34 protein-coding genes are annotated in these 43,374 nt (G+C 34.2%); 29 read left to right on the forward strand and 5 right to left on the reverse strand.

The features are described 5' to 3' along the window. Positions 1 to 268: 268 nt before the first annotated feature. From AC1VAQ_RS14660 to AC1VAQ_RS14670, 3 genes are all read left to right on the forward strand, one after another. On the forward strand, positions 269 to 1,483 hold the full coding sequence (locus tag AC1VAQ_RS14660) for a hypothetical protein (protein WP_479904079.1): 1,215 nt from the start codon (positions 269 to 271) through the stop codon (positions 1,481 to 1,483). Next, complete coding sequence (locus AC1VAQ_RS14665; protein WP_479904080.1) at positions 1,455 to 2,483, forward strand: hypothetical protein; 1,029 nt, start codon at positions 1,455 to 1,457, stop codon at positions 2,481 to 2,483. The genes AC1VAQ_RS14660 and AC1VAQ_RS14665 overlap by 29 nt, the downstream gene beginning before the upstream one ends. Before the next feature lie 263 nt (positions 2,484 to 2,746). After that, on the forward strand, positions 2,747 to 3,388 hold the full coding sequence (locus AC1VAQ_RS14670) for a hypothetical protein (RefSeq protein ID WP_479904081.1): 642 nt from the start codon (positions 2,747 to 2,749) through the stop codon (positions 3,386 to 3,388). A gap of 31 nt (positions 3,389 to 3,419) precedes the next feature. Here AC1VAQ_RS14670 and AC1VAQ_RS14675 read toward each other — a convergent pair whose 3' ends face one another. Beyond that, positions 3,420 to 3,623 (reverse strand): helix-turn-helix domain-containing protein, encoded by a 204-nt coding sequence (locus tag AC1VAQ_RS14675; RefSeq protein WP_479904082.1) that lies wholly within the window; start codon positions 3,621 to 3,623, stop codon positions 3,420 to 3,422. A gap of 129 nt (positions 3,624 to 3,752) precedes the next feature. On the opposite strand from AC1VAQ_RS14675, the gene AC1VAQ_RS14680 reads away from it, so the two are divergent. The 6 genes from AC1VAQ_RS14680 (at position 3,753) to AC1VAQ_RS14705 (ending at position 8,227) form a co-directional block, all read left to right on the forward strand. Next, positions 3,753 to 4,571, forward strand: a complete 819-nt coding sequence (locus AC1VAQ_RS14680) for a hypothetical protein (protein ID WP_479904083.1) — start codon at positions 3,753 to 3,755, stop codon at positions 4,569 to 4,571. Then, positions 4,568 to 4,810 (forward strand): hypothetical protein, encoded by a 243-nt coding sequence (locus AC1VAQ_RS14685; RefSeq protein WP_479904084.1) that lies wholly within the window; start codon positions 4,568 to 4,570, stop codon positions 4,808 to 4,810. Before AC1VAQ_RS14680 ends, AC1VAQ_RS14685 begins: the two co-directional genes overlap by 4 nt. A gap of 235 nt (positions 4,811 to 5,045) precedes the next feature. Then, complete coding sequence (locus AC1VAQ_RS14690; RefSeq protein WP_479904085.1) at positions 5,046 to 5,279, forward strand: hypothetical protein; 234 nt, start codon at positions 5,046 to 5,048, stop codon at positions 5,277 to 5,279. 11 nt (positions 5,280 to 5,290) lie between these two features. Next, positions 5,291 to 5,470 (forward strand): hypothetical protein, encoded by a 180-nt coding sequence (locus AC1VAQ_RS14695; RefSeq protein ID WP_479904086.1) that lies wholly within the window; start codon positions 5,291 to 5,293, stop codon positions 5,468 to 5,470. Next, positions 5,467 to 7,707 carry a type IV secretory system conjugative DNA transfer family protein gene (locus tag AC1VAQ_RS14700; protein ID WP_479904087.1) on the forward strand — a complete coding sequence of 747 codons (2,241 nt, stop codon included), beginning with the start codon at positions 5,467 to 5,469 and terminating at the stop codon, positions 7,705 to 7,707. Before AC1VAQ_RS14695 ends, AC1VAQ_RS14700 begins: the two co-directional genes overlap by 4 nt. Before the next feature lie 373 nt (positions 7,708 to 8,080). Next, a complete protein-coding gene (locus AC1VAQ_RS14705) occupies positions 8,081 to 8,227 on the forward strand; it encodes a hypothetical protein (protein ID WP_479904088.1) in 147 nt (48 codons plus the stop codon). Between the two features lie 209 nt (positions 8,228 to 8,436). Here AC1VAQ_RS14705 and lysA read toward each other — a convergent pair whose 3' ends face one another. Then, positions 8,437 to 9,687 carry a diaminopimelate decarboxylase gene (gene lysA, locus AC1VAQ_RS14710; protein ID WP_302597414.1) on the reverse strand — a complete coding sequence of 417 codons (1,251 nt, stop codon included), beginning with the start codon at positions 9,685 to 9,687 and terminating at the stop codon, positions 8,437 to 8,439. A gap of 22 nt (positions 9,688 to 9,709) precedes the next feature. After that, positions 9,710 to 10,396 carry a TrmB family transcriptional regulator gene (locus AC1VAQ_RS14715; protein WP_302597415.1) on the reverse strand — a complete coding sequence of 229 codons (687 nt, stop codon included), beginning with the start codon at positions 10,394 to 10,396 and terminating at the stop codon, positions 9,710 to 9,712. A 316-nt stretch (positions 10,397 to 10,712) separates the two neighbouring features. Here AC1VAQ_RS14715 and AC1VAQ_RS14720 point away from each other — a divergent pair, with 316 nt between their 5' ends. After that, on the forward strand, positions 10,713 to 12,032 hold the full coding sequence (locus AC1VAQ_RS14720) for a replication-associated recombination protein A (protein ID WP_303243874.1): 1,320 nt from the start codon (positions 10,713 to 10,715) through the stop codon (positions 12,030 to 12,032). 20 nt (positions 12,033 to 12,052) lie between these two features. Here AC1VAQ_RS14720 and AC1VAQ_RS14725 read toward each other — a convergent pair whose 3' ends face one another. Further along, positions 12,053 to 13,585 (reverse strand): putative polysaccharide biosynthesis protein, encoded by a 1,533-nt coding sequence (locus AC1VAQ_RS14725; RefSeq protein WP_479904089.1) that lies wholly within the window; start codon positions 13,583 to 13,585, stop codon positions 12,053 to 12,055. Positions 13,586 to 13,769: 184 nt separating this feature from the next. On the opposite strand from AC1VAQ_RS14725, the gene yjbM reads away from it, so the two are divergent. The 16 genes from yjbM to AC1VAQ_RS14805 all read left to right on the forward strand — a co-directional run bounded on the left by yjbM (position 13,770) and on the right by AC1VAQ_RS14805 (position 36,405). Further along, positions 13,770 to 14,543 carry a GTP diphosphokinase gene (gene yjbM / locus AC1VAQ_RS14730; protein WP_330697544.1) on the forward strand — a complete coding sequence of 258 codons (774 nt, stop codon included), beginning with the start codon at positions 13,770 to 13,772 and terminating at the stop codon, positions 14,541 to 14,543. A 72-nt stretch (positions 14,544 to 14,615) separates the two neighbouring features. After that, positions 14,616 to 15,530 (forward strand): homoserine O-acetyltransferase MetA, encoded by a 915-nt coding sequence (gene metA, locus AC1VAQ_RS14735; protein WP_302597442.1) that lies wholly within the window; start codon positions 14,616 to 14,618, stop codon positions 15,528 to 15,530. Between the two features lie 148 nt (positions 15,531 to 15,678). Beyond that, positions 15,679 to 16,026 carry a hypothetical protein gene (locus AC1VAQ_RS14740; RefSeq protein WP_479904090.1) on the forward strand — a complete coding sequence of 116 codons (348 nt, stop codon included), beginning with the start codon at positions 15,679 to 15,681 and terminating at the stop codon, positions 16,024 to 16,026. A gap of 473 nt (positions 16,027 to 16,499) precedes the next feature. Beyond that, on the forward strand, positions 16,500 to 19,394 hold the full coding sequence (locus AC1VAQ_RS14745) for an extracellular solute-binding protein (protein ID WP_302597422.1): 2,895 nt from the start codon (positions 16,500 to 16,502) through the stop codon (positions 19,392 to 19,394). A 15-nt stretch (positions 19,395 to 19,409) separates the two neighbouring features. Further along, positions 19,410 to 20,369, forward strand: a complete 960-nt coding sequence (locus AC1VAQ_RS14750; protein ID WP_330697543.1) for a carbohydrate ABC transporter permease — start codon at positions 19,410 to 19,412, stop codon at positions 20,367 to 20,369. 1 nt (position 20,370) lies between these two features. Beyond that, positions 20,371 to 21,243, forward strand: coding sequence for a carbohydrate ABC transporter permease (locus tag AC1VAQ_RS14755; protein ID WP_302597423.1), 873 nt, complete (start codon positions 20,371 to 20,373; stop codon positions 21,241 to 21,243). Between the two features lie 12 nt (positions 21,244 to 21,255). Further along, positions 21,256 to 22,722, forward strand: coding sequence for an NHL repeat-containing protein (locus tag AC1VAQ_RS14760; RefSeq protein WP_302597426.1), 1,467 nt, complete (start codon positions 21,256 to 21,258; stop codon positions 22,720 to 22,722). Further along, entirely contained in the window at positions 22,715 to 23,332 is a 618-nt protein-coding gene (locus AC1VAQ_RS14765) for a Yip1 family protein (protein ID WP_302597427.1), read from the forward strand. The genes AC1VAQ_RS14760 and AC1VAQ_RS14765 overlap by 8 nt, the downstream gene beginning before the upstream one ends. A 12-nt stretch (positions 23,333 to 23,344) precedes the next feature. Further along, on the forward strand, positions 23,345 to 25,915 hold the full coding sequence (locus tag AC1VAQ_RS14770; RefSeq protein ID WP_479904091.1) for a DUF5696 domain-containing protein: 2,571 nt from the start codon (positions 23,345 to 23,347) through the stop codon (positions 25,913 to 25,915). Continuing rightward, entirely contained in the window at positions 25,915 to 26,829 is a 915-nt protein-coding gene (locus AC1VAQ_RS14775) for a carbohydrate ABC transporter permease (protein WP_302597430.1), read from the forward strand. Before AC1VAQ_RS14770 ends, AC1VAQ_RS14775 begins: the two co-directional genes overlap by 1 nt. Positions 26,830 to 26,844: 15 nt before the next feature. After that, positions 26,845 to 27,843, forward strand: coding sequence for a carbohydrate ABC transporter permease (locus AC1VAQ_RS14780; protein WP_302597432.1), 999 nt, complete (start codon positions 26,845 to 26,847; stop codon positions 27,841 to 27,843). Between the two features lie 39 nt (positions 27,844 to 27,882). Beyond that, complete coding sequence (locus AC1VAQ_RS14785; protein ID WP_303243877.1) at positions 27,883 to 29,328, forward strand: extracellular solute-binding protein; 1,446 nt, start codon at positions 27,883 to 27,885, stop codon at positions 29,326 to 29,328. Between the two features lie 120 nt (positions 29,329 to 29,448). After that, positions 29,449 to 30,453 carry a glycosyl hydrolase gene (locus tag AC1VAQ_RS14790; protein ID WP_302597434.1) on the forward strand — a complete coding sequence of 335 codons (1,005 nt, stop codon included), beginning with the start codon at positions 29,449 to 29,451 and terminating at the stop codon, positions 30,451 to 30,453. 271 nt (positions 30,454 to 30,724) lie between these two features. Continuing rightward, entirely contained in the window at positions 30,725 to 32,962 is a 2,238-nt protein-coding gene (locus AC1VAQ_RS14795; protein WP_302597435.1) for a type IA DNA topoisomerase, read from the forward strand. A gap of 200 nt (positions 32,963 to 33,162) precedes the next feature. Next, the gene (locus tag AC1VAQ_RS14800) at positions 33,163 to 33,336 is read left to right on the forward strand and encodes a DUF362 domain-containing protein (protein WP_302597436.1); all 174 of its coding nucleotides are present in this window, start codon (positions 33,163 to 33,165) and stop codon (positions 33,334 to 33,336) included. 363 nt (positions 33,337 to 33,699) lie between these two features. Further along, positions 33,700 to 36,405, forward strand: a complete 2,706-nt coding sequence (locus AC1VAQ_RS14805) for a rhamnogalacturonan lyase family protein (protein WP_302597437.1) — start codon at positions 33,700 to 33,702, stop codon at positions 36,403 to 36,405. Positions 36,406 to 36,444: 39 nt separating this feature from the next. Here AC1VAQ_RS14805 and AC1VAQ_RS14810 read toward each other — a convergent pair whose 3' ends face one another. Beyond that, a complete protein-coding gene (locus AC1VAQ_RS14810; protein WP_302597438.1) occupies positions 36,445 to 37,299 on the reverse strand; it encodes a helix-turn-helix transcriptional regulator in 855 nt (284 codons plus the stop codon). A gap of 161 nt (positions 37,300 to 37,460) precedes the next feature. Here AC1VAQ_RS14810 and AC1VAQ_RS14815 point away from each other — a divergent pair, with 161 nt between their 5' ends. From AC1VAQ_RS14815 to typA, 3 genes are all read left to right on the forward strand, one after another. After that, the gene (locus AC1VAQ_RS14815) at positions 37,461 to 39,194 is read left to right on the forward strand and encodes an ABC transporter ATP-binding protein (protein WP_479904092.1); all 1,734 of its coding nucleotides are present in this window, start codon (positions 37,461 to 37,463) and stop codon (positions 39,192 to 39,194) included. Beyond that, the gene (locus AC1VAQ_RS14820) at positions 39,194 to 40,975 is read left to right on the forward strand and encodes an ABC transporter ATP-binding protein (protein ID WP_302597440.1); all 1,782 of its coding nucleotides are present in this window, start codon (positions 39,194 to 39,196) and stop codon (positions 40,973 to 40,975) included. The genes AC1VAQ_RS14815 and AC1VAQ_RS14820 overlap by 1 nt, the downstream gene beginning before the upstream one ends. Positions 40,976 to 41,266: 291 nt before the next feature. Continuing rightward, on the forward strand, positions 41,267 to 43,081 hold the full coding sequence (gene typA, locus AC1VAQ_RS14825) for a translational GTPase TypA (RefSeq protein ID WP_302597441.1): 1,815 nt from the start codon (positions 41,267 to 41,269) through the stop codon (positions 43,079 to 43,081). The last annotated feature ends 293 nt before the right edge of the window (positions 43,082 to 43,374 follow it).

Below are 43,374 nucleotides of genomic sequence, written 5' to 3' on the forward strand. Positions count from 1 at the left end.
GTACGGTGGTGTGAGAGGTCGGATAATCAATTAATGGTTATCCTCCTACTCGATTCAAAAAGAAAAGGCGGATTTTATTAGGGCAAATAAAATGCAGTTTTGTATAATGAGGAATAAAAATCATAAAAATGGTAGAAAAATTAAGTATAAAATAGTAAAATAAAAAGAACCTGTAAGATTTGCCGTCTACAAAACAGGTTCTTTGCTATAGTATGTTTTCATGCCTCTATTATAGCATAAAATATAAAAAAGTATAGTGGAGGATAAAATGAAGATTAATATTCCAGATTGTTTTATAAATGACTCGGAAGAGTATATTACTATACCTGCAATGAGACGTTTTTGTGATCAGCAGCAAATAAAGGCTGGATACCTTAGAGATGAAATAATAAATAGTATTATTACTTTTGCAGAAGAAAGTGAAGAAAATTTAGTTAAATTTTCGAGTTGGATTAATAAGGTTTTAAAAGAAGGAATAAAACATATATATTTAAAAGAATATGTTATTAAAAATCAAGTTCTACTAGAAGGTTTAAAAAATCCTAATATGGTAGATAATATACTTAAACAGAAATTTCCTAATTGTCCTCAAGTAGATATTTATATGAGTAATGCAACTAAAGAATTATTGCTTCAAAAATATACATATAAATTAGAAGATGATGAGGTCAAAGTGATTTACTTTGAATTTGTGATTAAATTGATACAAGTTAATAACAAATTTATTAAGCAGACAATTTCGTATCCTATTTATGTTGATATGGATTTAGAGAATGGAGTTATGCAAATTAGAGCAAAGTCCAAAAAGGGATTATTTTTATATACACCAGATTTATCTACTGAAGATAATTTAAAACAAAATGTAGATGTTTTATGCACAAAAGTAAGTAGAATTATTAGCCAATCATTTGAAATAGAATATTTGAATAGAAATGACAGTACAAATAGATTCAAAAATTATATATATAATCTTTTTAATGACTCTACTTTTACACCTCAGTTTATAGCAGACTTAGTAAGCGGATATTCAGCTAACATAGATACATTTATTAGTCATATACAAAATGAATTCAAAATAGACGATACTTATTATACTCATATGAAAGAAGATCTGAATATTTTTATTGAAAAATACTTATCTGTAACCAGATTAAAAAAAGAAGATTTGCAAAAAGATAGAGTATTTTATCCGATAAAAACTTCATCTACAGATATTGAACAGACCAAACATTCTACTACAAGTTCTAATCATGAGCCGTTGCAATGTAAAGAAAAGTTTTTTGATACCAAGAAGTCAATTCAATCGTCAAAGAGTTGTGATTCAGTATCTTTTTGTCACGCTAGACAACAAAATAAATATTTTGGAAGTGAACCATTCATTATTTCATTTGAAGTAAGTAAAGGTTGGTGTATAATAAAATTACCAAGATATGTAGAAGAGGAGGATATTCAGTATGTACTATCCAGATTTATTAACACTTAGTTGTTATAATGTTATGAAACCATTTATTGAGCAACTGGATGTATGGCTTGCATCTTTACCATCTTCTATTGCAGACCGAATTACCGTTGAAAATATATCTAATACTTTCGGAGTTCAATATGAATTAGTAAAGAGTATGCTAGATGAATTATGTAAAATAGGAGTGTTAGAACACAGTTATGCAATAACATGTCCAGAATGTGAATTTACATTAAAAATTACGGATAAAAAAAATTTAGTAGAGGATTTATCAAAAATCATATATTGTTATGAATGTGAACAAGACATTGAGCCAACAAGTGATGATATATTTATCATGTATAAACGTATCAAACAGCCTGATAGAGCGTATAGTATTTTAAAAAGTAATACTGTTGCTAAAATAGATTTAGATATAAAAAATTCTTTAACGAAAGGATTAAATGAAGATATAAAGGTAATAGATTCTTTTTACTTCGCCCCTGATGTAAATGAGTATAAAAAGTTAGAGCATTTATTTACAGCTCTTGATGCTGATTACGGAGCCAATACAACTGCAAAAGGGGCTGCTTTAGATAAATTTATTTCATATTTATTTGAAATAGTACCAGGTTTTGATACTTCAACTGAACTTAGGAAAAAGAAGAATGTGAATCAAATTGACTGCTGTATAAAGAATAAATGTATAATAAAACATAGTATGTTTGAAGTAATGGGACCAGTTTTTATTATGGAATGTAAAAATGAAAAAAGTGTGCCAGGAAATACTTATTTTAATAAATTGGTATCAATTATGGATACAATGGGAATTAAATTTGGAATGATAATTTCTAGGATTAAATGGGCGGCTACTTGTGATGATTTGGCATGGGAGAAGTATTTAAAACATGGTATAGTAGTAGTTAACCTATATGATGATGATTATAAAAGTATAATATATGATAAAAAGAATCTGTTAGATATCATACATAATAAGTATATAGATTTAGTTACTCATTCTAGTAAGCAGTTGTTTAAATAAAATAATAGTTTGAATAGGAATAAAGGTTTATGGCCATGCTCTAATGAAAGGGTGTGGTCTTTTTATGTTTAATAAGTTCATTGGAGAGCTTAAAGAAGTTAATTGGTGGTCAGTACTTCCAATAGGCACTGAATTTGAAGTTATTATAATTGCATCTTATATTATTCTTATATTATAATTCACACTATCTACAATTTTTGACAAAATTTTTATATTACTATATGTTATTATTTATTATACTTTTTAACATGGAGGGATTTCGAATGAAAAGAAACTTATTTACTATGCTTGTATTAGCACTTGCAGTATTATGCACAGGGTGTGGAAATGAGTCGGCACTGCAAGAACAAATACAAAATCTACAATCTGAAAACGAGAGTTTAAAGAATGAATTGCAAACTTATAAAAACAATGAAGAAGCTGAAAAAGAAAAGCAGATTAAGATTGAAGAAGAAAAAAGTAAGTATAAACAAATAAAATTAAATGAGGTGTGTACAGTAGATGGATATGGTGAATTTGCTATTTCATCATACGCATTAGCACAAAAGATTGAGCCCCCTAATCCAACATCATTCTATACATACTATGAGGTTAAAGACCCAGCTGAAACATATCTTGACATAGTACTTAACTTCAAGAATACTTCAACTATAGGTATTAATGCTGATGAAATAACAAATATGAAGGTAATATATGGTGATGGATATGAATATAGTACATTTTCTACAATAGAAGAATCAGGTGGAACAAACTTTACGTATTCAAATATAACTAAAGTAGAACCACTTAAATCAGCTAATCTACATTATATAGCGACACTTCCAGTTGAAGCTAAGAGTAGCAGTGAGTCAATAAAAGTTCAATTCAGTATATATGGATATAACTATGAAATATCATTAAGATAATTAAAAAGACCAGTAGCATTTCAATAAAACGCTACTGGTCTTTTTTTATTGTGCAAATATCTCCTATGTCACAATCTAGGTCTAAGCAGATACGCTCTAGTACAGATACGCTTACACTTTCTCCTTTTTTGAACTTTGCTATAGTGGTCCAACTAATACCAAGTTTTTCATTTAGGTACTTTCTATCCTTATTTCTTTTACGCAACATTATATCTAATCCAATATAATCAATCACTGAATCACCCTCTTAAAATAAAGCTACCATAATTAGTAAAAAAATTCTATAAATCTAGTAATAAATAAAGATAACTCCACATATATGTAGATTGTAGGTATAAATGATGGATAGAGAAAGGATGATTATATGGAGAATATCTGTATAAATAATGGATACTTTGCAACTAAAGTTAAAACAGCAAACAAAGAATTTATATTTGAAAGTAAAGTTACAAAAGCACTAGATAAGTATGAAGCTAATTTGATACTAGATGGATATAAGTATAAAGTAGGTGTAGGAAGTAATGACTTAGAACTGGATAAGACCGTAAGCTTTACGCAAAAGGCTTGTATAAGTTATGCGATTAATAAAGCTACACGAGATAATGAAGTAAGAGTAATGAGTGCATTACCTATTAATTCATACAGTAATGTAACAGCTAGGGAGCAATACAAAGAATGGATATTAAGTTTGAACCATGTAAAAGAATGCGAAGTATATCCAGAAGGTGCTGCGGCTACACTCTGTGATTTATCTTGGTATAAAAATAAATTAGTATGTCTTATGGATGTTGGCGGACTAACTATAAATTGCATGATTTTTGATAATGGGAACCTAGTACCTGGTACAGCTTTTAGTTGTCAATTAGGGGCAATAATGCTAGAGAATAGATTTAGAATGGCATTACAACAAAGTGAGTTAGTAAATGTACCAGATTATCAACTTAAGTATTTAATAGATAATCCACAGTGTCAGAATGTTATAGATGAATATGTAACAAAAATAAAACATGAGCTTAAGAAGATGAATTACCCAACAAATATCCAATACCGCTTTACAGGCGGTGGCTCTATAAAGTACGCAAATGTATTTAGAGAGAGTTTTGACAATGCCTACTTAATACAGGATGCAATCTGGGAGAATGTTAGAGGTCTTTACTTGTTAAGTGAGGTGATTTGGAAATGAAAATAGAAGTTTATATTCCAGATCATGAAGTAGAGCTTATAGGTAAGGTACTTGAATTAAAACATAAAAGAAAATTAAGTAGTTATGTTGTAGAACTACTCAAGAAAGAAGAAGAAGGAATTACAGAAGATAAAGTGATAGAACTTATAAAAAAATATGCAGAAACAAAAAATACCTCCACAATGGGAGGTTTGGAGAGTAGTATTCAATCAGTTTTAGGTGGTTTTAAAGGGTTATAATACCCACTCTGCTTTAAGCGTGCTACTTCTCGGCTACGCCTTCGCATTCGCTACACTTCAAGCGTATGCTAATAAATTTTAAAATATGCATGTTTTAACCAGTTTTATAAAAATAATTGTGCTGCACAAGCAACGGTATAGCAAGCAACATAACCACAGAAAAAGTAAAACATATTATCACTTCCTACTAAAGATTTTTAATAAGTATTAACACTTTCAAGGAGGTATATACATTATGTTTGATAACTTTTTAAATGCAATAAATACACAAGGGAATAACGTACTAGGGGTTATTCGTTTAGGCGGTTATTTTATAGCAGCAATTGGCACCACTTTAGATATTACCAAGAATATGAGGAAGCAGGATATAGCAGGTATGGTTTCCACACTCATTAAATACGGTTGTGGAGTTGGAGTGCTTTATGGTGTTACAAAATTTTTTGATTGGATAATAGTTTGCGTAAGCTAGGAGGTAATATTATGTTTAAAGCGATTAGCATAGGATTAGCAGTTACTATTTTATCTAATAAGACGATTTGCGAAATAGTTGTAAGCACTGGTATAGTATTAAGATTATTAAAAGTTAAGGCAGGTACGCAAATAGCAGTATCAGCTACAGTTGTATTTATACTTGTTACAATGATTAAGGCGATAATATGAAAAGCATGAAAATAACTAAGTACTTTGAGATAGTTAATCCAACTTATGCTATTTTGCAAGTGATACCACATTCTAGTTGTAGGAATTATAATACAAGTTCTATTGCTAAGGTAATATCTAGCATGAAAAGGTACATAGGAAGAAAAGAAAAAAAGTATGTAATTGAAAGCCAGCTCAAATGTACGTATATGATTGATATTTATAAAGATGATGTAAGATTTTACTTTGTAGTACCAGTGCAATACAAGTTGATGTTAAAAGAGAAAATACAAGATACTTGGAATAAGGCAACAGTTAAAGAAGTGGATCAAGTAGAATCTTTTAGTGTTAATAGTGTTTTTTATCAGTTAGAGTATAAGCTTAATAATGCTATGTCATTAAGTGTAGATAAAAAAAGCAATGCATTGCTTAATAGTTTATTAAATGTAGTTGATATAATGGAGTTTGGTGATAGAGTAACAGTAATGTATAATTTTACTCCATGTAGTCAATATGGATGGAATAGCTCGGCAAGAAGGATACATGAAGAGTATAAGAATAATATCCCTATTCCACACACAAGTAATGCAAAAAGGTTTATTTTTAATAGCATTATTAGTGCTCTGGAGTTTATAGGAAATGTTGTAGATGGACTTTTTGGTAATAAGATAGATAATCCTTTTAAAGAATTAAGCGAAATCTTTAAAGAAAATGTGAAAAAACTCTCAGCAGAGACATTAAGAAAAGCTAGTGATATAGTGATAAATAGTCAAATAGCTATTATATCTAGTAGTGATGATAGCACTAGGGCAAATAATAATGCCCTAGTATCTTGCAATAGTTTTTATAGTGTTAATGGTGATAACGAACTTGAATACAGCAAGGTCAGAACGTTAGAACATATAGCTATTAATAAGATAGGTGTAGATGAAAGTAGTAGCTTAATACAGTTACCTGGTCGTGATTTACTTGAACGACATAAAATAAAGCATGTCAATATACAAGAGACTATTGTTCCTCAAGAATTACAAAAAGGATATATTAAAATAGGTAAGTCAACTTATAAGGGGAATACAGTACAGACATATTTTAGTAATGATAGAGAAATAGCTAACTTGCCAGTAATATTATTGGGGCCTATGGGAGCCGGTAAGACGTTTCAAAACTTACAATATGCAAAAGATGTGATAGCTGCAGGTGAAGGATTAATTGTAATTGACTATATTAAAAATTGTGACCTAGCTAATAAAATTGAAGCTATAACGCCTAAAGAACGATTAATAGTACTCGATATGAGCCAAGAATCAAGCCTACAAGCTTTTGCCTATAATGAGTATAAAGTACAAGGGAATACACCTTTTGAACGCATAGAAAGTGCAAATTTACACCAGCAGCAAGTAACTAGCCTCATAGATGCAGTATATATTGGTGAACCCTTAAGCGGACAAATGAGAAAGTTCTTCACTTCTGCTGCTGATATAGTTCTTATACATGATAAAATGAGTTTAAGGGATGTAATAAAGGTACTGGAAAACCATGAAATAAGGAATAAGTTCATAGCAAAGGTTCCAGTTGAATACTTACCATACTTAAGTGATCAGATAGAAACATTAAGGCAACTAGATGACGTAGATAAGGCAGGTAATGTAGTAGGTACAAAATATTCAAAGATAGAGCATATCATGGACCGAATAAATGCTCTTAGGGAAGATGTAAGAATGAGGCTTATGTTTAATAGGTCAGCTGATACAAACATAGACTTTGCTAAAGCCATGGATAATAGCAAGGTAATACTTATTAAGATGAGAGCTGATAAGTTTAGGAGTCAACATGTAAGAAATGTATTAACCACATTTTTTATTAGTAAGATATGGCTTGCATGTAATATTAGAGGTGCATATCAAGAAAAGCCTTTAAGATACCATCTGCTGCTTGATGAAATATTTCAGGCACCAACAACTTATAAGGCATTGGATAATATATTAAGAGAGTGTAGAAAGTTTCAGCTACGTTTAGTGTTTACAGCACACCAGTTAATTGACCTTAAGGAGTTGAATGAAGGACTTAAGAGTGCAGGGGCTAGCTATGTATTAATGCAAAAGACAGCTAAAGAGAATTTTAAGTGTTTAGAGCATGAATTTAAACAACATGGCTTTACAGTAGATGATTTATTAAACCTTAAGAGATACCATAGTTTGAATCTAATCTCCTATAGTGGTGGGTACTCAGCATATGAAGCAGACTTATATAATTCATAAAAATAAGTATTAATCTAGTTTATGTATGCATAAACTCATACAACTTCGAGTTATTGCATACATAAACTTTTATAAACTCGTTTTAAATTAGTTTATGTACTACAGAAATCACCAAAGTAAAGTAAAGTAAAGCAAAGTAAAGTAAAGTAAAGAAGAGTAAAGGAAACTCCGACTAGCGGAGGTTGTTGTTGTTGCATTATATATAGTGAATATTTTTATTTACATAATGTATTTAGCATAGTATAATTTTATTGATTATAAAGTCACATTACTTCTATGTGATAATAATATTTTTCATGATTAATTCCTCATTGTATATTTAGTAATCATTTATTTTGTTTAATACATAGATTTTTTTAAAAGGAGAATGGTTATGAAAAATAAATTAGCAGAAACAGAACTTAAAGAATGTATCAAAGAAAATATTGAACACATTCCAGAACATGTTATTTACATAGAAGTTAATGGAAAGCTTACTTATAAAAAAATAATCATAAAAAATGGTCACTGTAAGATATAACTACAGTGACCATTTATATATATAAGCAATACACAATTATGATTTATAACTAACATATTACTAACAAATGGTGTATAAATGCATTGAAAATACGTAACTCCTGTTTATAAAATATGAACGGAACGAAAAGAAGGCCAAACCCCAATGGCCTTCTTTTTTTTGCTTTCACTAGAGTCAATGTATTTACGAGTCGGCTTCGTAATTAGGGATTAAAGCATGTTACGAAGTAAGTCCTCTAGTGTATCTCTTTTTCTAATTTGTTTTACATTCCCATTTGATTCAATAAGGATTTCAGCAGGTCTAAAACGTTGATTGTAGCATGAAGCCATACAGTAGCCATATGCACCTGCGTCCATCATAGCAATAAGGTCACCGCGGCAAGCCTCTGGTAGCATGCGGTCTTTGGCTAAGATATCACCACTTTCACAGATGTTACCGACTACAGTAAGTGGTGAAACAGATGGACTTTTTTCTTCTTGTGAATAAAGTTCAATATCATGGTGAGAATCATACATAATAGGTCTTTGAAGTGTATTGAAGCCAATATCTGTACCTAAGTATTTATGGTCAGCATTTGTTTTAGTCGCAGTGACCTTACCTAGAAGTAAACCTGATTCACAAGGAATATAACGCCCTGGTTCGATTTGAAACTGAATTTTTTTGCCATACTCAGCTGAAAATGCTGAAAGAACGGGATCAAGTTTTTCGCCAAGTGCATGAATATCAAGACGTGCTTCGCCGTCTTGTTTGTGATAAGGAACACCGAAACCGCCACCAAGATCGATAAACTCTAGATCTTCAAATTGTCTTGCAATATTTAAGATAGAGTCTAAACTTGCAATATATGGGGCATAATCCATAAAGAGTGAACCAATGTGTTGATTGATACCTGCTAAAGTAAGATTATAAGTTTCAAGAATACGTTTTACTTCAGGAATATATTCTGGGTTTACACCAAATTTAGTTTTTTTACCGCCTGTTACGACTTTTTCACAGTGTCCTGCGCCTACACCAGGATTAAAGCGAATGGCTACTTTGCCACCAGGATTAAGTTCCCCATAAAGTTTAAGCTGATCTAAAGAATCCACACTTGTCATAACGCCATGGTCGATAGCAAATTGCATATCCTCAGCTGTTACGTTATTTGGAATGAAGAAAAGTTCTTCTGGTTTGAAACCGCTTTGAAGTGCAAGGTAGATTTCACCTGGACTCATGACATCTGCATGTAAGCCTTCTTCATGAACAATGCGTAATAGATGAATATTTGTATTGGCTTTAATAGAGTAATGGGGTACGAAATTTTCGTAGCTTACTAGGTGTTTCATTTCACGACAGCGTGTTCTTAGAATATCTTCATTATAAACATAAAGTGGACTACCATATTGTTCGATTAAATTATAAACATCATGACCTTTATAGAAATTTGTTTCTTTTGTAAAAATACCATGTAAAGTATGCATAATTATCCTCCTCAAAATATTATCAAGCTTGTAAGCTTATCATATCCAGTGCTGTTGTAAAAGATGAACGCATAAGGCGTACAAGAGATTCGTTTGTAGAATAAAGGCACTGAGCATTTTCTTCAGATAAGTCGCCTGTTATAACTGTTTTTGTATCAATAATCATATAAAACCCTTCAATTGGACGAGTGTGCACATAAGTTTTAATATGACTATCTAAGTGAAGGGGGGCTTCACACATGATGATCACCTTATGATTACTACTTATTTGAGTTAACTCATTTTGGAGCAAAATGATATCCTTTGATGTGCTCATGATATAAAGATGAGATTCACAAAGTAAAATGTGATTTTTAATTTTATTAACCACATGTTCATAGCCGCGAATTGTTAAATAAGGCTCGTTTACCGTAACGCTTTTTGGGAAATAAAGTTCAATTTCTGCAAGTGTATTTTTCATTTCACGTTTTGTAGTAAGAAGTAACTCTTCTTTAGAAATAGGAATATATTTAGTAGACTCCCCCTCGGAGACAAAACATTTTCCTTTATCTTGTAAACTGTATAGAGCAGCATAAACATTTGAGCGCGAAATACCAGTAAGTTTGGCGACCTCGTAGCCAGTTAAACTACCGTGCTGACATAAAGTAATAAAAACAGAAGCTTCAATAGGCGAAAAACCTAATTTATAAAGTGTATCATTAAAATGCATTGCAATTCTCCAGTAGTAGTTTTATTTAGTACTACTATAAAATAAATAGTGTCCAAAGTCAATAAAATATAGAAAATATAAAAGAATTTAATGCATAATACATTATATGCGAAAAATGTGTTAAAAAACAACGATTAGTAGGAGATAAGCTAAAAAACGCAAAAATTGTAATTATAAAACTGCAATTTGTATTTCTAAGATGTATCTCTTATAATAAAAAATACATATCTTATCTTTATAATAAATAAGGTTGTTTATACTATGGTTTTAAAAAACTATGTTACAAAACAAAATATAGCGATAGAAAGGGTAGGTCATGGATATATTTGAATATATGAATGAAAAGAAAGGCCAAGAGGAGTCTCCTTTAGCATCACGTATGAGGCCTACTAAACTTAGTGAAATAGTAGGGCAGAGACATATCTTAGAAAAGGATAAACTTTTATATCGTGCAATTTTAGCAGATAAGTTGCAATCACTTATATTATATGGTCCACCAGGTACAGGGAAGACAACTATTGCAAAAGTCATTGCAAATACTACAAAAGCAAATTTCATTGTATTAAATGCCACGACAGCTGGAAAAGGTGAGATTGTAAAAGCTGTAGAAGATGCTAAAGTAGCAAGAGGAATGAGTGGGAAAAAGACAATTATTTTTGTAGATGAGATTCATCGCTTTAATAAAGCCCAGCAAGATGCATTATTACCTTATACAGAAGACGGTACGATTATTTTAATAGGTGCAACGACTGAAAATCCTTATTTTGAGGTGAATCGAGCCCTTATTTCTCGTTCTTTAGTGTTTGAACTTTTCCCCCTTACATCAGATGATATTAAAGAGATTATTAAAGAAGCAATTAGCAGTAAGGAAAGAGGGCTAGGGGCATATAAGGCAGAGATTACTGAAGGAGCTGCTACTTATTTAGCACAGCGTACGGATGGTGATGCGAGAAGTGCCTTAAATGCATTAGAGCTAGCCGTTATGACGACGGAACGTAGTGAAGATGGCATCATTCACGTAACAGTACCAGTTCTTGAAGAGTGTATGCAGAAGAAGGCGCTTCATTATGATAAGAAGGGTGATAATCATTATGATGTTATTTCTGCATTTATAAAAAGTATGAGGGGTAGTGATCCGGATGCAGTGACACATTATTTAGCACGTATGATTGCTGCAGGAGAAGATCCTAAGTTTATTGCAAGACGTATTGTGATTTGTGCGAGTGAAGATGTCGGCAATGCAGATCCTATGGCGTTAGTAATTGCAACGAATGCTATGCTTGCAGTTGAACAGATAGGAATGCCAGAAGGACGTATTATTTTAAGCCAGGCCGCATTATATGTAGCTTCGGCACCTAAGAGCAATGCCGCATATAATGCTATCAATAGTGCAATCAGTGATATTGAAACATGTGATATTGGTACGGTACCAAACCATCTCAGAAATCACCATTATAGTAACCTGCAGACATTAGAACATAGCGGGAATTATTTATATGCCCATAATTATCCACACCATTATGTGAATCAGCAGTATTTACCCGATCCTTTAGTGGATAAAAAGTATTATGAGCTTACAGAGGAAGGCTATGAAAAGAAGATGAAAGAAAGTCTTAAAGAAAGAAGAGGCGAATAAGGCAAAAAAATAAGCCTCTTTTAAGAAGAGGCCATAAAGCTTTTGATGTCTTTAATTGTAATGCATCCTAAAGCAAACAAAAGGACAATGTAGAAGCTAGCAAGTAGGAGTATACCTAATATTGTGCCAATGACTAAAGAGCATGCAGATGCAATATAGTGGCGATAAATGAAAATGGCACCTAAGCTACTAATAACAGCAGCTATAGTAGGTTGTATAATCCAGCCCATCAGGTTGATAGGGAGAGAAATATTCCTAAGAACCTGCCAAAGAAGGAGACAGCTAATAACACCAGATTGAATGAGCATGGCAATAACGAAACCAACTATACCTTTTTGAGAAACTAATATCTGGATGGCCAAAATGCAAAGCAATGAACCTATAATATTAGTTTGAAATGTTTTCTTTTGAAGCCCGAGACCATTCATAGCACCAGTTAAGATGTTTTGTAAGTATAGGAAAGGACAGATAATAGCCAGTAGTTTTAAAAGATTACCTACCTCTTCTAGTTTATAACAAGCAAGTCCTATTTCTTTAGGAAAAGAGAGGAATAAGGCTGTGGCACCAATTCCAATTAAAGATGAAAACTGAATAGACATTGAAAGTGTACGTTGAAGTCTAGGTTTGTTGTTCATGGCTACAGATTCAGAGATTGCAGGAACTAAGGCTGTAGCAAGTGAAGAAGTTACCATAGAAGGGAAAAAGAGCAGTGGCAGTGCCATGCCGCTAAATTCACCATATAAACTAAGCGCACCACTAGAAGATAATCCAAACTTTTGAAGGCCGATAGGAATAAGTATATTTTCAAGTGACTGTAAAGCAGAGGTCAAAAAACGATTTGCAGTAATAGGTATAGATAGTGCTAAAAGTGTATTAAAGGTAGGCGAAGTATGTAATGTGACTGGCGTAAGCTTAATTTTACGTTTTTTAAGGCAAAATGCTGTATATGAAAGAATAAGAGAACAAACTTCTCCAGCACACATACCGATTACACCTAAAGCACATATGAATTCAATACCTTTTGAAACAAAGAAACTTGCGCACATGTAAATGGCAAGCATACGGCCACATTGTTCAACAATTTGAGCAAGTGCGGTAATAGACATTTCTTGACGGCCTTGAAAATACCCCCTTATACAACAAGCGGTACTCATGAAGGGAATACAAGTAGCGAGAATTTTAAGAGACATGGTTGTTATAGGTTCATGAATATAATAGGTGGCAATAAAGGGTGCAAACACATAAAGTAAAACTGAAAGTAACAAACTAATAGGTAGAGAAATAAGTAAAGAAGTTTTTAATATATGTATAGCATTACCTTGTTCACCCTTAGCTATTTCTCCGGCAACCATTTTAGCGATAGCTAAAGCAATGCCTGCGGAAGAAGCCGCCCAAAGGAGCATATAGATAGGAAAGAGAAGTTGGTAAAGCCCCATACCTTCAGCACCCATGACATTAGACTGATAAATTCTAAAGCCAAAGCCTAGAAGTCTGGTAATGAGGCTGGCAATGGTCAGAACTAGGGTGCCTTGTATTAATGATTTTTTGCTCATTATAATCTCCTTTCTGTGGCTGATAAAAATATACTATTACAATCTATGTGGACAAAGCTAAAAATATGAAGCTTATCCATAAAAAGTTAATGATAAGGAAGGGTTATTGGTTGAGAATAGACAGAGAATTAGATATAATAAGCAATAGGGGATTTTAAGTGGAGGTGAAGTCATCGTGGAAGTAATGAATTGGAAACAAATTTTATTACCATATACACAAGCAGTAGAAGAACTCAAGGTGAAATTTAAAAGTATAAGAAGTGAATTTATAAGTTTAGATGAATATTCACCTATAGAGTTTGTAACAGGTCGTGTTAAAAAAATATCTAGCATATTAGAGAAGGCAAAGAAGAAGCAAATTCCAGAAGATCAGATAGAAGAAAAGATAGAAGATATTGCTGGAATTCGTATTATGTGTCAATTTGTAGAAGATATATATAAAGTGATTGATATTATAAGAGCAAGAGACCGTAAAGATTTAGTTATCGTTGAAGAGAGAGATTATATAACTAATACAAAAAGCAGTGGGTATCGTAGTTATCATATTATCATTAGATATCCAGTGCAAACTGGACATGGTGAAAAGTGGATTTTTGCAGAAATTCAAATTCGTACACTTGCTATGAACTTTTGGGCAACGATTGAACATTCTTTAAGATATAAATATAAACAAAATATGCCTAAAGAAATCCAAGAAAGATTAAATAAAGCCGCAGAAGCAGCTTCTTTACTAGATCAAGAAATGGCAGAGATTCGAGAAGAAGTTTTAAAATGCCAGGAATCTTTCCAACAAGAGTCTAATTTAATTGGAGATATCTTTAGTAGTATTCAGTTTTTAAATAAAAAGAAAAATAAAAAGGACATGAATGAACTTTACGAAATGTTTTGGTCATTATGGGAAGAAGGCGATATGCATAAACTCAAAGAATTTAGTGAGAGTTTAGAGCATACTTTATAAAAATAAGCATTAAGGTATATATTCTAGATAGGGAAGGCAGTTACAAATCTAAAATAAGAGGAGAGAGTGAAATTGCCAATTAGGGTACCTAATACATTACCAGCAATAGAGATATTACAAAAAGAAAATATATTTGTAATGGATGAAACAAGGGCGATTACCCAAGATATCAGAGAGCTTAAGATTGGTATTATGAATTTAATGCCTAAAAAGAAAGAAACAGAAGTACAACTTATCAGGCTTTTAAGTAATACACCATTACAAATAGATCTTACTTTGCTAAGACCTATATCTCATGATAGCAAAAATACATCAGAGGAGTATTTACAAACTTTTTATAAAACCTTTGATGAGATTAAGGATGAGAAATATGATGGTATGATTATAACTGGTGCGCCGGTTGAACAGTTGGAGTTTGAAGAAGTTACGTATTGGGAAGAGTTAAAAGAGCTCATGGAATGGACTAAAACACATGTAACGTCTACGTTCCATATTTGCTGGGGGGCACAAGCTGGGCTTTATTATCACTATAATATTCCTAAATATAATTTACCTCAAAAGAAATTTGGGATTTTTAAGCATCATGCAGTAAGTTTTGAAAAATTACTTCAAGGATTAGATGATATTGTTTACATACCTCATTCTAGACATAGTGAAGTAAGAACTTCAGATATTGCAGTATGTGAGGACTTAGAAATATTATTAACCTCTAAGGAAGCTGGCCCTACACTGATGTGTTCAAAAGATGGTAAACGCATTTTTATGACAGGACACGCTGAGTATGAAGCAAATACTTTAGAAGAAGAATATTTAAGAGATTTGAAAAAAGGTTTATCAATAGAAGTACCAGTTAATTATTTTAATAATGATTGTAGAGAAGACGGTGTTAATGTATGCTGGAGGTCTCATGCTTATACAATCTTTTCTAACTGGTTAAATTATTATGTATATCAAGTCACACCGTATAATTTATCTGAAATTAGATAAACATATCTATAAAAGCATGTGTACTTGTTATACGATGAATAGCTTGTTATAATAACATTATATGGAATAATAAGGAGCTGATTGAATGAGTTGCAGAAAGTGTAGCATGAGAGAGATACCATTAACAATGGAGGAGGTAAGGGAATTTATGAGACAAGAAAAAGCTAAAAGAGGAATGCTGTTTGGTGTAGTTATTGGCATCGTACTTGCATTAGTTGCTGTTGTTTTATGGGTAGCACATCGTAAAAGTAAAGATTTAGAAGAACATTATGAGTACTTTGATGAAGATTTCGAAGATGAATTTGATGATGAAGATTATGATGATCTTGATGAAGATCTTTATGGAGATGAAGATGCTAGTACAGAAGGCGTAGAATATGTAAAAATCAAAGATTTTATGAATTACGATCAAGATGAAGCACATCAAGATGATTTTGCAAGTAAGGAAAAACAAACAGCTTCTGAAAAAACAGAAGAAGTAGAAGAAGAAAAATAATAGTAAACAGCTCTTAATGAAAGCGTATATCACTACATAAATATGATGATATACGCTTTTTTTGTATAAAAAATTATAGTAATAGTTAGTTAAGGTCTTAAAAGGAGTGTTAGGAAACTATTAATCTGTTTCATAGTACTCCTTTTTGTGATGGAGAAAACTTAAACGTATGATTTAGTGTACTTAAAAAATCTGGGATTATTAACTTTATTGTAACAAGTATATAATTTGTTAATTAAAAAACAGAAATATAAGTTTAAAATGCAAAGTTTTTTTAAGTATATTTAATGAAAACATTGACTATACTAAATAAATATTATAGTATTTTTATAATAAACAATTTAATACTTTTCAGAAAAATTTGCACCATATGCACTAAATAGTTACTTAACTTAAATATATATTAAAGTTACTTAAAGGTAATTAACCCATCGTGCAAAAAGGGTGAAAAGTATAGTATGGGGGGATAGAACTTGAAGAAAATAGGTAAGTGCAAAGTAAAGAAAAAGTATCTTGCAATGTTCACACTACTTAGTATGTTATTTGAAGTTTTTCCGCAACAGCTGGTGTATAGTCAGACATCCCAAAGTTTAGACACCTATATGGATGATTTATCTTCGTATACAGAAGTTAAGCGTTATGCAGATTATTTGCCAGAAGAAGTAGCTTCACCGAGCGAGGAGGTTGCTATTGAAGCAGAGAACTATGTACGTAGTGATGGCATGGAAGTAAAGGTTTTAACGGATTATGAAGGACAAGCAGGTAATAGTATTTTTACAGAAGAAGAAGGCCTTGTAGAATGGGAGGTCAATATTGAAGAAGAAGGATATTATAACCTGGACGTATTGTACTATCCTATTGAAGGAAAGAGTTCAGATATTCAAAGAGGCATTTTTATTGATGGGCAGCTTCCTTTTCAGGAGGCAAGTATCATAAGCTTTAATCGCTTTTGGGATAATGAAAGAGACGAGATAGAAGTAGATAATCAAGGAAATGATTTAAAACCTAGTCAAGTAGAGGCACCAGAATGGAGTGAGATGCTTGTAAGGGATTCAAGCGGATACTACAATAAGCCTTTTGAGTTTTATTTTTCAAAAGGTGAGCATACGATTACATTTGTTTCTCAAAGGGAGCCAATGGTAATTCGTAAGATTACATTAAAACCTAGAGAAGAAGTGATGAGTTATGAAGAGAAAATGGCAGAATATACAGCAAAGGGTTATGAAAAGGCAAGCGGGGAGACAATTACTATAGAAGCAGAAAAAGCAAGCCTTAAGTCTTCGCCAATGCTTTATCCAGTAACAGATCACTCAAGCCCAGCCATTACACCTTATAGTCCATCTGAAATCAAAATGAATACTATAGGGGGAGAAAAATGGAATACATCAGGTCAGTGGATTGAATGGACTATTAATGTACCAGCTACAGGGCTTTATGAACTAGGGTTAAATCTCAAACAGAACTTTATAAGAGGTATTCCTGTTACGAGAAAGCTAACAATAGATGGCAAAGTGCCATTTAAAGAAGCCGAACAACTTACATATAAGTACGACAGCAACTGGCGTACAGAGTTTATTGGAGATGGAGAAAATCCATATTTATTTTACTTGGAAGAGGGACAACATACTTTAAGACTAGAAGCAACACTAGGAGATTTAGCGCCACTTATTAGAGAAGTAGAGCTAGGGGTTAAAAATTTAAATGAACTTTATCGTAAGGTAATCATGGTAACTGGAGTAGAGCCAGATAAATATAGAGATTATCAATTAACAAGTGTATTACCTGATGTTATTGAAGGGTTTGGTGAAGAAAGAGACAGATTAAATGAGGTTGCTAAAAATCTTCAAGAGCTGGTAGGGGGCTCAAGTGATAAGGATGCAATCTTACTTACAGTTGCAAAACAAACAGATATGTTTAATAAGGATATTGAAAAGATTATTTCAAGACTTGCAGACTTTAAGCTTAATATTGGTACATTAGGTACTTGGCTAATTGATATGCAAAAAGCACCATTACAAATAGATGCTTTGTATGTTGTGGCACCAGGGGGAGAATTACCTAAAACTAATAATTCCTTAGCAAGTCGCATGTGGCATAACGTACAAAAATTATATTACTCATTTATTATTGACTACAATGCCATTGGAAATGTCAGTGAAGACAAAGAAGCACGAACAATTACTGTATGGGTTCCAACAGGTCGTGACCAAGCGAATACCATCAAAGCACTTATTGATGAAAGCTTTACGCCTGAAACAGGTATTAATGTTAACTTAATGTTAGTTCAACCAGATGTGCTTTTAAGAGCAACACTTTCCGGGGAAGGCCCTGATGTAGCTATGCAAGTTACAAATGATGTGCCACTAAACTTTGCAATGCGTGGGGCAGCGATTGATTTAAAACAGTTCCCAGACTATGACCAGGTCGCAGAGCGATTCTATGATAGTGCGAAAGTGCCATATTCATTTGATGGCGCTGCGTATGCATTACCTGAGACTGAGACATTCTTTATGCTCTTCTATAGAAAAGATATTTTAAAAGAATTAGATCTTGAGGTACCTAAAACTTGGGATGAAGTAAAAACATGTTTATCTGTCCTTAGCAAAAATAATATGGAGGTAGGATTACCTGTTATTAATGTTTTAAATGCAGATATGGTTTATGGTAATTTCCTTTATCAACAAGATGGACAATTTTATACAGATGATGCAAAAGCTTCTGCATTAGATAGTGATACAGGGGTTAATACTTTCAAAGAATGGGTGAAGTACTATACAGACTATACACTAACGAGAGAGTATGACTTTGTAAGTAGATTTAGGACAGGAGAAGTACCAATTGGTATTGCAGATTACCAGACCTACAATACACTCCAGGTATCAGCACCAGAAATAGATGGTTTATGGGGATTCACTACAATGCCAGGCACTGTAATGGAGGATGGCAGTGTCAATACAAGCTCAACAGCTGGTGGTACAGGTATGATTATTCTCGAACAATCAAAAGATAAAGAAGCAGCTTGGGAGTACCTTAAATGGTGGACTTCAGAAGAAATTCAAGTACAGTATGGTCGCGAAATGGAAGGCTTAATGGGTGCAGCAGCAAGATATCCAACAGCAAATAAGGCAGCACTTTCTAAGTTACCTTGGCCAATTCAAGATTATAAGAACTTAGAGGCACAACTTGAAACAGTTAAAGGTATTCCACAAGTACCAGGTGGTTACTACACAGCTAGAAATGTTAACAATGCTTTTTACAAGGTTGTAGTAGATAAAGAAGTTGGTGCAAGGGAAGCTTTAATGGATGCTGTAAGATATATTGATGATGAGATTACCAATAAGCGTAAAGAGTTTGGATTAGATGAGTAGTGGGGAGGGGAAATGATGGGAAAACCAAATGAGGCAGATGCCTTAAGCCTAAATCCTGGTATGGGTAAGAAGGCAAAGAAGGAACACACCTTATGGAAAGAAATGAAGAAAAATAAACAGTCGTATTTACTTCTAGCACCATACTTTATATTGTTTATCGTCTTTACAGTGCTACCAGTACTTATTTCTATCTTTTTCAGTTTTACGAATTTCAATATGTTAGAGATGCCTACCTTCGTAGGTTGGGATAACTATACAAGGCTATTTTTAGAGGATGATATTTTCGTCATTGCTGTTAAGAATACATTGCTTTTTGCAGTTATTACGGGGCCAGTTAGTTACTTTGCTTGTTTCGTATTTGCATGGATTATCAATGAATTAAAGCCTAAACTTAGGGCCCTCATGACACTTATTTTCTATGCACCATCTATTGCAGGTAACGTGTATTTTATATGGTCTATTGTATTTAGTGGTGATCGACAAGGGTACATGAATGGTATTTTATTAAATATTGGGCTGATTAGTCAGCCAATCCAATGGTTCAAAGATGCCAAATATATTTTGCCGATTTTAATCGTTGTGCAATTATGGCTCAGTCTTGGAACAGGGTTCCTTGCATTTATTGCAGGTCTTCAGACTGTTGATAAATCTCTCTATGAAGCTGGGGCTGTGGATGGCATCAAAAATAGATGGCAAGAGTTATGGTATATTACACTCCCTTCTATGAAACCGCAGCTGATGTTCGGAGCCGTTATGCAGATTACACAGTCATTTGCTGTATCCGATGTATCGATTCAGCTTGCGGGTTCGCCTAGTGTTAACTATGCGGGTTCTACAATCGTTACCCACCTTATTGACTATGGTACTTTAAGGTTTGAAATGGGCTATGCGTCAGCAATTGCCACAATATTATTCTTAGTTATGATTGTGACAAATAAACTTGTTCAAAGATTATTAAGAAAGGTGGGAAGCTAGAATGAAAAAGAGAAGACTTTTAAAGAGACGCCAGAAGCGTCTAAATCGTTCATTAGGCGGCGATATTGCACTTTTCTTATTCTTAGCCGTTGTTGGTGCCTTTATGGCATTGCCACTGATATATAATTTAAATACTGCTTTTAAACCACTTAATGAACTTTATAAGTTTCCACCAACGATTTTTGTACATAATCCAACGACAGATAACTTCTCAGATTTAGGCGTAATCTTATCTAATTCATGGGTACCACTTAGCAGATATATCTTTAATACAGTTATTATTACAGGATTTAGTGTAGTGGGACACGTTATACTTGCATCAGCAGCGGCGTATCCATTAGCTAAGCATAACTTTCCAGGTAAAAATGTATTGTTCTCAATAGTTGTATTATCACTTATGTTTTCTTATAACGTTACAGCTATTCCTAACTATATGATTATTTCAAAATTAGGTATTAACAATAATTACTTAGCAATCATTTTACCTGCTTTTGCAAGTTCATTAGGACTTTATCTCATGAAACAGTTCATGGAGCAACTTCCTGATTCGCTCATTGAATCAGCTAGGCTTGATGGTGCCTCTGAATTTAAGATTTTCTGGACCATTATCATGCCAAACGTTAAGCCAGCTTGGCTCACACTGATTATCTTGATGTTCCAACAAGTTTGGGGAAATACAGGTGGTTACTTCTTAAGAGACGAGCAGCTTAAACCCCTTAACTATGCGATTAACCAAATTGCGCTTGGTGGTGTAGCCAGGGCAGGTGCAGCTAGTGCAGGTGCATTAATACTGATGAGTGTGCCAATTTTACTTTTTGTATTTAGCCAAAGTCGAATTATTGAAACGATGGCAACATCAGGTATGAAGGATTAAGGGGGGGTTAAGGTGAAGAGAAGAAAACAACTACTAGTATTTTGTATATGTTTTTTACTTATATGTACACAAGGCCTAGTAACCTATGGTAACACGCTACCATATCAAAGTTATACCTATGATTACTGGGAATATTCAGTACCTACACCAGTTCCTTATACACCACTTAAGAGTATATCTGGTGAAGAGTTAGGGGTTGGTAAGTTTACATTACCTACAGATCTTGTTGTAGATGATGATGAAAATGTTTATGTGTTAGATTCTGGTGATAACCGCATTGTTGTATTTGATAAAAATTTTAAGCTTATTAGAGAAATATCAAGCTTCGATAATGCAGGCACCTTAGATACCTTTAATAATCCAAATGGCTTATGCATTAGTAGTCGTGGCACATTATATATAGCAGATACGGATAATCATCGTATTGTAGAAATGACACCGCAGGGGAAACTTAATCGCATTTACACCGCACCGCAAGATGCAACATTAGGTGCAGATTTCGTCTTTATTCCAATGAAGGTAACTGTCGATTCTGCAGATCGTGTATATGTTGTGGCTAAAAATGTCTTCCAAGGCCTAATTAGTTTTGATGATACAGGAAAATTCTTAGGTTACTTTGGGACGATTAAAGTAGAAGTAAGCCCTATCGATTGGTTTTGGCGACTGATTGCAACTAAGGAACAGCGTGCAAAGATGCAGCTTTTCATTCCAACGGAGTTTACCAACGTAGATATTGATGATGAAGGTTTTATCTATGCCACTAATGTTGATTATACAAATGAGGAAACCATTAAAAAACTTAATCCAAGTGGTAAAAATGTACTCATTAATTATACAAACCGTAAGATTCAAGGGGACTTGGAGTATCGTATGAGTGGACCATATAGTGGCCGCAGTACTTTTAATGATATTAAATATCGTGACAAGGGAATTTATAGTGCGTTAGATAGCAAGAAAGGTAAAATCTTTACTTATGATAGTGAAGGACATCTTCTCTATGTATTTGGGGGGATGGGTACAGCACTTGGTATGTTTAAGAAACCAGTAGCCTTAGAATGTAAAAATGATAATATATATGTCTTAGATGAAGGGCGTGGGGAGATTGTTGTATTTGAACCTACCAAGTATGGCAAATGTATCAATACAGCTGTTTCACTAAGGTTTGATGGGGATGAAACAAAGGCTGTTACTTATTGGGAAGAGGTGCTGAAGTTAGATGCTAATTATGAACTTGCTTATGTAGGTATTGGTAAATCTTATTTAGCAGCAAACCGTAATAAGGAAGCTATGGATTATCTTAAAAAAGGTATGGATAAGAAATATTATTCTGTAGCCTTTAAGCGCTATCGAAATGAAGTTTTAAAAGATAACCTAAACAATATTATGACAGGCATTTGTATCATCATTGTTATTGTAATCGGTGTAAAAGCTTATAAAAAATATAAATTCAAAGGAAAGGGGAAAAAGGTAGATGCTTAAAAAATATTTTAAAAATCCATTGTATACCCTTACCCATCCTGTAGATGGCTTTTATACAATGAAACATGGTCAAGGCAAGACGAGTATTATCTTTGTAAATTTATTTTTATTTTGTATTTCGTACTCTTTTCAAAAGCAATATGCAGGCTTTGTAATTAATGAAAATAATCCGCTTTCTTATAATAGTTTGATGGATTTATTTACAATTTGCTTAGTCTTTGCACTGTGGTGTGTAGGAAATTGGTCCATTACAACACTGACAGATGGAGAGGGCAAGTTTAAGGAGATTGCTATGGCAGCAGCATATTCCTTAACACCTATGATTTTGACATTTATTCCAGCTACCTTACTTAGTAACTTGTTTGTAGAAGCTGAGAAAGAATTTTACTTTATTATAATGGGGATTGCAATATTTTGGTTTATCGTGCTTTTGTTTGTGGGGACTATGAGTGTTCATAATTATACCGTTGCAAAAACAGTTCAAACCATTATCCTCACCTTTATAAGTATTATGATTATTTTATTTATCATGTTACTAATTGGGTCACTGATGAGTCAGGTGTGGAACTTCTTTAGAAGTCTTTATACTGAAATCATATATAGGATTTAGGGGGTGCTTACAGTGAAGAAAAAGAAGAGAAAATATATTATTATTACAAGCCTTATTCTTTTGGCTATAGTAGGTGCCGCTGCTTATTTGAAGTATATCAATGTAAGCTATGATTATTCACATTTAGTGGCCGCCTGTGTCAAAGAAGAAGGTGAAAGCTTTAAGGCAGTTTCTGGGGGAGAAAGATTGCCAGGTATGAGCCTAGCAGCTAGTAATGACAGAATGAGCTTATATATTAATGAAGAAAATACAAGTATTGCAGTAAGAGATCAAAAAACAGGTGCAATATGGTATTCAAATCCTGTAAATGGGCAACAAGATGAGGCTGCTAATGGTACTGAAAAGGATTATATGGCTTCACAGATGAATGTGACATATTATGATGCAAAACGTAATGAGTGTACTTTTACAACCAATAAAGATAGTGTTTTAAAGGGGCAATTTGAAATAGAAAATATTCAAGACGGTGTAAGAGTAACCTATACATTTGGTGATTTAAGCTTAGGGGCAGATATGTTACCTAAATATATTACACCAGAACGTTTTGAAGAGAAAATTTTAAGTAAAGTAAGCGAAGCTTCAGCTAAAGAAATTAAAAAACGTTATGTAGATTCAAAAAATAAACAAGGTTTCTTGGAATTACTTGAATCTTGTAAAAAATCTGAGATAATAATAAATAAGTTATTAGGTATTTTAGAAGAAGCTGGATATACAGAAGAAGATTTGGCAGCAGATAATGAGGCAAGTGGTCATGAAATGAATCTTACAAGAGAATATTGTATTATTCCTGTAGAATATCGTTTGAAAGATGATAAACTCCTTGCAACAGTGCAAACTGATCAAATTGAAGAAACAAGCAATACACAAGTGGCTTCTATTGAACTTCTTAAATACTTTGGTGCAGCAGATAGCAAAGAGGAAGGTTACAGTGTCGTACCAAATGGTTCAGGTAGCTTAATTTACTTTAACAATGGCAAAGGTAACGAAGATAACTACATGCAAAATGTATATGGCAATGATAATGCAATCTATAACCGCTGGCGTACACAGGTGAGTGAAGAAGCAAGAATGCCTATCTTCGGTATGAAAGAGTCACAAGGTGCTTTTCTTACTTGCATTGAAGAGGGGGATACACTTGCAACTATTAATGCCAGTGTTTCTGGTAAAGTAAATAGCTATAACTCAGCTTGGGTTAAATTTACGTTAAGAAATAGTGACACCATGTATATGACAGGTGTATCAGGTGGCGAGCAAGATATGATTATTGTTGAAAAAGCTATGTATAGGGGGCCTTTAACACTTGCATATTGCTTCCTAGAAGACAAAGATGCCACTTATGTAGATATGGCACAGTATTATCAAGATAAATTAGTAGCAGAAGGCACATTAACCGCCCTCCAAGAAAAAGAGCAAATGCCATTTTATCTTGATTTAATTGGCGGTATTGAAAAAGAACTTTTTGCACTGGGTGTACCTTATACAGATGTTGTAGCCATGACAGATGCCGAAGAGGCAGAAGAAATTGTAGACACATTAAGTAGTGAGAATATTAATAATATCCGTATTCGCTTAAGCGGTTGGTTCAATAATGGTATTAATCATAATGTGGCTAAAAAAGTGAAGCTTGAAAAATCAGTAGCAAATAAAAAAGAGTTAAATGCACTTCAAGATAAGCTTCAAGGGTTAGGTGGAGACCTTTATCCAGAAGTAGGGTTCCAGCTTGTACCATACGAAGGCAAGAACTATACAGCTGTTAAAGAAGCTTCACGATATGTATTTGGTCAGGTATGTAGCTGGTCTACTTATAATCGTGCCACATTACGTATGACAAGTCCATATGATACTGCATGGTATATAGTGAACTCACCTAATGCATTGCCAAGCCAGATGAGTCAGTTTATTAAAAATTATGACAAGCTAGGACTTGATAATATTGCACTTCGTGATACAGGGGTATATCTAAGCTCGGATAAAAATAAGAGACGATCTATTGACCGTGAAACAAGCAAGCTTATTGTAAATGAACAAATGGGTAAATTAAATGAAACAAGAAATGAAATGATGGTAGTAGGTGGGAATGCTTATACGCTTTCATATGCAGATCATCTTGTAGATATCCCAACAGAAAGCAACGGCTTCTACATTGTTGATGAATCTATTCCATTTTATGAAATGGTCATTCATGGTTATATTGATTATGCAGGAACATCTATCAATATGATTGAAGGCTATGACAAGCAAGAAACGATACTTAATATGATTGAATCAGGTAGTGCACCATACTTTACATGGAGTTATAAATCTAGTAGTGAAGTACAGAACACAGCTTATGCAAGTTACTATTCAACATGTTATAAAGACTGGTTGGCAGATGGCGTAGAAATTTACAATGCAGTCAATGAAGCTATTAACCCTGTTAGAACATCTAAAATAGTAGGTCATGAAATTCTTACAGAAGGTATACGTAAGACAACTTATGAAAATGGTACAAGTATTTATGTGAATTATACAAATTCAGATTATGTAGCAGATGGCATGACAATCGGTGCTAGAAGCTATCAAGTAGGAGGTGCAACAAAATAATGAAGAAGAAAAATAAAAAAGGTCTTACATTAAAACAAAGGCAAATGTTATTTGGTTATTTATTTATTGCACCTTGGGTGATTGGATTTTCATTATTCTTTGCATCTAATTTAGTAGAAGCTATTATTTATAGTTTCAATAAGATTACCATTAATCCTAACGGGGGATTTTCTCTTACATATGTGGGGCTTGATAACTATAAATATGCATTTATGCAGCATGCTAGTTTTAATAGAACACTTGCTGAGTCTATTGGTAATAGTTTGCTAGATGTTGTGCTAATTATACCATTTAGTTTGCTTATGGCAATTTTCTTAAATAAGCGTTTCAAAGGAAGGGGGCTTGTGCGTGCAATCTTTTTCCTTCCAGTTATTATGGCATCACCAGCTATTACCTCAGCTATTGCGTCTACATTGCAAGCTGTTATGGGTGGTGTAGCAAGTAGTACAGGAGATTTCCAGCAGACGACAGGCTTTAATGTGACCTCTATGGTGTATACTTTTGCTGACCTTGGCATACCAGAGGTTTTGATTGATTATTTAGTCGGTGCAGTAGAGAGGGTTTATGACATTGTTAGAGCTTCAGGGGTACAAATTCTAATATTCTTAGCAGCACTTCAGTCTATCTCACCAGCTTTATATGAAGTGGCAAAGATTGAAGGGGCTACACCTTATGAAAGCTTTTGGAAGGTAACATTCCCAATGGTAAGTCCACTTATTTTAACAAATGTAGTTTATACAATTGTCGATTTATATTCACAAACAGATGTTGTAGAACTTGCTTCTACGGTAGCCTTCACAGAACAAAATTTTGGATTAAGCTCAACTATTTCATTGATTAGTTCAGGATGTATTTGTTTGGCACTGGCTATCATATGTGCACTAATCTCTAAGAAAGTATTTTATCAATCATAGAAAAGAGGGGATTTTATGCAGCAACCAAAAATTGCTTTATCCAAATCTTCGCCTAAAAGCTTTAAAGCAATTCGGTTAGATGAGGTAAAGCTCAATAAGTTAGGCAGGATGACAGGGAGTTTTTTTATAGGGTTAATCAAGATGATTATTTTAATAGGTATTTCATTTATTGTAATTAGTCCGTTAATTGGGATATTATCCAATACATTTATGAGTGAGAATGATGTATATAATCCGCTTGTTTATTTAATTCCAGAAGAGTTTACGCTGGGCAATCTAAAAATTGCAATTACGCAAATGGGTTATGTAAAGTCTTTGATATTTACCCTTGTATTTTGTTTAGGAATAATGCTTATTCAAGCTTGTATCTGTGCACTTATAGGGTATGGATTTGCAAGATTTGATTTTAAGGGGAATAACTTATTATTCGGACTTGTAATTTTAACAATTGTTGTGCCAACACAAACATTAATGGTACCTATGTATACGCAGTTTAGATACTTTGATTTGTTCGGCATTGTAAAACTAATAACAGGCAAAGAGGGTATTAATCTTATGAATACCATTTGGCCAATGTTACTGATGACAATAACAGGATTGGGTTTGCGCTCAGGACTTTACATTTATATTTATAGGCAGTTCTTTAAAGGCTTACCAAAAGAGATTGAGGAGGCAGCTTGGATAGATGGAGCAGGTCCATTTTATACATTCTTTCATGTTATGCTTCCAAATGCCAAATCTTCTATGATTACAGTTATGCTATTCTCTTTTGTATGGCAGTATAATGATACTTACTTTGCATCATTATATATGAATAACTTTAATTTATTGTCTCTAAAAATAACAACACTTGCAGCTAATGTTACACAGGCGCTAAAAATCCAAGATGTCAATATACTTGAAGTAATTGTGGATAGCGGCATCTTACTTGTTATTGTTCCATTACTCATTATTTACTTGTTCTTACAAAGATACTTTATGGAAGGCATCGAACGAAGTGGCATAGTTGGTTAGTAAGTTATTTTAACTACAATTATTAAGGGGGAATTTAAAATGAAAAAATTCAAACAAGCTTTAGCACTAGGTTTAATTGGGGCAATGAGTATAATGTCTGTAGGCTGCGGAGATAGCGCTACGAAAACAAGTAATGACACACCAGCTGAGTCTCCAGCGGAATCAGAAGTAGCTTCTGCATCACCAGAAGCATCAGAGGAAGCTACAGAGACACTTCCAACAGACAAATACCCAGCAAAAGATTTAAATGGTCGTACATTTACATTTGCTTATAACTGGGATCCAATGCCAAAAGAAGAGCCAGACCCAGCAACTGCAACAGTTGAAGATATTTACAAATGGGAAAACCTTAAACGTGTAGAAGAAAAATATAATTGTAAAATTGAATATATCAATGTACCTTATGAGGAACTTGATACAAAACTTACAACAAGTGTTATGGCCGGTGCACCATATGCAGACGGGGTTATGCTAGAGCCTGCTAAAGCTATTCCACTTGCAGTAAGCGGTCAAATTATGGCTATCGAAGATATTAATTTACCAGAAGCAGATATCTTTAATGATAACTATATTTTATTACCAGGTACAGAAATTGCAGGTAAACACTACTCTATGGTAGAACACAATGAGGAAGTTAGTGCTTGTTTCTTAGGTGTTAACGAAGACATTATTAATGAACTTGGCGTAGAAGACCCTGTTGCACTTTATGAAAAAGGTGAATGGACATGGGATAAATTCTTAGAAATTGCAAAAGCCGCTACAAAAGATACAGATGGTGACAATGTGGTGGATCAATATGGTCTTTCAGGTGTGCCAATTGTACTTGCAAAACAATTCATTGCTTCAAATGATGGTTATTTAGTAGATGATACAAACTTAAAAGAAGGTTTATCAGATCCAAAAACAATGGAAGCTTTAGAGTTCTTTAGTAAACTTTATAACACAGATAAAGTTGCATACCTTGCAAATGATGATGTTTGGGAATGGAATGGTAACTTACAAGCTTATAGAGAAGGCAAATCAGCAATGTTCTATTTACAAAGTTGGGTACTTGGTGAAGGAGATAATGGTAGCTTCAACTATTCTGTAGTACCATTCCCAACAGGTCCAAGTAATACAACTGGTAGTACATATTTAACAGCAACAGGTGGTGTAGCAATTCCACGTGGTGTTGAAAATCCAGAAGACGTTTTAATGATCTTTGAAGAAGTTCAAGACTGGTATGGTGCAGAATATGAAATCAAAGCAGAAGCTAGCCGAGAATGGTTATCAACATTATTCAAAACGGAAAAAGATATGGAAAATGCTATTTCTTTCAGTGAAGGTGGAAAAGTAGATGTAATTGACGGTGTAACAGATTATCCACTTAACACAGTTGTAGGTAACTTATTAGCTGATGGCCAAACAGTTGCTCAAGCTGTAGAGGCTAATAAACAACTTGCTCAAGATAGTATTGAAGCTGTATTTAAAAAAGATAAAGAGTAAGTAAAGTCTTAGTAGTAAGTGTAACAAGTAAAATAATAAGTAATTATAGAAGCTGGTTAGAGGTAGTGAAATACTCTTCTAATCAGCTTTTCTAAAGTAAAGATAGGATGGGGGACTTGTATGAGAAAAGTAGAATTTACATTAAACAATCCAAATGCATTACCTATTTGCAAAACGGTTATGAAGTATTTTGAGTCTATTTATGGCAAGGGCATTATTTCAGGTCAGCATACAAATGCAGCAAAAGGCACACAAGTAGAGGAAATTTATGAGATTACAGGTAAGTATCCTGCTATTCGTAGCTTTGATTTATTAAGCTATACAGCTGGTTCAAATACAGAGAAGCTTCCTAATAAAGAAGTACGTACAGAAGATATGGAGATAGATTGCCATGAAGAGGTGGCGGGCAATAGAGGCTCTGTAGAAGAGGCGATAAGATGGTGGGAGGAGAAAGGTGGGCTTATTACATTGTGCTGGCACTGGTTTGCACCTTGTGGTGGATACGATAAAACATTTTATGTGTTTAATACAGATTTTGATATTGAGAAAGCACTCTGTGAAGGAACGGCGGAGCATAAGGCGATGATGAAGGATATCTCAGATATCGCACAAGTTTTAATGAGATTTAAAGAAAGAAATATTCCTATATTATGGCGCCCGCTTCATGAGGCAGATGGGAATTGGTTTTGGTGGAGCCGAAAAGGTGCCGAGGCATATAAAAAGCTATATCATTTGCTGTATCAAGAGCTAACCGAACATTATAATTTAAATAATCTAATATGGGTTTGGAATGCACCTAAGATAGCGTACTATGTTGGCGATACTTATTGTGATATAGGAAGCTGTGATGTATATGGGCCAGCCTATGATTACAGTAGTGATAAAAGGGAATACGAAGCAGTAGTTTGTGCGATGACAGGAAGTAAGCCTGTTGCTTTATCGGAAAGCTTTATTATGCCACATCCAGAAAGTTTGATTAAAGATGAAGTACCTTGGTTATATTTTACAATATGGAACTGGGAAGAGGAAGAAGTGATCCTTAGTAATATGACGAAGGAACATATGAAGGAGGTTTATAATCATCCCTATGTGATTACACTAGAGGATTTACCGAATTTTAAATGACATGCATAAGGTTAAGAAAATAAAAGATTAAAGCAAAGAAGTTAAAGTAATACTGCGAACATGTGTTCGTGCGTGGGTTGTGCTTTATGGATGGGGTATGTTATAATAGGATAAATGATTAACAAAAGATATAAGGAACTATTGTATTAGGCTATAAGAATAATGCAATGGTTCCTTATGTTTGTTTTTTCCGTAAAACAATTGCTATTGTTATAAAAACTGATGTTTTTGAGAAGTATGTAACAATAGGGAAAATAGAGGAGTTGAAAAAATGCGTGTTATTATAGCAGAGAAACCTTCTGTTGCAAAGAATATAGCAGATGCACTTCAGATTAGAAAAAGATGCGATGGTTACTTTGAAGGAAACGATTATTTAATTACGTGGGCGTTTGGACATTTGTTGCAGCTATATGATGCTAAAGACTATGATGAGCAGATGAAGAGTTGGCGTCTGGAAAAGTTTCCTTTTATACCAGAGGAGTTCAAATATAAAATTAAATGTGATAGTAAGAATAAAGCACAAGTTGATGCAGGAGCACAAAAACAATTAAATATTATTAAAAGTTTAATTGACAGAGAAGATGTAGACGGCGTTATTTCGGCTACTGACTTTGACCGAGAGGGACAAGTAATCGGTGATGAGATTTTCTTATATTTTAATGAAAAGAAGCCTGTTTATCGTATGCTTTTAAATGAATGGACACCGGAAGAAGTTCAAAAAGGTCTTGCTAATCTTCGTCCTAATGAAGAGATGAAGTCACTGCAAGATGCAGGAATTGGTAGACAGTGGGCTGACTGGATGATTGGGATTAATTTAACTTCAGTAGCCACAGTGAAGTATAATGCAGGGAGCAAGAAAATACTTAATATTGGCCGTGTACTATTACCTACCCTTAAGATTATTTATGATCGTGACAAGGAAATAGAGGCCTTCAAGGCATCTACTTACTACAAATTGTTAGCCAACTTTAAGACGCAACAAAATGAAGTCTTTGAGGGTACTTATTATGAGAAGGATAAAGAAGGCAAAGATAATGAGAAGTTTGAAGATAAAAAGGCCTTAGAAGAACTTACAGAACTTATTAAAAATAAGCCTGCTCAAATTATTGAGAAGCAAGTTGAGAAAAAGAAAGATTATGCCCCATTTTTATTTAATCTTTCAAACTTGCAAGGGCATATTACAAGTAAATATAAGGGATGGACTTCTGATAAGGTATTAAAGGTGGCTCAATCACTATATGAAAAGAAGTATATTACTTATCCAAGAACAGGGAGCTTAGCGTTAGAAGAGAGTTTAAAAGGAAGAACGAAAAAGGTACTAGATACACTTAAAGTAGGTTTACCTTATGAAAGTCAAATTCGTTTTGTAGATAATAAACGTATCTTTGATAATAGTAAGGTAGAAAGCCATAGTGCCATTGTACCAACTTATATGATTCCAAAAGGACTCACAGCAGATGAGCAAATTGTTTATAATGCAGTTAAAAACCGTTTCTTAATGCAGTTCTTACCTGTAGCAGAGTTTGAAGAAACAAAGCTCGTAACGAAAGTACAACAAGTACCAGAAGAACGCGTTAAAGGCGTCTTTATCACGAAGGGTAAGGTACAACTGGTAGAGGGATGGCGCATTGTAGAAAAGCTAGAAGCTAAAGGAACAAAAGAAAGCAAAGAAAGTAAAGATGTTATTCTCCCACAAGTTGCCAAGGATGAAGTGGTAGAAGTTAAGAAGGCGACTGTAGGAGAAGTAACGAGAAAGCCGCCTAAAGCCCATACAGAGAAAACACTTTTACGTGTGATGGAGACATGTGGTAAAAGTTTTAAAGGTGATGGAAAAGACGATAGCAAGGAAGAAAGTGAAGAGGATACACTTAAAATGATGGCAAGCATCTTAAGTGGTTTTAGTATCGGGACACCAGCGACTCGTGCTGAAACAATTAAAAAGCTTAAAGATGCGGAATATATTAAAGCAAAAGGAAAAAGTCTTGTATGTACAGAACTTGGAAAAGCTATAGTAGAAACATTTCCAGCTAAGCAGCTTCTTGACCTTGAATATACAGGGCGACTTGAAAAAACATTGTCAGATATTGAAAAGGGCAAATTTCAAAAGGATGAATTCTTGGGAATGATTAAAAGCTTTACAGAAGACGCTGTAGAGGCGATTAAAAATGATACAAAGGTTCTAAGTGGTACAAAGGTAGAAGTTCCTAAAAATATGGAACCAGTGGGAATCTGTCCAATCTGTGGTAATGCGGTTGTGGAAAATGAAAAGGCTTTTGGTTGTGTTAATTGGAAGGGTGGCTGTAAATATACAATCTGGAAAAATGATAAGTATATTGCTATGTTAGGTAAAACAGTTACAAGACAAATGGTAGAGCTACTTCTTAAAAATGGTAAAGTAGGCTTTAGGAATCTTAAAAGTCGTAATGGGAACACTTATGCAGCTTATCTCAAGTATGTCAAAAACGAACAGACGGGATATTTTAATTGGGAACAAGAGTTTATCCAATAAAATTAACAAGCTAGCTATTACAGGGGGAAGCAAAGTACAAGGCACTGGAGCCTCGTTTGAAGATTCATCGGGATATGGATAAGTATCTTGAAAAAGGCTCCAGCACTTTGTGCGAACCTACCCCCGTAAAATTTCTTGACATAGTGGGGTCTATGGGATATCATAAACTTGAAATTAATCATTTACGGGAGGTGTTTTAAATGGCATACGTAATTAGTGAAGATTGCATTAGCTGTGGTGCATGTGAAGCTGAATGTCCAATCGGATGTATTTCTGAAGGAGATGGAAAATACGAAATCGCTGCAACAGATTGTATCGAATGTGGCGCATGTGCAAGTGTTTGTCCAGTAGGCGCACCAGCTCAAGCAGAATAATATAGAGCCAAGGGGTTTTATACATAAAGAAGATGACTTTTTTAAGAAGGTCATCTTTTTTTATGCCTTAATATATAAAAAGAAACTTAATGGGAAGAAAAGGTTAAAAAGAGTGATGTGTGAGTTGGATTAAGGAAACTAGTTATTAATATATGCAAAAATGTTATATAATTCTTAAAATAACTGGTAATTAAATGCTAATATTAATACATATTGTACATAATATGTTGAAAAATACGGTAAGTTTTGTATATAATAAAACACAGAGAATGTAGGGGCAAAATTTATTTTATTATACAAAAAGATAATAAGATAAAGTGGCAAGGAAAATAGATTTATTAATTTATTGAAGGAGGAGATTAAATGAGTAAGAAGTTTAAACAGGTATTTAAGAAGACAATGTCTTGTTTGGCGATGGTATCTATGTTTGGCACAACTTTAGTAAGTATGCCAAGTGTCGTAACATATGCAGGGACGGCAAGACAGATGGAGGCATTAGACCGCGGGCTTATCGCAACGAAGGTAAGTAATGGGGTATACTTATCTTGGAGACTACTTGGAACAGATAATAGTAATGTAGGCTTTTATATTTATAAAAATGGTACACGTCTTAATAGCACGCCACTTACAACAAGTACAAACTATGTAGATACATCAGGGACGACAAGTGATAAGTATTATGTAACAACAGTTATTAATGGCGTAGAAAAAACAAAAAGTGCAGTAAGTACAGTACTTAGCCAAAACTATTTAGATATTCCGCTTAATAAACCAGCAGGGATGACGATGCCAGATGGTTCTACTTGTACATATAGTGCTAATGATGCTTCTGTAGGAGATGTAGATGGTGATGGGCAATATGAAATTATTTTAAAATGGGATCCATCTAATTCCAAGGATAATTCTCAATCAGGATATACAGGTAACGTTTACTTAGATGCATATGAAATGGATGGTACACAGCTGTGGCGTATTGATTTAGGCAGAAATATCCGTGCAGGTGCCCACTATACTCAGTTTATGGTTTATGACTTAGATGGAGATGGTAAGGCAGAAGTGGCTTGCAAAACTTCTGATGCAACAGTGGATGGTCAAGGGAATGTCATCGGCAATGCAAATGCGGATTATCGTAATTCAAAAGGATATATCTTAACAGGAAATGAATATTTAACAGTGTTTGATGGTCAAACAGGTGGAGCTATTACAACGATTGATTATACACCAGCACGTGGCACAGTTTCGAGTTGGGGAGATAGTTATGGAAATCGTGTAGACCGTTTTCTTGCATGTATTGCTTATTTAGATGGCAAGACACCTAGCCTTGTGATGTGCCGTGGTTATTATACAAGAGCAGTACTAGTGGCTTATACTTTTGATGGTTCAAGCCTTAAGAGACAATGGACATTTGACTCGAAGTCTTCTGGAAACTCTGCAGCAGCGGGGCAAGGAAATCATAACTTATCTGTAGCAGATGTAGATGATGATGGCTATGATGAAATTATTTATGGTAGTGCCACAATTGACCATAATGGGTCATTACTTTATACTACAGGTTTAGGCCATGGGGATGCCCTTCATGTAAGTGACTTTGATCCAGATCGCGCGGGACTTGAAGTATTTCAAGTGCATGAGGATAAAAAGTGTACAGAGATTCATGATGCTGCAACAGGTAAGGTGTTATGGAAAGCAGCTGCAAGTAATGATGTAGGCCGCGGTATTATTGGCAACTTTGGCTCTGATTATTATCCTTATATTGCCATGTCTACAACAGGTTCATATGATAAAAATGGTACAAGTATTACAGCACCACTTAGTGCTTATAACTTTGCAATTTGGTGGGATGGAGATCTTTATAGAGAGATATTAGACAAGAATTATATTAATAAGTATAACGGCGCAACACATTCTGCAAGTCGTTATGTTACATTTAATGGGGCGACTTCTTGCAATAGTACAAAGGCTACACCTTCACTTCAAGCAGATTTATTTGGTGACTGGCGTGAAGAAGTGGTGCTACCACTTACAGATAGCAGTGCCCTTAGAATTTATATGACAACAGCTGTAACAGATTATCGCTATTATACATTCATGCATGATCCAGTATATCGTTTAGGTATTGCTTGGCAAAATGTAGCCTATAATCAACCACCACATACAAGCTTTTATATTGGACCAAATCACACAACGCAGCCTGCTGCTAATCTGTATACTCCAGGTAATTACACAGAGCCTACAGTAACAGGCGGCAATACAAGTACAGACACAACGCGTACAGATTATGCAACAATAAATGATGGTTGGTATTACATTAAAAATGTGAATGCACAAAAATATCTTCAAGTAAAAGATAATGTGGGCGCAAATGGTCAGAATGTGGAAATCGCCACAGGGACTGGTGTAGCAGGACAAAGATGGTATGTAACAAATGTTGGAAATGGTTATGTAACACTTAAAAATGGTCAAGGGTATATGTTAGATGTAGACTATGGTAAAAATGAAAATGGTACGAACATCCAAACCTATACAGCTAATGGCCTAAGTGCACAAGAATTTAAATTAATACTTACTGGGCAAAATAATGTATATGGTATTGTTGCAAGATGTACCACAGATACTAAAGGATTAGATGCTGAGAGAAAAGGTACAGCAGACGGTACAAATGTATTGCAATATACTTATAGTGGTGCAGCTAATCAAATTTGGGTATTTGAATCTTGCAGTGCACCAAAGGATAGTTCATCATCAGATGTAAATGAAGGTTCGAGTTCACAGCAACAAGATGCAGTGAGCGTTGAAATTATATCAGATTGGTCAGATGGTGCAACAGGTGAAGTAACAATTACAAATACAACAGGTAAAGCATTAGATGGCTGGACATGTACATTTACTACAAGTCGTCCAATTACAGCTTTTTGGAATGCAACACTCATAAGTAGTGATGGCAATACCTACACAATTACTAATCCATCTTGGCAAACGCAATTAGAAGCAGGAGAAAGTTTTACAACAGGATGTGCATTTGGAAGTGGTACATCAGATGTAAGTGTAACGAATATTTCATTAAAATAGCAGATAAAAAAGGATGTCGTAATTTCACGACATCCTTTTTTATTTAGAGATTCTTAAGTTAGAAGGTGGATAGCCATAATATTTTTTAAAGAGTTTACTAAAGTGATAGGCATCATCATAACCGACTTGTTTAGCAATTAAATTAATAGGTAAGTCCCCTGTTTCTAGTAGCTGTTTGGCTTTAGCTAATCTTGTTTTGATAAGGTAGTTGATGGGAGAACTATTCGTTTCTTCTTTAAAGATTTTAGAAAGGTAAACTTGACTTAAATACATATCTTTTGCAAACATGTCTAATGTAATGTCTTCCATATAATGCGCGTTGATGTAATGAATCATAAAGTCTACAACTTTTCTTTTTTCAGGATAATCGAAAGTACTTCTATATTCTGAAGCAGGTGTAGTCTCAGTTTGTAATTCACGATATAAAAGTAAAAATAACTTAACGCCTAAAGCTTCAAACATCATATGCTGCCCAGCATTTCGATGACGACATTCATTTAGAATTTCCTCACAACAGGTAAAAAAGGCATCGGCTGTTTTAAGAAGTTTAATAATTGGAAATTGATTTGGTAAGTTAAAGTGGTCTATCTGGCCATCAGGAAGTGTGAAGTTCTGCATACCAATATGCATATCAGCATAACGTGCTTGCTTAGGAATGCGTACGCTATGTGCAATATGAGGATTAAAAAGGACAACTTCCCCTCGTTTGACGCTATAAGAAATATTATCAATGGTATAAAGAGCTTCTCCTGATAGGACAACAGAAAGTTCTAAACAATCGTGTGTATGAGTACAAGATTGAATATGTTCTTCTTGGATTTGGCCATAATTTTTTTCTGCTACATAGCAAAAATCAGGCTTGGGTGTATGTGGAAAATTACCTAAGCAGTTCATAAAATCCCCCTCTTTTATATTGGTATTTTCATTATAACAGTATAAAAATATACATCAATAGTTTAATAAACTACATTTTAATTTATCTCATAATTAAAGATAATAGGTAGTGTTAATAAAAGTAATAAGATGATTTTAAGGAGGGAAAAGGCTTGGAAGCAATGAAGTGGATATGGACATATTTTAAAAGGTATAAGTTAATGTATATAATCGGGTTAGTACTAGTGGTGCTTGTGTCATGTATTGCAATGATTAATCCGTTTTTAGCTGGCTACATTGTAGATGATGTAATAGGGAATGGGCAAACACAAAGACTAATACCTATTTTGGCATTGATGTTAGGAAGTGTGCTCTTAAAAGGTATTATTGTATATGGGTATCAGATGATTTTTGAATATGTTTCACAAGATATTGTACTAGATATCCGTATGAGTACGTATCAACATTTATTAGCCTTGGATTTTGACTACTATAATGAGACTAAAACTGGGGATATTATGGCACGTATGACAGGTGATACAGATGCTATTAGACATTTTATTGCTTATGTAGTTTACAATGTGCTTTCAAATGGATGTTTATTCATATTTGCTATAGGCTCTATGGTTGTAATAAACTTACCATTAACGCTTAGTGTTTTAGTGGCGTGTCCATTTATAGGATTTTGTACCATAAAGATGGGGAAGAAGATTGGACCAACTTTCTGGCATGTAAGAGAAGCGTATGCCTCTTTGAATTCTATGGTGCAAGAGAATATAAGTGGTAACAGAGTCATCAAGGCTTTTGGAAGTGAAGAATATGAGATGAAGAAGTTTACAGCTCAAAATCTTAATTATAAAGAAAAGAACTTAGCTACAAATGATATTGTAAGTCAGTATATTCCTATTTTAGATGGCTTAGCAAGCTGGCTAGGACTTGTCATTATTTTAGTAGGTGGACTTCTTGTTATTAATAAGCAAATGACAATGGGGGATTTAGTTATTTTCAATAGTCTTTTATGGGCGCTTAATAATCCAATGCGAGCAGTAGGTGGTTTGGTAAATGATACACAGCGTTTTATTGCAGGATCTGCTAAAATACGTGATCTTTTAAAAACACAACCTAAGATTAAAAATCTGAAATGTCCACAACAGGTAACGCGTATTAAGGGGGATATTACCTTTGACCATGTTTCGTTTAGATATAAAGATACGGATGCGCTTAGAGATGTATCGTTCCATGTAAAGGCAGGGCAGACAGTAGGAATTATTGGACATACTGGGGCAGGTAAATCGACATTAGTAAACTTGTTGAGCCGCTTTTATGAATGCACAAGTGGTGAAGTAAGAATAGATGATATAGATGTTAGGGAGTATGATTTAAGGCAGCTAAGAGATCAGATTTCAATAGCTATGCAAGATATATTCCTTTTCTCAGATACGATAGAATCAAATATAGCGTATGGGATGCCTAGTGCAAGTTTATCTCAGGTAAAAACTATTGCAACCATGGCAGAGGCTGATACATTTATTAAAAATATGCCAGAAGGGTATGAAACTATTGTGGGTGAAAGGGGTGTGGGGCTATCTGGTGGACAAAAACAAAGAATTGCCTTAGCAAGAGCGCTACTCAAAAATCCGCCGATTTTAATTCTGGACGATACAACCTCTGCAGTAGATATGGAGACAGAACTTAAGATTCAACAAGAGATGAATGCAGGTGAGGAAAAGCGTACAACGTTTATTATTGCACACCGCATTTCTTCTGTACAAAATGCAGACTTAATCCTTGTTTTAGAAAATGGTCGTATTATTGAGCAAGGGACACATAAGGAGCTTATTAAAAAATTAGGTTACTATAATGAAGTTTATCGTAATCAATCAGGGGATTTTGCATTAGAGGGGAGAAGAGCTTAATGGCACGTAATAAATATGATGTAGATGAAGAATTAGAAGTTGGCTTTAATAAAGTTTATTTAAAGAGAATTATGGCATATGCAAAACCTTATAGAAAGACCATAACTATTAATGTAGGCTTAATGGTTATAGCGAGTGTGTTGTCTTTAGTGAGTCCACTACTTATTCAAAAATCTATAGATAATTATATTCCGCAAGGTGATATAAAAGGTTTAGTTGTTGCATCCATTTTATTTGGCATAATTATTGTAGCAACCGCGGTGATTATGCGTTATCGTTTATGGACTATGGGAAGAGTAGGCCAGGATATTATTGTAGATATACGTAAAGATTTATTTGACCATTTACAAAAGCTACCTTTTAGTTATTTTGATAATAGACCCCATGGCAAAATTTTAGTGAGGGTAGTGAATTATGTAAATACATTAAGTGATTTACTAACTAATGGTATTATCAATCTAGTTGCGGATTTAGTCACGCTTTTTGTAGCCATAGGATTTATGTTTTATTTAGATGTAAGGCTTACTTTAATAAGTTTAATAGGCATTCCTTTATTGATGTTTATTATTTTATCACTTAAAAATGTTCAAAGAAGAGCAAATAGAAGGTTAAGTAGCAAACAGTCTAATATGAATGCTTATGTACATGAAAGTATTAATGGTATAAAAGTAACACAAGCTTTTGCAAGAGAAGAGATGAATAAGGGGATTTTTAAAGAAGTATGTGAGGCGTACAAAAAAGCATGGCTCCATATGGTAAAGCTTAACTTCTTAGTTTGGCCTTCTATAGATCTTGTTTCGAATATATGTATTGCGCTTATCTATATAGTAGCAATTTTAATATTGGGGGCTTCCGTATCCGTAGGTGTGCTCGTTGCCTTTATTGCTTTTGTATGGCGATTTTGGGCACCTATTACGAATATAGGGAATCTCTACAACAATATTATTAATGCCATGGCTTATCTAGAACGTATTTTTGAGATGCTAGATGAAGAAACAGTTATTGATGACAAGGAAGATGCAATAATCTTGCCAACTATAGAAGGGGAAGTAGCCTTTGAAGATGTAACATTTATGTATGAAGAAGATGAACCTATACTAGAACACATGAGTTTTAAAGTAAAAAAGGGACATACGGTAGCTATTGTAGGCCCTACAGGTGCGGGAAAAACGACTATTGTCAACTTATTAAGCCGTTTTTATAATGTGAATAGCGGTAAGGTAACTATTGATGGCATTGATATCAGCACAGTCACACTTAAATCGTTACGTCAGCAGGTGGGCGTTATGCTTCAAGATTCCTTTATTTTTGCAGGGACGATTATGGATAATATTCGATATGGCAGAATGGATGCTACAGATGAAGAGGTTATAGCAGCTGCAAAAATCGTAAAAGCCCATGAGTTTATTATGAAATTTGAAAAGGGATATCAAACTGAAGTCAATGAGAGAGGTTCAAGACTTTCAGTCGGACAAAGACAACTGATCTCTTTTGCAAGAGTACTTTTAATGAATCCAAGGATTTTGATTTTAGATGAAGCTACATCAAGTATAGATACTCAAACCGAAATGTTATTACAACAAGGGCTAGATGAATTGTTAAAAGGGCGAACGGCCTTTGTCATTGCCCATAGGCTTTCTACTATTAAAAATGCAGATGAAATCTTCTATATTGATCAAGGTAAAATTTTAGAAAGAGGTACCCATGAGGTATTACTTGCCAAGCAAGGTTATTATTATGAGCTTTATGCGGTTCAAAATCGTCTGCTTATTGCACAATAAAAGAGGACTTCAAAATGTAAATAATGTAAGGCAACAGACTAGAAGAGGATTAATTTCTAGTCTGTTTGTTATTTTATTGAATTTTCGGTATAAAAAAACATGCAAATCGTCAAAAATTAACATAGGCAAGAAGGTACAATGTATGTTATGCTAAAAAACGTGATTAACGAGATTTAACAGTATAAACAGATGCACTTTGTGGCTTAATAATAATATATATGTTGAGTAATGAGAATATCTGTGCTAAAATAGGTAATTGTGATAAATTACGGAAAGAAGGTCCACTGACACATGAGTGATATGAAGATTATAAATATAGCAGTTATTGCCCACGTAGATGCAGGTAAATCAACACTTGTAGATGCATTTTTAAATCAAAGCGGTGTCTTCAGAGCGAATGAAGAACACGTTGATTGTATTATGGATAGTAATGATTTAGAGAGAGAAAGAGGAATCACAATCTACTCTAAAAACTGTTCAATTAAATATGGAGATTACAAAATCAATATCGTAGATACACCAGGACATAGTGACTTCTCATCAGAGGTAGAACGTGTTATTCGTACAGTAGATACAGTAATCCTTTTAGTAGATTCAATTGAAGGGCCTATGCCACAAACACGTTTCGTGCTTCAAAAATCTCTTGAATTAGGTCTTAAACCAATTCTTGTTATTAATAAAATTGATAAACCAAACCACAGAGCTGAAGAAGTAGTGGATATGACATTCGATTTATTCGTAGATCTTCAAGCAAATGATGAGCAACTTGACTTCCCAATCCTTTACGGAATTGGTAAACAAGGTATCATGAAATATGAACTTGATGATGAAGGAACAGATATCAAACCTCTTCTTGAAACAATTATTGAGCGTGTAGGGGAATATCCAAAACAAGATGAGGAGCCACTTCAACTTCAAATCAGTGCCCTTTCTTATGATAACTTCGTAGGTCGTCTTGGAATTGGACGTATTTACAAAGGTAAAGTGAGAGAAGGCCAAACAGTAGAAGTTGCAGATAACGATGGTAAAATCAGAACGGCTAAAGTAACAAAAGTAATGGTTTATGAAGGTCTTAAACAAGTTGTAGTACCAGAGGCTACAAGCGGGGATATCGTAGTTATTGCTGGTATTGCTGATATTTCTATCGGTGAAACAATCGGAGAAATTGGTAAAGTAGATCCTATGACACCAATTCACATTGAAGAACCAACACTTTCTATGAACTTCTTAGTTAACAATTCACCATTTGCAGGTCAAAGTGGTAAATTCGTAACAACAAGACATATTAAAGACCGTCTTGAAAAAGAAACAGAAATTAATGTAGGTCTTAAGGTAGAACCTATGGATACAACAGATGGATACAGAGTATCTGGTCGTGGGGAACTTCACTTATCAGTTCTTATTGAAAATATGAGACGTGAAGGGTATGAACTCGGTGTATCTAAACCAGAAGTTATCATGCATCACGATGAAAATGGTAAACTTGTAGAGCCAGTAGAACGTGTTGTAATTTCTGTACCAGATGAATACTCAGGTGCTGTTATCAGCAAACTTAACCTTCGTAAAGGTATGATGCAAAGTATGGAACCAGAAAATGGTCACATTCGTATTGAATACCTTTGTACAACACGTGGTCTTCTTGGATTCAGAAGTGAGTTAATCACTGATTCAAGAGGGGAAGCTACAATGGTTAGAAGAATCGAAGGATATACAGAATACGTTGGTGAACTTCCAAGAAGAGGAAATGGAGCCCTTATTGCGCAAGAACAAGGAACAACTATGGGATATGCCCTTAACTCACTTGAAGACCGTGGTATTTTATTCGTAAAACCAGGTGTAGATGTATATGAAGGTATGATTATCGGTCAAAATGCACGTAAAGAAGATATGACTGTTAACCCATGTAAAAATAAAAAAATGACAAATACACGTTCATCAGGTGCTGATGATGCTATTAGATTATCACCACCAAGAACCTTTACACTTGAAGAAGCGTTAGAGTTCATTGAAGATGATGAATTAGTAGAAGTAACACCAGATGCAATTAGACTTCGTAAGAAAATCTTAAATGAATCTGAACGTGTAAGAGCTGCTAAACGTAAATAAAAATGTAAGAGAGTCAGGTTGCATAAAAATGCTGCCTGGCTTTTTTTGTTGTGGGGGTGGTGGTGATGGATAAGTCTCATATATATTTTTCCTGCTCCGTCGCTATGCTCCAAGTCGCGATAAAAATATATATGAGACTTATCCACACCAAATGACATAAAAGAGAGCCAGAGAGAATGTTTATGAAGATTCTCTTACAGAGAAGTAGAGGAAGTGCCTACTTAAGGGCTGCTCCGTTGCTATGCTCCAAGTCGCGATAAAAATATATATGAGACTTATCCACACCAAATGAC

The sequence above is a fragment of the Cellulosilyticum sp. genome, from assembly GCF_982396655.1.

Bases quoted from the DNA above. Each gene is read 5' to 3' on its own strand.
- AC1VAQ_RS14790 (WP_302597434.1), top strand. From the start codon at position 29,449: ATGAGAAAAGTAGAATTTACATTAAACAATCCAAATGCATTACCTATT.
- AC1VAQ_RS14765 (WP_302597427.1), top strand. From the start codon at position 22,715: ATGCTTAAAAAATATTTTAAAAATCCATTGTATACCCTTACCCATCCT.
- AC1VAQ_RS14820 (WP_302597440.1), top strand. From the start codon at position 39,194: ATGGCACGTAATAAATATGATGTAGATGAAGAATTAGAAGTTGGCTTT.
- AC1VAQ_RS14720 (WP_303243874.1), top strand. From the start codon at position 10,713: ATGGATATATTTGAATATATGAATGAAAAGAAAGGCCAAGAGGAGTCT.
- AC1VAQ_RS14695 (WP_479904086.1), top strand. From the start codon at position 5,291: ATGTTTAAAGCGATTAGCATAGGATTAGCAGTTACTATTTTATCTAAT.
- AC1VAQ_RS14810 (WP_302597438.1), bottom strand. From the start codon at position 37,299: ATGAACTGCTTAGGTAATTTTCCACATACACCCAAGCCTGATTTTTGC.
- typA (WP_302597441.1), top strand. From the start codon at position 41,267: ATGAGTGATATGAAGATTATAAATATAGCAGTTATTGCCCACGTAGAT.
- AC1VAQ_RS14660 (WP_479904079.1), top strand. From the start codon at position 269: ATGAAGATTAATATTCCAGATTGTTTTATAAATGACTCGGAAGAGTAT.
- lysA (WP_302597414.1), bottom strand. From the start codon at position 9,687: ATGCATACTTTACATGGTATTTTTACAAAAGAAACAAATTTCTATAAA.
- AC1VAQ_RS14775 (WP_302597430.1), top strand. From the start codon at position 25,915: ATGAAGAAGAAAAATAAAAAAGGTCTTACATTAAAACAAAGGCAAATG.
- AC1VAQ_RS14715 (WP_302597415.1), bottom strand. From the start codon at position 10,396: ATGCATTTTAATGATACACTTTATAAATTAGGTTTTTCGCCTATTGAA.
- AC1VAQ_RS14705 (WP_479904088.1), top strand. From the start codon at position 8,081: ATGAAAAATAAATTAGCAGAAACAGAACTTAAAGAATGTATCAAAGAA.
- AC1VAQ_RS14750 (WP_330697543.1), top strand. From the start codon at position 19,410: ATGGGAAAACCAAATGAGGCAGATGCCTTAAGCCTAAATCCTGGTATG.
- AC1VAQ_RS14785 (WP_303243877.1), top strand. From the start codon at position 27,883: ATGAAAAAATTCAAACAAGCTTTAGCACTAGGTTTAATTGGGGCAATG.
- AC1VAQ_RS14690 (WP_479904085.1), top strand. From the start codon at position 5,046: ATGTTTGATAACTTTTTAAATGCAATAAATACACAAGGGAATAACGTA.
- AC1VAQ_RS14800 (WP_302597436.1), top strand. From the start codon at position 33,163: ATGGCATACGTAATTAGTGAAGATTGCATTAGCTGTGGTGCATGTGAA.
- AC1VAQ_RS14665 (WP_479904080.1), top strand. From the start codon at position 1,455: ATGTACTATCCAGATTTATTAACACTTAGTTGTTATAATGTTATGAAA.
- AC1VAQ_RS14795 (WP_302597435.1), top strand. From the start codon at position 30,725: ATGCGTGTTATTATAGCAGAGAAACCTTCTGTTGCAAAGAATATAGCA.
- AC1VAQ_RS14755 (WP_302597423.1), top strand. From the start codon at position 20,371: ATGAAAAAGAGAAGACTTTTAAAGAGACGCCAGAAGCGTCTAAATCGT.
- AC1VAQ_RS14740 (WP_479904090.1), top strand. From the start codon at position 15,679: ATGAGACAAGAAAAAGCTAAAAGAGGAATGCTGTTTGGTGTAGTTATT.
- AC1VAQ_RS14815 (WP_479904092.1), top strand. From the start codon at position 37,461: ATGAAGTGGATATGGACATATTTTAAAAGGTATAAGTTAATGTATATA.
- AC1VAQ_RS14780 (WP_302597432.1), top strand. From the start codon at position 26,845: ATGCAGCAACCAAAAATTGCTTTATCCAAATCTTCGCCTAAAAGCTTT.
- AC1VAQ_RS14670 (WP_479904081.1), top strand. From the start codon at position 2,747: ATGAAAAGAAACTTATTTACTATGCTTGTATTAGCACTTGCAGTATTA.
- AC1VAQ_RS14805 (WP_302597437.1), top strand. From the start codon at position 33,700: ATGAGTAAGAAGTTTAAACAGGTATTTAAGAAGACAATGTCTTGTTTG.
- AC1VAQ_RS14680 (WP_479904083.1), top strand. From the start codon at position 3,753: ATGGAGAATATCTGTATAAATAATGGATACTTTGCAACTAAAGTTAAA.
- yjbM (WP_330697544.1), top strand. From the start codon at position 13,770: ATGAATTGGAAACAAATTTTATTACCATATACACAAGCAGTAGAAGAA.
- AC1VAQ_RS14685 (WP_479904084.1), top strand. From the start codon at position 4,568: ATGAAAATAGAAGTTTATATTCCAGATCATGAAGTAGAGCTTATAGGT.
- AC1VAQ_RS14700 (WP_479904087.1), top strand. From the start codon at position 5,467: ATGAAAAGCATGAAAATAACTAAGTACTTTGAGATAGTTAATCCAACT.
- AC1VAQ_RS14725 (WP_479904089.1), bottom strand. From the start codon at position 13,585: ATGAGCAAAAAATCATTAATACAAGGCACCCTAGTTCTGACCATTGCC.